This window comes from Pseudomonas sp. Leaf59 (assembly GCF_920984685.1).
Lineage (GTDB): Bacteria > Pseudomonadota > Gammaproteobacteria > Pseudomonadales > Pseudomonadaceae > Aquipseudomonas.
Genome location: NZ_CAKLBR010000017.1, coordinates 1 through 57,671 on the forward strand (window position 1 = coordinate 1; position 57,671 = coordinate 57,671).

General features: G+C 61.6%; 49 protein-coding genes, 2 tRNA genes and 1 pseudogene (1 of these 52 running past the window's edge). 29 read left to right on the top strand and 23 right to left on the bottom strand.

What is annotated here, in order from left to right; genetic code table 11:
* Positions 1-196 precede the first annotated feature (196 nt).
* Positions 197-1,129: an iron-sulfur-binding ferredoxin reductase gene (locus tag LUB09_RS17510; RefSeq protein ID WP_231423193.1), complete on the bottom strand. Its 933-nt coding sequence runs from the start codon at positions 1,127-1,129 to the stop codon at positions 197-199.
* Between the two features lie 219 nt (positions 1,130-1,348).
* On the opposite strand from LUB09_RS17510, the gene LUB09_RS17515 reads away from it, so the two are divergent.
* The 5 genes from LUB09_RS17515 (at position 1,349) to LUB09_RS17535 (ending at position 8,532) form a co-directional block, all read left to right on the top strand.
* A complete protein-coding gene (locus LUB09_RS17515) occupies positions 1,349-2,872 on the top strand; it encodes a fumarate hydratase (protein WP_209984327.1) in 1,524 nt (507 codons plus the stop codon).
* A 197-nt stretch (positions 2,873-3,069) separates the two neighbouring features.
* Positions 3,070-4,836, top strand: coding sequence for an ATP-binding protein (locus LUB09_RS17520; protein WP_231423194.1), 1,767 nt, complete (start codon positions 3,070-3,072; stop codon positions 4,834-4,836).
* A complete protein-coding gene (locus LUB09_RS17525; RefSeq protein WP_231423195.1) occupies positions 4,830-6,155 on the top strand; it encodes a sigma-54-dependent transcriptional regulator in 1,326 nt (441 codons plus the stop codon). The genes LUB09_RS17520 and LUB09_RS17525 overlap by 7 nt, the downstream gene beginning before the upstream one ends.
* Before the next feature lie 278 nt (positions 6,156-6,433).
* Positions 6,434-7,747 (top strand): MFS transporter, encoded by a 1,314-nt coding sequence (locus tag LUB09_RS17530; protein ID WP_231423196.1) that lies wholly within the window; start codon positions 6,434-6,436, stop codon positions 7,745-7,747.
* A 152-nt stretch (positions 7,748-7,899) separates the two neighbouring features.
* Entirely contained in the window at positions 7,900-8,532 is a 633-nt protein-coding gene (locus LUB09_RS17535; protein ID WP_209984340.1) for a flavin reductase family protein, read from the top strand.
* 48 nt (positions 8,533-8,580) lie between these two features.
* Here the strand turns inward: LUB09_RS17535 and LUB09_RS17540 are convergent, their stop codons facing one another.
* Both LUB09_RS17540 and LUB09_RS17545 read right to left on the bottom strand, forming a co-directional pair.
* Complete coding sequence (locus LUB09_RS17540; protein ID WP_209984343.1) at positions 8,581-8,859, bottom strand: hypothetical protein; 279 nt, start codon at positions 8,857-8,859, stop codon at positions 8,581-8,583.
* 8 nt (positions 8,860-8,867) lie between these two features.
* Positions 8,868-9,209 (bottom strand): antibiotic biosynthesis monooxygenase family protein, encoded by a 342-nt coding sequence (locus LUB09_RS17545; RefSeq protein ID WP_231423197.1) that lies wholly within the window; start codon positions 9,207-9,209, stop codon positions 8,868-8,870.
* Positions 9,210-9,536: 327 nt separating this feature from the next.
* Here LUB09_RS17545 and LUB09_RS17550 point away from each other — a divergent pair, with 327 nt between their 5' ends.
* A complete protein-coding gene (locus LUB09_RS17550; protein ID WP_231423198.1) occupies positions 9,537-10,466 on the top strand; it encodes an AraC family transcriptional regulator in 930 nt (309 codons plus the stop codon).
* A gap of 124 nt (positions 10,467-10,590) precedes the next feature.
* On the opposite strand, the gene LUB09_RS17555 is transcribed toward LUB09_RS17550, so the two are convergent.
* The 4 genes from LUB09_RS17555 to edd form a co-directional block, all read right to left on the bottom strand.
* On the bottom strand, positions 10,591-12,060 hold the full coding sequence (locus tag LUB09_RS17555; RefSeq protein ID WP_231423199.1) for an ATP-binding protein: 1,470 nt from the start codon (positions 12,058-12,060) through the stop codon (positions 10,591-10,593).
* Positions 12,050-12,784 (bottom strand): response regulator, encoded by a 735-nt coding sequence (locus LUB09_RS17560; RefSeq protein WP_003237599.1) that lies wholly within the window; start codon positions 12,782-12,784, stop codon positions 12,050-12,052. Before LUB09_RS17560 ends, LUB09_RS17555 begins: the two co-directional genes overlap by 11 nt.
* Before the next feature lie 92 nt (positions 12,785-12,876).
* Positions 12,877-13,833, bottom strand: coding sequence for a glucokinase (locus LUB09_RS17565; protein ID WP_209984354.1), 957 nt, complete (start codon positions 13,831-13,833; stop codon positions 12,877-12,879).
* Entirely contained in the window at positions 13,830-15,656 is a 1,827-nt protein-coding gene (gene edd, locus LUB09_RS17570) for a phosphogluconate dehydratase (RefSeq protein WP_057007204.1), read from the bottom strand. The genes LUB09_RS17565 and edd overlap by 4 nt, the downstream gene beginning before the upstream one ends.
* A 220-nt stretch (positions 15,657-15,876) precedes the next feature.
* On the opposite strand from edd, the gene gap reads away from it, so the two are divergent.
* The 8 genes and pseudogenes from gap (at position 15,877) to LUB09_RS24105 (ending at position 25,137) form a co-directional block, all read left to right on the top strand.
* On the top strand, positions 15,877-16,878 hold the full coding sequence (gene gap, locus LUB09_RS17575; protein WP_057007205.1) for a type I glyceraldehyde-3-phosphate dehydrogenase: 1,002 nt from the start codon (positions 15,877-15,879) through the stop codon (positions 16,876-16,878).
* Positions 16,879-17,300: 422 nt separating this feature from the next.
* Complete coding sequence (locus LUB09_RS17580) at positions 17,301-17,819, top strand: RNA polymerase sigma factor (protein WP_209984357.1); 519 nt, start codon at positions 17,301-17,303, stop codon at positions 17,817-17,819.
* A gap of 74 nt (positions 17,820-17,893) precedes the next feature.
* Positions 17,894-18,862 carry a FecR family protein gene (locus LUB09_RS17585; protein WP_231423200.1) on the top strand — a complete coding sequence of 323 codons (969 nt, stop codon included), beginning with the start codon at positions 17,894-17,896 and terminating at the stop codon, positions 18,860-18,862.
* Positions 18,863-18,978: 116 nt separating this feature from the next.
* Positions 18,979-21,543 carry a TonB-dependent receptor gene (locus LUB09_RS17590; RefSeq protein WP_231423201.1) on the top strand — a complete coding sequence of 855 codons (2,565 nt, stop codon included), beginning with the start codon at positions 18,979-18,981 and terminating at the stop codon, positions 21,541-21,543.
* A gap of 137 nt (positions 21,544-21,680) precedes the next feature.
* Positions 21,681-22,289 carry a biliverdin-producing heme oxygenase gene (locus LUB09_RS17595; RefSeq protein ID WP_209984366.1) on the top strand — a complete coding sequence of 203 codons (609 nt, stop codon included), beginning with the start codon at positions 21,681-21,683 and terminating at the stop codon, positions 22,287-22,289.
* Between the two features lie 168 nt (positions 22,290-22,457).
* A complete protein-coding gene (locus LUB09_RS17600; protein WP_231423202.1) occupies positions 22,458-22,871 on the top strand; it encodes a YbaN family protein in 414 nt (137 codons plus the stop codon).
* 268 nt (positions 22,872-23,139) lie between these two features.
* A pseudogene (locus LUB09_RS24100) lies at positions 23,140-24,279 on the top strand (PDC sensor domain-containing protein); the annotation flags it as partial.
* Positions 24,280-24,381: 102 nt separating this feature from the next.
* Positions 24,382-25,137 carry a methyl-accepting chemotaxis protein gene (locus LUB09_RS24105; protein WP_416350659.1) on the top strand — a complete coding sequence of 252 codons (756 nt, stop codon included), beginning with the start codon at positions 24,382-24,384 and terminating at the stop codon, positions 25,135-25,137.
* Between the two features lie 167 nt (positions 25,138-25,304).
* Here LUB09_RS24105 and LUB09_RS17610 read toward each other — a convergent pair whose 3' ends face one another.
* The gene (locus LUB09_RS17610; protein ID WP_209984376.1) at positions 25,305-25,868 is read right to left on the bottom strand and encodes an NAD(P)H nitroreductase; all 564 of its coding nucleotides are present in this window, start codon (positions 25,866-25,868) and stop codon (positions 25,305-25,307) included.
* Between the two features lie 140 nt (positions 25,869-26,008).
* Between LUB09_RS17610 and LUB09_RS17615 the strand changes: the two genes are divergently transcribed.
* The 3 genes from LUB09_RS17615 to LUB09_RS17625 are packed head-to-tail and all read left to right on the top strand — an operon-like array spanning position 26,009 to position 29,632.
* Complete coding sequence (locus LUB09_RS17615) at positions 26,009-27,436, top strand: di-heme oxidoreductase family protein (RefSeq protein WP_231423205.1); 1,428 nt, start codon at positions 26,009-26,011, stop codon at positions 27,434-27,436.
* Positions 27,437-27,467: 31 nt separating this feature from the next.
* Positions 27,468-28,532, top strand: coding sequence for an imelysin family protein (locus LUB09_RS17620; protein WP_231423207.1), 1,065 nt, complete (start codon positions 27,468-27,470; stop codon positions 28,530-28,532).
* A 2-nt stretch (positions 28,533-28,534) separates the two neighbouring features.
* Positions 28,535-29,632, top strand: coding sequence for a DUF1513 domain-containing protein (locus LUB09_RS17625; protein WP_231423240.1), 1,098 nt, complete (start codon positions 28,535-28,537; stop codon positions 29,630-29,632).
* A gap of 311 nt (positions 29,633-29,943) precedes the next feature.
* Here LUB09_RS17625 and LUB09_RS17630 read toward each other — a convergent pair whose 3' ends face one another.
* From LUB09_RS17630 to colR, 5 genes are all read right to left on the bottom strand, one after another.
* The gene (locus LUB09_RS17630; RefSeq protein ID WP_057007215.1) at positions 29,944-30,171 is read right to left on the bottom strand and encodes a hypothetical protein; all 228 of its coding nucleotides are present in this window, start codon (positions 30,169-30,171) and stop codon (positions 29,944-29,946) included.
* Positions 30,168-30,887, bottom strand: coding sequence for a lipopolysaccharide kinase InaA family protein (locus tag LUB09_RS17635; protein ID WP_209984385.1), 720 nt, complete (start codon positions 30,885-30,887; stop codon positions 30,168-30,170). Before LUB09_RS17635 ends, LUB09_RS17630 begins: the two co-directional genes overlap by 4 nt.
* 4 nt (positions 30,888-30,891) lie before the next feature.
* On the bottom strand, positions 30,892-31,572 hold the full coding sequence (locus tag LUB09_RS17640; protein ID WP_057007217.1) for a class I SAM-dependent methyltransferase: 681 nt from the start codon (positions 31,570-31,572) through the stop codon (positions 30,892-30,894).
* 155 nt (positions 31,573-31,727) lie between these two features.
* Positions 31,728-33,014, bottom strand: a complete 1,287-nt coding sequence (locus LUB09_RS17645) for a sensor histidine kinase (RefSeq protein WP_209984387.1) — start codon at positions 33,012-33,014, stop codon at positions 31,728-31,730.
* Complete coding sequence (gene colR / locus LUB09_RS17650) at positions 33,004-33,687, bottom strand: two-component system response regulator ColR (protein WP_003175870.1); 684 nt, start codon at positions 33,685-33,687, stop codon at positions 33,004-33,006. The genes LUB09_RS17645 and colR overlap by 11 nt, the downstream gene beginning before the upstream one ends.
* Before the next feature lie 201 nt (positions 33,688-33,888).
* On the opposite strand from colR, the gene LUB09_RS17655 reads away from it, so the two are divergent.
* Entirely contained in the window at positions 33,889-35,838 is a 1,950-nt protein-coding gene (locus LUB09_RS17655) for an LTA synthase family protein (protein WP_209984390.1), read from the top strand.
* Positions 35,839-35,913: 75 nt separating this feature from the next.
* Here LUB09_RS17655 and groL read toward each other — a convergent pair whose 3' ends face one another.
* The 5 genes from groL to LUB09_RS17680 all read right to left on the bottom strand — a co-directional run bounded on the left by groL (position 35,914) and on the right by LUB09_RS17680 (position 40,546).
* Positions 35,914-37,560, bottom strand: coding sequence for a chaperonin GroEL (gene groL, locus LUB09_RS17660; protein ID WP_057007219.1), 1,647 nt, complete (start codon positions 37,558-37,560; stop codon positions 35,914-35,916).
* A gap of 50 nt (positions 37,561-37,610) precedes the next feature.
* Positions 37,611-37,907, bottom strand: a complete 297-nt coding sequence (locus LUB09_RS17665; protein ID WP_003175874.1) for a co-chaperone GroES — start codon at positions 37,905-37,907, stop codon at positions 37,611-37,613.
* 242 nt (positions 37,908-38,149) lie between these two features.
* A complete protein-coding gene (locus LUB09_RS17670; protein ID WP_209984393.1) occupies positions 38,150-38,626 on the bottom strand; it encodes an FxsA family protein in 477 nt (158 codons plus the stop codon).
* 66 nt (positions 38,627-38,692) lie between these two features.
* The gene (locus LUB09_RS17675) at positions 38,693-39,424 is read right to left on the bottom strand and encodes a HugZ family pyridoxamine 5'-phosphate oxidase (RefSeq protein WP_231423209.1); all 732 of its coding nucleotides are present in this window, start codon (positions 39,422-39,424) and stop codon (positions 38,693-38,695) included.
* 114 nt (positions 39,425-39,538) lie between these two features.
* The gene (locus LUB09_RS17680; RefSeq protein WP_231423210.1) at positions 39,539-40,546 is read right to left on the bottom strand and encodes a DUF481 domain-containing protein; all 1,008 of its coding nucleotides are present in this window, start codon (positions 40,544-40,546) and stop codon (positions 39,539-39,541) included.
* Between the two features lie 194 nt (positions 40,547-40,740).
* Between LUB09_RS17680 and LUB09_RS17685 the strand changes: the two genes are divergently transcribed.
* The 4 genes from LUB09_RS17685 to LUB09_RS17700 all read left to right on the top strand — a co-directional run bounded on the left by LUB09_RS17685 (position 40,741) and on the right by LUB09_RS17700 (position 45,516).
* Entirely contained in the window at positions 40,741-41,055 is a 315-nt protein-coding gene (locus tag LUB09_RS17685; protein ID WP_231423241.1) for an MGMT family protein, read from the top strand.
* 44 nt (positions 41,056-41,099) lie between these two features.
* On the top strand, positions 41,100-42,632 hold the full coding sequence (locus LUB09_RS17690; RefSeq protein WP_231423211.1) for an AmpG family muropeptide MFS transporter: 1,533 nt from the start codon (positions 41,100-41,102) through the stop codon (positions 42,630-42,632).
* A 194-nt stretch (positions 42,633-42,826) separates the two neighbouring features.
* A complete protein-coding gene (locus LUB09_RS17695) occupies positions 42,827-44,542 on the top strand; it encodes a proline--tRNA ligase (protein ID WP_231423212.1) in 1,716 nt (571 codons plus the stop codon).
* Between the two features lie 20 nt (positions 44,543-44,562).
* Positions 44,563-45,516: a hypothetical protein gene (locus LUB09_RS17700; protein ID WP_231423213.1), complete on the top strand. Its 954-nt coding sequence runs from the start codon at positions 44,563-44,565 to the stop codon at positions 45,514-45,516.
* 130 nt (positions 45,517-45,646) lie between these two features.
* Here the strand turns inward: LUB09_RS17700 and dinB are convergent, their stop codons facing one another.
* Positions 45,647-46,705: a DNA polymerase IV gene (gene dinB, locus LUB09_RS17705; protein ID WP_209984412.1), complete on the bottom strand. Its 1,059-nt coding sequence runs from the start codon at positions 46,703-46,705 to the stop codon at positions 45,647-45,649.
* A 279-nt stretch (positions 46,706-46,984) separates the two neighbouring features.
* Between dinB and LUB09_RS17710 the strand changes: the two genes are divergently transcribed.
* The 4 genes from LUB09_RS17710 to LUB09_RS17725 all read left to right on the top strand — a co-directional run bounded on the left by LUB09_RS17710 (position 46,985) and on the right by LUB09_RS17725 (position 51,600).
* Positions 46,985-47,061: transfer RNA gene (locus LUB09_RS17710), tRNA-Met, on the top strand.
* 260 nt (positions 47,062-47,321) lie between these two features.
* Positions 47,322-47,398: transfer RNA gene (locus LUB09_RS17715), tRNA-Met, on the top strand.
* A 279-nt stretch (positions 47,399-47,677) separates the two neighbouring features.
* Positions 47,678-50,320 (top strand): bifunctional lysylphosphatidylglycerol flippase/synthetase MprF, encoded by a 2,643-nt coding sequence (mprF, locus tag LUB09_RS17720; protein WP_057007228.1) that lies wholly within the window; start codon positions 47,678-47,680, stop codon positions 50,318-50,320.
* Complete coding sequence (locus tag LUB09_RS17725; RefSeq protein ID WP_209984413.1) at positions 50,320-51,600, top strand: virulence factor family protein; 1,281 nt, start codon at positions 50,320-50,322, stop codon at positions 51,598-51,600. The genes mprF and LUB09_RS17725 overlap by 1 nt, the downstream gene beginning before the upstream one ends.
* 82 nt (positions 51,601-51,682) lie before the next feature.
* Here LUB09_RS17725 and recJ read toward each other — a convergent pair whose 3' ends face one another.
* A complete protein-coding gene (gene recJ / locus LUB09_RS17730) occupies positions 51,683-53,392 on the bottom strand; it encodes a single-stranded-DNA-specific exonuclease RecJ (protein WP_231423214.1) in 1,710 nt (569 codons plus the stop codon).
* Positions 53,393-53,458: 66 nt separating this feature from the next.
* Positions 53,459-54,001 carry a YaeQ family protein gene (locus LUB09_RS17735; RefSeq protein WP_003238901.1) on the bottom strand — a complete coding sequence of 181 codons (543 nt, stop codon included), beginning with the start codon at positions 53,999-54,001 and terminating at the stop codon, positions 53,459-53,461.
* A gap of 152 nt (positions 54,002-54,153) precedes the next feature.
* Here LUB09_RS17735 and LUB09_RS17740 point away from each other — a divergent pair, with 152 nt between their 5' ends.
* Entirely contained in the window at positions 54,154-55,353 is a 1,200-nt protein-coding gene (locus LUB09_RS17740; protein ID WP_231423216.1) for a CaiB/BaiF CoA transferase family protein, read from the top strand.
* 179 nt (positions 55,354-55,532) lie between these two features.
* Here LUB09_RS17740 and LUB09_RS17745 read toward each other — a convergent pair whose 3' ends face one another.
* The gene (locus tag LUB09_RS17745) at positions 55,533-55,817 is read right to left on the bottom strand and encodes a DUF3509 domain-containing protein (RefSeq protein ID WP_231423217.1); all 285 of its coding nucleotides are present in this window, start codon (positions 55,815-55,817) and stop codon (positions 55,533-55,535) included.
* Positions 55,818-56,107: 290 nt separating this feature from the next.
* Here LUB09_RS17745 and LUB09_RS17750 point away from each other — a divergent pair, with 290 nt between their 5' ends.
* Both LUB09_RS17750 and LUB09_RS17755 read left to right on the top strand, forming a co-directional pair.
* A complete protein-coding gene (locus LUB09_RS17750) occupies positions 56,108-56,338 on the top strand; it encodes a hypothetical protein (protein WP_209984424.1) in 231 nt (76 codons plus the stop codon).
* A gap of 64 nt (positions 56,339-56,402) precedes the next feature.
* Positions 56,403-56,624, top strand: a complete 222-nt coding sequence (locus LUB09_RS17755; RefSeq protein ID WP_015372877.1) for a hypothetical protein — start codon at positions 56,403-56,405, stop codon at positions 56,622-56,624.
* 84 nt (positions 56,625-56,708) lie between these two features.
* Here LUB09_RS17755 and thrC read toward each other — a convergent pair whose 3' ends face one another.
* Positions 56,709-57,671, bottom strand: the 3' portion of a protein-coding gene (gene thrC / locus LUB09_RS17760; protein WP_057007235.1) for a threonine synthase. The gene runs 447 nt beyond the window's last position; 963 of the gene's 1,410 nt are visible here — the last part of the coding sequence; its start codon lies beyond the right edge, outside the window; the stop codon is at positions 56,709-56,711.

Below are 57,671 nucleotides of genomic sequence, written 5' to 3' on the forward strand. Positions count from 1 at the left end.
GACTTGGTCTACGACCGACAATTTAAAAGCTAGCGTGTAATCGCGTTGGCTGCGCCTTTTTCCCGTATCCATTGAGTCCTCCTGAAGAAAGGTCAGAAGGTGTAAACCTTATTCAGGACGGGACAGCTGAAAAACAAAAGCCCCGCCATGTGAATGGCGGGGCTTTTTGCCTTTCAAAGGGGCTGATGTGCTCCGCTTAACCGCGGGACAGGAACACATCGGCCAGCAGTTGATTGCGCGGCAGGCCCGCCAGGAACAGGCGCTTGGAAAACGCCTCGACGCTGGCGGGATGCCCGCAGAGCAACGCCAGGGTTTGCCGGGAAACCACCCGCAGTTGCGCCAATGCCTGGTCAAGCTCTGCCGCCGTCCACAGCTCCACCGTCAGGTTGGGATGGCTGGTGGCCAGGGCCGCCAAGGGGCCTGCCAGGTAATGGCCGTCGACATCATGCGCCAGGTGAATCACGCGGATCGCACCCTGGTGATCCTGACGTACCGCCTCGCGCAATACGCCCCACAGCGGGCCGAGGCCTGTGCCGGAGGCCAGCAGCCACAAGGGTCGCGCCTGCCAGTCCGAATCGTAGTGCAGCGCCCCGCCGCGCAGTTCGCCCAGGCGCAGGCGATCACCGACGGCCAACCCTCGTGCGGCATCGCTGAATTCGCCGGGCAAGCGGCAATCCAGATGAAACTCCAGAAACGGATCCTCCTGCGGCAAGCTTGCCAGCGAATACGGCCGCGCCACCTGCCCCGCCCACAACACCACATGCTGCCCCGCCCGGTAACGCAAACCACGCTCCGGCTGCACACGCAGGCGCAGTACCGAAGCGCTCAGCCAGTCGACCGCCATTACCTGTGCCGCCACACCGTCACGCAAGGGATCGAAGGCTTCGACCTGCACATCACCGATCACCTGGCACTGGCAGGCCAGGCGCCAGCCGTCCTGGCGTTGTGCCGGGCTCAGGGCATCGGGCTGTTTGTCTGCAACTTCGCCGCGACAGCGCACGAGGCAGGCATGGCAACTGCCCGCCCGGCAACTGTAAGGCACGGCCGCGCCCGCCTGATTCAAGGCATCCAGCAGGTTGCTGCCGGTGGGGACCGACCAGTGGCGTTCACCGACGTGCAGTTCAGGCATATAAAGGCTCAATCAGAAGGGACGCGCACAGGGAATCATGCCTGCGACAGTTTGACCATAGCCGGGTGTATCACCCACCGCACCGGGTTATACTGCCGCGCCTTTTTAGCGTCGCGCCTTGCACCACTGTGACGTGCCTTGGAAAGGTGGCTTCAGCCGACCGATGCACTTCACTGAAGCCACCTTTATTGAATGTTCCCTTATAGAGGAGCGCGACTCATGACCGTGATCAAGCAAGACGACCTGATTCAGAGCGTTGCCGACGCCCTGCAATTCATCTCCTATTACCACCCCGTGGATTTCATCCAGGCGATGCACGAAGCCTACCTGCGCGAAGAATCGCCAGCGGCCCGTGACTCCATGGCGCAGATCCTGATCAACTCGCGCATGTGCGCCACCGGCCATCGCCCAATCTGCCAGGACACCGGTATCGTCACCGTGTTCGTGCGCGTGGGTATGGACGTGCGTTGGGATGGCGCCACCATGGGCCTGGACGACATGATCAACGAAGGCGTGCGTCGCGCCTACAACCTGCCGGAAAACGTCCTGCGCGCCTCCATCCTTGCCGACCCGGCCGGCGCGCGTAAAAACACCAAGGACAACACCCCCGCCGTGATCCACTACTCCATCGTCCCGGGTAACACCGTGGAAGTGGACGTGGCCGCCAAAGGCGGTGGTTCCGAAAACAAGTCGAAAATGGCCATGCTCAACCCGTCCGACTCAATCGTCGACTGGGTGCTCAAGACTGTTCCGACCATGGGCGCCGGCTGGTGCCCACCGGGCATGCTCGGCATCGGCATCGGCGGCACCGCCGAGAAAGCTGCGGTAATGGCCAAGGAAGTGTTGATGGAATCCATCGACATCCACGAGCTGAAAAAGCGCGGCCCCTCCAACCGTATCGAAGAGATGCGCCTGGAGCTGTTCGAGAAGGTCAACCAACTGGGCATCGGCGCCCAGGGCCTCGGTGGCCTGACCACCGTGCTCGACGTGAAGATCATGGACTACCCGACCCACGCAGCCTCGCTGCCGGTGTGCATGATCCCCAACTGCGCCGCCACCCGTCACGCGCACTTTGTGCTGGACGGTTCCGGCCCGGCGTCGCTGGAAGCGCCACCGCTGGATGCCTACCCGGAGATCGTCTGGGAAGCCGGCCCGTCGGCCCGTCGCGTCAACCTCGACACCCTTACTGCTGAAGACGTGCAAAGCTGGAAGCCGGGCGAAACCGTATTGCTCAACGGCAAGATGCTCACCGGCCGCGACGCCGCGCACAAGCGCATGGTCGAGATGCTCAACAAGGGTGAAAGCCTGCCGGTGGACCTCAAGGGCCGCTTCATCTACTACGTCGGCCCGGTTGATCCGGTGCGCGAAGAAGTGGTTGGCCCAGCGGGCCCGACCACCGCGACGCGGATGGACAAGTTCACCCGGCAGATCCTCGAGCAGACCGGCCTGTTGGGCATGATCGGCAAATCCGAGCGCGGTCCGACCGCCATCGAAGCGATCAAGGACCACAAGGCCGTGTACCTGATGGCTGTGGGCGGCGCCGCTTACCTGGTGGCGCAGGCCATCAAGAAGTCGCGTGTAGTGGCCTTCGCCGAACTGGGCATGGAAGCGATCTACGAGTTCGACGTCAAAGACATGCCGGTCACCGTTGCGGTGGACAGCAAGGGCGAATCCGTCCATATCACCGGTCCCGCCATCTGGCAGAAAAAGATCAGTGAAAGCCTGGCGGTGGAAGTGCAGTAAGCACAGTCCCGCAAGGAGAAAGGCGACTGCGGCGCAAAGCCCAGTCGCCTTTTTTATTGTGAAAATACAGTCAAATGTGGGAGCGGGCTCAACTGAACGACATTGGGCAAGCACCCCTCCCACACAAGCCCATTCGCCACAGACTCAAGCAGCGCATGCTATGGTGCGCTCCCCCCACTGCGCCTGCTCATCACCGTATGATCGTGATCACCCGCCCCCTGCGCCTCACCTTCTACGCCCTGCTGATCATCGCCGGTGCGCTATTGGCCGCCGCCCTTGCCACACGTCAAGCCGAGCGCCAGGCGCTGGTGGAGGATGCCGCTCGCGCCAATCAGCAGCTCGCGTTGTACGCCAACTCGCTGCACACCCTGATCGAACGCTACCGCGCGCTGCCTGCCGTGCTGGCGCTGGACTCGGAAATGATCCGCGCCCTGAAGGGCCCGCTGGACGCCGCCACTCAGGATGTGCTCAATCGCAAGCTGCAACGCATCAACAGCGCCGCGCAGTCTTCCACCCTCGAATTGATGGACCGCACTGGCCTCGCGGTCGCAGCCAGTAACTGGAACCTGCCGAGCAGCTACGTGGGCCACAACTACGCATTTCGTCCCTATTTCAGCCAGACCCTGAGCCAGGGCACCGGGCGTTTTTATGCGGTGGGGGTAACCACCGGCATACCGGGTTACTTTCTCTCCAGCGCGGTGCTCGACGAGAACGAGCAGTTCCTCGGCGCCATGGTGGTGAAACTGGAATTCCCCGAACTTGAACGCGAGTGGGCCCAGGGCAACGACCTGCTGCTGGTCAGCGATGCGCGGGGCATTGTGTTTATCGCCAATCAGCCGGGCTGGCGTTATCGCAATCTGCGGCCGTTGTCCGACAGCGACCAGGCCGAACTCAAAGCCACGCGCCAGTACGACAAGAAATACCTGCAAGCGCTGGACACCAGCACCCTGCAACGCTTCGGCGAAAACAGCCACCTGATGCGCGTCAGCGGTCCTGACGGCAATGCCAATTACATCTGGGAATCCATGCCGCTCAAAGCCGAGGGCTGGACCCTGCACCTGCTGCGCAAGCCGCAGTCCGCCTTCGAAGACCAGCGCAACGCGGGCCTGGCCGCCGCCGGGTCCTGGCTGGCGCTGGTGTTCCTGGTGCTGTTCCTCAGCCAGCGCTGGCGCCTGGCCCGTCTGCGCCAGCGCAGTCGCGAAGAGCTTGAACAACTGGTCGATGAACGCACCCAGGCGCTGCGCACTGCCCAGGACGGCCTGGTGCAGTCGGCCAAGCTGGCGGCGCTGGGGCAGATGTCGGCCGCCCTTGCCCATGAAATCAATCAGCCTCTGACCGCCCAGCGCATGCAATTGGCGACGCTGCGCCTGCTGCTGGACCACGGCCGCGTGGATGACGCCTACCAGGCGCTCACGCCGCTGGACGAAATGCTCACGCGCATGGCCGCCCTCACCGGCCACCTCAAGACGTTCGCCCGCAAGAGCCCCAGTGGACTGCGCGAACGGCTCGACCTGGCCACGGTGGTCGACCAGTCCCTGCACTTGCTCGACGCGCGCCTGCGTGATGAAGCCATCGGCGTGAGGCTGGACCTGACTCGCCCGGCCTGGGTGCGCGGCGACGCAATCCGCCTGGAACAGGTGCTGATCAACCTGCTGCGCAACGCCCTCGACGCCATGGCCGACACGCCGCGCAAACGTCTGGAAATACGCCTGCACACCGATGAGCAATGTTGGCAACTGACTGTCAGCGACAGCGGCGGCGGGATTGCCGAAGAGCATCTGCCCTGCGTGTTCGACCCGTTCTTTACCACTAAGCCGGTGGGCGACGGACTCGGCTTGGGGCTGGCGGTATCCTACGCTATCGTGCACGAACTGGGCGGGCGCCTGAGCGCCGGTAACCGTGGCGATGGCGCGGTATTCACCCTAACCCTGCCCGTCGCGCTGGAGACGCCAGACCTATGTTGAACGCAGTAATGGTGGTCGATGACGAAGCCGGCATTCGCACGGCCGTCGAGCAATGGTTGAACCTGTCCGGATTTGACGTGCAGTTGTTCAGCCGTGCCGACGAGTGCCTGGCGCAACTGCCCAGGGATTTCCCCGGAGTCATTCTGAGCGACGTGCGCATGCCGGGTTTGAGTGGCCTGGAGCTGCTGGCCGAAGTGCAACGCCGCGATGCCGACTTGCCAGTGATCCTGCTCACCGGCCATGGCGATGTGCCGATGGCGGTCGAAGCCATGCGCGACGGCGCCTACGACTTCCTGGAAAAACCATTCAGCCCGCAGGACCTGCTCAACAGTCTGCGCCGTGCGCTGGACAAACGCGGGCTGGTGCTGGAGAACCGTCGCCTGCATCAGCAGGCCGATCATCGCGCGCAGTTGGAAACCAGCCTGCTGGGCGTGTCCAAAGGCCTGCAAACATTGCGCCGCCAGGTGCTGGACCTGGCGAGCCTGCCGGTCAATGTGCTGATTCGCGGCGAGACCGGCAGCGGCAAGGAGTTGGTCGCGCGCTGCCTGCATGATTTCGGGCCACGGGCGAAGAAGCCGTTCGTGGCGCTCAATTGCGCGGCGATCCCCGAGCCGTTGTTTGAAGCCGAACTGTTCGGCCACGAAAGCGGCGCCTTCACGGGTGCTCAGGGCAAGCGCATCGGCAAGCTCGAGTACGCCCACGGCGGCACAGTGTTCCTGGATGAAATCGAAAGCATGCCCCTGGCCCAGCAAGTGAAATTACTACGGGTGCTGCAGGAGCAGACACTGGAGCGCCTGGGTTCCAACCAAAGCATCCAGGTGGACCTGCGCATCATCGCCGCCACCAAGCCGGACCTGCTCGAAGAGGCCCGCGCTGGACGCTTTCGTGAAGACCTGGCGTATCGATTGAACGTCGTCCAACTGCGCCTGCCGCCGCTGCGCGAACGTCGCGAAGACATTCCACTGCTGTACGAGCACTTTGCACAAAGCGCCGCCGAACGCCTTGGCCGCAACGTCGAGCCGTTGAGCGGGCCGCAGTTGGGCCGCCTGCTCAGCCACGACTGGCCGGGCAATGTGCGGGAGCTGGCCAACGCCGCCGAGCGTCAGGTGCTGGGGCTGGGCGAGCCAGAACCGGAGGGGATTGAGGTCGGGCAATCGCTGGCGGCGCAGCAGGAGGCGTTTGAGGCCCATTGCCTGAAAGCTGCGTTGAGCCGACATAACGGCGATATCAGAGCGGTACTGGCGGAGCTGCAACTGCCGCGTCGGACCCTGAATGAAAAGATGCAGCGCCATGGGTTGGTGCGGGAGATATTTCTGTAGGTCGATATTGGCGTCGCCTGCCAAGCCGCCATCGCGGGCAAGCCCGTCTCCCACAGGGGAATGCATTGCAAAGGTGGGCGCTGGCTTGCCTGCGATGACGCCTGCAGCCATCAGCGGATTTTCGCTCATCACCGCAAAACCATCAGCGACTTTCCGCTCAAAAAAATCTTGTAGCCCTTCTATCGCGGGCCTTCATCTGTTTGGCACAGCTCCTGCTACAGCCGAACCACGCTGCGTTCGCGCCGCGCCATAAAAACAACTAGATGAAGGATCCTTAGATGGATAACTCCAACTCCCTGCTTCTGGGCTCGGCGGCTGCGCCGGCACGCACCACTTCCAGCCGTATCAAGTCGATCTTCAGCGGATCGGTCGGCAATATGGTCGAGTGGTACGACTGGTATGTGTATGCTGCTTTCTCGCTGTACTTCGCCAAGACCTTCTTCCCCAAAGGCGACACCAACGCCCAACTGCTCAACACGGCCGCGATCTTTGCCGTAGGCTTCCTGATGCGCCCGATCGGCGGTTGGCTGATGGGCCTTTATGCCGATAAGGTCGGGCGTAAAAAAGCCCTGATGGCCTCGGTCTACTTGATGTGCTTTGGCTCATTGCTGATTGCTCTCAGCCCGGGCTATGAAATCATTGGTATCGGTGCACCCATCCTGCTGGTATTTGCCCGTTTGCTGCAGGGCCTGTCAGTTGGCGGTGAATACGGCACGTCCGCCACCTACCTCAGCGAAATGGCGACCAAGGAACGTCGTGGTTTCTACTCCAGCTTCCAGTACGTGACCCTGATCTCCGGCCAGCTCATCGCGCTGGCGGTGCTGATCGTGCTGCAACAATTGCTCACCACCGAGCAGCTGTACGCCTGGGGCTGGCGTATCCCGTTCGCCATCGGCGCCCTGTGCGCAGTGGTCGCGCTGTACCTGCGGCGCGGCATGGAAGAAACCGAGTCGTTCATCAAGAAGGAAAAAGCCAGGGAAAGCGCCATGCGCACCTTGATGCGCCACCCCAGGGAACTGATGACCGTGGTCGGCCTGACCATGGGCGGTACACTGGCCTTCTACACCTACACCACCTACATGCAGAAATACCTGGTGAACACGGTGGGGATGAGCATTTCCGACTCCACCACCATTTCGGCGGCGACGCTGTTTCTGTTCATGTGCCTGCAACCCCTCGTCGGCGGCCTGTCGGACAAGGTCGGTCGGCGGCCGATCCTGATCGCCTTCGGCATTCTCGGCACCCTCTTCACTGTGCCAATCCTGACCACCCTGCACACCATCCAGAGCTGGTGGGGCGCGTTCTTCCTGATCATGGCGGCGCTCGTCATTGTCAGCGGCTATACCTCGATCAACGCGGTGGTCAAGGCCGAGCTGTTCCCGACCCAAATCCGCGCACTGGGCGTGGGCCTGCCCTACGCACTGACCGTGTCGATTTTCGGCGGCACCGCCGAATACATCGCGCTGTGGTTCAAGAGCATTGGCATGGAGACGGGTTACTACTGGTATGTGACCGCGTGTATCGCGGTGTCGCTGGTGGTTTATGTGACCATGAAAGACACCCGTGAGCACTCGCGCATTACCACGGACTAAACAGCCGATGCGGTAAAAACTGTGGGAGCGGGCTTGCTCGCGAAGGCGGTCAGTCAGTTACCGAATCTGGTGACTGGCACTGCGCATTCGCGAGCAAGCCCGCTCCCACATTGGTTATGATGCGTGCCCCAGAACCGAGTATGGAACAGGCCATGTCTGAAGATATCCATTTCTACGAACCCGCCAACGGCCACGGCTTGCCCCATGATCCTTTCAACGCGATTGTCGGCCCGCGCCCGATTGGCTGGATCTCTTCCCACGACCGCGAGGGTCGCCTGAATCTGGCGCCCTACAGCTTTTTCAACGCGTTCAACTACATTCCGCCGATCATCGGGTTTTCCAGTGTCGGACGCAAAGACAGCCTGAACAACATCGAACAGACCGGCGAGTTTGTGTGGAACCTGGCCACCCGCCCGCTGGCCGAGCAGATGAACCAGAGTTGCGCGGCCGTCGCGCCGCAAGTGGATGAATTCGAACTGTCCGGCCTGACGCCGGTGGCCTCGAAAATCGTCGGTGTGCCACGGGTGGGCGAAAGCCCGGTGTCATTCGAGTGCAAAGTGACGCAGATCATTCAGTTACAGCGCGCTGACAAAGCGTTGGTGCCAAGCTGGCTGGTGTTGGGCGAAGTGGTGGCGGTGCACATTGCCAAGTGGCTGCTCAAGGACGGCATCTACGATACCGCCGCCGCCGAGCCGATCCTGCGTGGCGGCGGTCCGGCAGATTACTTCCAACTGGGCCCGGAGGCGCTGTTCAAGATGTACCGCCCAGGCGCCGGCAAACCCTGATTGCAATGCAGCCACAGGTGGGAGGGGCGCAAGTCCCTTCCCACAGGTTCAGTTATTGGCGGGCTCCCAGTTCAGCACGCCCTCTTCGTCGACATCGATCAATCGCTCGAGCTGCACGGCGGCCGCGTCATCCGCGTCGGACGCCGTCTTGAACCGCTGCCCGTCAAGGATCTTGTGAAACTGCGGTGCGCCCATGCCATCCAGTGCCTTGACGGCAACGGCGGCGCTGTAGCCTCCTTCACCCGGTACTACGGCGGAAACGGCTTCGTGATGGGCAAATTGTTTGCGTGCCATGTTGCAGGTCCTGGCCAATTGAAAGTCGGCCATTCTAAACCCTAACCGGCCAGTTGCAGGTACTCGCCATAGCCGTTGATGGCAGAGGCATCGGTGAACGTCTGGAAGTCGATGCTGCGCACCACCATGTCGTTCAACAGCTCGGTGAAGATCATCAGCGCCGGCGAATTGAAGTAGGCACTCATCGCCTGCTCGCTGCTCCAGAAGCCCGAAATCAGCCATACATCGGGATCGGTGTGGGAATGCTGCAACGAAAATTGCAGGCAACCCTGAGCCTGACGGCCCGGTTCGATCAAACTGCTCAAGCGTGCACCGAGTTCGGTGCTGCACCCGCTACGGGCACGGATAAAGGCCATATGGCTCGCGGGAATGGGGGTGGACATGTTCGACTCTCCCGTTGAGAAGTGATGCTCGGCAAGCACTGAGGGGGCGTGTTGCCACAGGATCAACGATAAGGCCACCGCTGGACGCGCGGTTAGTCGAATCCTGCAGGCTTATTGCACAATCCTGCGAAAAGCGTAGGCAGGACGTTTGCCGCCCACTGTTTATTCCAGACGCTGCTCAGTATTTGCGGACGATGACAGCCCTCGTCATTGCCTGATTCACGCCTATTCGCAGGATCAGGCAATGATTGTGCAGGATCGACGTAACACGCTTTGAAAATCCGCCGCTAAGCTCAGTCCATCAAAGCAACACGCAGAGGACGTTCCATGTCGTTGCCCGACCCCAAGCTTCTTCCCCTCGACGCCGAGATGGAAAAACAGCGCGCTGAACTCGCCGGCATCGTGCAACGCCACACCTGGGAAGAAGGTTCCTACGGCACGGCGATTACCTCGCTGTACCTGAACCGTCAAAATACGCCGCGCGACTTCATGCCGGTACTGGTGGAGCCTGCCCTGTGCATCCTCGCCAGCGGCAGCAAGGAAGTGCGCCTGGCCGACGAAATCTTCGCCTACGACCCGCTCAACTACCTGGTGTTTTCGGTAGCGATGCCGGTGGCAGGAAGGGTCATCGATGCCACGCCGCAAGATCCCAACCTGTCGGTGCGCATCAATATCGACCCGGCGCAACTGACGGCCCTGATTGCAGAAGCGGGTCCGATGGGCGTGCCTTCGCGTCCGACGTCGCGCGGGATGTACGTCGACCGCATCGACCACGCGCTGCTCGATGCGGTGCTGCGCCTGACGCGGCTGCTGGATACCCCAAAGGATATCGCGATGCTCGCGCCGCTGATCAACCGCGAGATTCTCTATCGCCTGCTGCGTGGGCCGCAGGGTTATCGGCTGTATGAGATTGCCGTGGCCAACAGTCAGAGTCATCGCGTCAGCCAGGCGATCACCTGGCTGAACGGCAACTATGAGCAACCGCTGCGCATCGATGACCTGGCCAGGGAGGTGAACCTCAGCGTCTCGACCTTGCACCACCGCTTCAAGGCGATCACCGCCATGAGCCCGCTGCAATACCAGAAGCAACTGCGCCTGCAGGAAGCGCGCCGGTTGATGATTGCCGAAGGGTTGGAAGCGTCGGCGGCGGGGTATCGGGTGGGGTATGAAAGCCCGTCGCAGTTCAGCCGGGAATACAGCCGGTTGTTTGGTGCGCCGCCCCTGAGAGACCTGGCCCGCCTGCGCCAAAGCATCTGACCGAATGAAGACCAAAATGTGGGAGGGGGCTTGCTCCCGATGGCGGTGGGTCAGAAACACATAACCTGACTGACACACCGCCATCGGGAGCAAGCCCCCTCCCACAGTTGAAACCTGTAGCTCTTCAGTCCAGCGTTCGGGGCAGCTGTAACGTGACCCGCAACCCACCCTCGCGCAGATTCTGCAAACTCACTTCCCCGCCATGACTATGGGCAATGTTGCGCGCAATCCCCAGCCCCAGTCCATAACCCTGCTGGTGCCCGGCGAGGCGGAAGTGCGGCTCGAACACCTGTTCCAGACGCTGCTCCGGCACGCCGGGCCCTTCATCGTCCACGTGCAGAATGAACTGCGCGCCATCGTCCTCGATGTGCAAATGGGCGTTCTGCCCATACTTCAAGGCGTTGTCGATCAGGTTGCCGATGCAGCGCTTGAGCGCCAGCGGCTTGCCCGCATAGGCCGCCAGGGCATATCCGTTCAGCGTCACGCGACCATTGCCGTTGGGCGCCAGATAAGGCTCCACCAGGCATTCGAGCACGTGGTTGAGGTCTACCGGCTGGATGTTTTCGTGGATGTCGGTGTCTTTCACGCATTGCAGCGCGCCCTTCACCAGCAGTTCCAGCTCGTCCAGGTCCCGGCCGAACTTGGCTTGCAGGTTTTCGTCTTCGAGCAATTCCACGCGCAGGCGCAGGCGGGTGATCGGCGTGCGCAGGTCGTGGGAAATCGCGCTGAATAACTGGCTGCGCTCGGTCAGGTAGCGGCTGATGCGTTCGCGCATGGCATTGAAGGCGCGCCCCACTTCCACCACTTCACTGCCACCGCCCTCGGCCACCGGCTCCACATCGGCACCCAGGGACATGTCCCGCGCCGCCCGTGCCAGACGTTTGAGCGGGCGACTCTGCCAATGCACCAGCAAGCCGATGAACAGCAGCAGCAAACCGCTGGTCAGCACGATAAACCACACCTGCTGCGATGGCAGGCTTTGTTCTTCAAGACTGGTGTACGGCTCTGGCAGCAGCGAGGCGATGTACAGCCATTCGCCGGGGGCGAGCTGAATCTGCGTGACCAGCACCGGCGGGTTCACCGGCTCCAGGGTCAGCGCGTAATGCGCCCAGGAGCGCGGCAGCTCATCGAGCTTGAGGCCGGCATTGAAGATGCGCAGGTCTTCGGCGCTGACGAACTCCACCGAGATCAGCACATCGCCGCCCAGGGTCTGGCGCAGCACCTCGTCGACCGCCTGCAGCACCGCCTGCTTGCGCGGGGTCTGTGGCAGCACCGCCATGTCCAGCGGACGATCATTGAGAGTCACGACAAACCGCGTGCCGCCCATGCTGCGCAATTGGTCCAGCACCAACGGGCGATAGGCCACCGGCAGCGAGCGGAAATAGCTCACGCTGGCGGTCATCGAGTGCGCCAGGCTGCGCGCGCTGGTGACCAGGCCTTCAAGTTGAGTAGCGCGCAGTTGCGACACCCAGATCACGCTGGACAGCGCCTGGGCAAACAGCACCACCAGCAAGGTCAGCAGGAGCATGCGCCCCAGCAGCGAGCGCGGTACCGGAAAGCGGCGCCGGCGTTCGGCTACCGGCTCAATGGGCATTGCCGGCAACCACGCTGGCTGCCAGTTGGTAACCGCTGCCGCGCACGGTGCGGATCAGCCTCGGCGGTTTTTCGGTGTCGCGCAGGCGTTGGCGCAGGCGGCTGACGGCCATGTCGACGATCCGGTCCAGGGGCATCAGGTCACGGCCACGGGTGGCGTTGCCGATGGTGTCGCGGTCGAGGATCTGTTGCGGGTGATCCAGAAACAATTTGAGCAGGGCAAAATCGGCGCCGGACAGAATCACCTCTTCACCGTCCACGTGAAACAGCCGGTGGCTGATCATGTCCAGGCGCCATTCATCGAACACCAGCACATCCGCCGTGCCGCTGCGCTCCTGGCCGAACTGGCAGCGCCGCAACAGCGCCTTGATCCGGGCCTGCAACTCTCGAGGGCTGAAGGGCTTACCGATGTAGTCATCGGCGCCCAGTTCCAGGCCGATCACGCGGTCGGCTTCGTCGGAGCTGGCAGTGAGCATGATGATCGGCACCTGCGCCTGACGCGGATGCTGGCGAATCCAGCGGCACAGACTGAAGCCGTCCTCGTCCGGCAGCATCACATCGAGAATGACCAGGTCGCACGGTGCCTCGTTCATCGCCTGACGGAACCCCGCGCCGTCGGGCACGCCACGCACCTGGAAGCCGGCGCGACTGAGGTAGGTTTGCAGCAATTCGCGGATTTCCTGGTCGTCGTCGACGAGGAGAATGGATTTACTGATTACGCTCACGGGGGGCCTCCTGGATGGTGGGGACAAGCTTAAAGCATCTGGCGCCCTTTAGGCCGCCATCGCAGGCAAGCCTGCGATGAGGCCATCAGCCCCTACGCAAAAGCCTGTTCAAGCGCGACGCCCGCACCGGTCAACCCGGAATACGGCGCCGTCACCAACCACACAGGAATGCCGTTGAAGTAGTCGCTCATGCAGCCCTTGTCGCTGAAACTCTTGGCAAAACCACTGTTGATGAAAAAGTCGGCAAACCTGGGGATCACGCCGCCCACGATATACACGCCGCCGCGCCCGCCAGTGGTGAGCACGTTGTTACCGGCAACCCGGCCCAGCCAGATGCTGAACTGATCCAACACCTCCGTCGCCACCGGGTCGCCGGCCAGGCCGGCCGCCGTGATGGCTTCAGGCGTGTCCAGCACCGGCACATGCCCATCCACCGCACAGATCGCCCGGTACAGACGCGGCAGTCCGCCACCGCTCAATGCGGTTTCGGCGCTGACGTGGCCGATTTCGCCGTGAATGTGCTGCCACAGTTGGGTTTCGCGCACGCTGCTCAGGGGCAGGTCGACGTGGCCGCCCTCCCCCGGCAATGCGGCAAACCGGCCTGCACCAAGGTCCAGCAACGTACCGACGCCCAGCCCCGTGCCCGGCCCGATCACCACGGCCGGGCGCAACGGCTCCGGCGTGCCTTCGCAGACCACGCGAAATTCATCCGGCTGCAGGCGGGTCATGCCCAGGGCCATGGCCGAAAAATCATTCACCAGCAGCAGCTCATCCACCTGCAACGTCTGGCAGAACGCCGTCTTGCTCAGGCGCCAGTGGTTGTTGGTGAACCTGAATTCATCCCCGCTTACCGGCCCGGCCACCGACAGGCACACCGCGCCGATGTCCCCGATTTCCAGGCCTTCTTCTTTGAGATAAACCTTGATCGCCTCTTCCGGGCTCTGGTGATCCGCCGTGGCGTGCACCCGGATCGAATGCAGCGCCTGATCGCGCCACAACGCAAAACGGGCATTGGTGCCCCCGATATCACCGACCAGCGCTAACTTCACTTAAGCGTCTCCAAGGCAGAGGTAAAGGCGCTGGCGCCCTGCTCTGCGGAGCTTGCGGCCAAGCGCATGAATGCAAACAGCTCGCGCCCCGCCCCCACGTTATTGCCCAGCAGTCCCGTGGCAGGTGTGCGTGCTGCAAACTCTTCGGCGTCCACCTTAAGCTCCAGGGTGCCGGTAACGCCATCCACGCGAATGATATCGCCATCGCGCACGCGCGCCAGCGGCCCGCCGCTCTGGGCTTCGGGGTTCACATGGATCGCGGCAGGAATCTTACCCGACGCGCCGGACATGCGCCCATCGGTAACCAACGCCACTTTGAAACCGCGGTCCTGCAATACGCCGAGAAACGGCGTCATCTTGTGCAGTTCGGGCATGCCATTGGAGCGCGGGCCCTGGAAGCGCATCACGGCGACGAAGTCTTTTTCCAGTTGGCCGGCCTTGAAGGCATCGGCCAGGTCCTGCTGGTCCTGGAACACCACAGCCGGGGCTTCGACTACCTGGTGCTCCGGCGCCACCGCGGACACTTTCATCACGCCACGACCGAGGTTGCCTTCCATCACGCGCAAGCCGCCTTCGGGCGAGAACGCACGGGCGACGGGACGCAGGATGGTTTCGTCGAGGCTTTCGATGGGGCCGTCGCGCCAGATCAGCTCGCCGTCGACCAGGAACGGCTCCTGGGTGTAACGGCTCAGCCCCTTGCCGGCCACGGTGTTGACGTCTTCGTGCAGCAGCCCGGCTTCGAGCAGTTCGCGGATCAGGAAGGACATGCCGCCCGCCGCCTGGAAATGGTTGATGTCGGCCTTGCCGTTGGGGTAGACGTGGGACAGGGTCGGCACCACTTCGGAGAGGTCGGCCATGTCCTGCCAGGTGAGGATGATGCCCGCCGACATGGCGATGGCCGGCATGTGCAGGGTGTGGTTGGTGGAACCGCCGGTGGCGTTGAGGGCAACGATGGAATTGACGATGGATTTTTCGTCGACGATCTCGCCGATAGGCGTGAAGTTGCCGTTGGCCTTGGTCAGGCGGGTGACCTGGTGCGCCGCTTCGCGGGTCAGCGCGTCACGCAGCGGCGTGTACGGATTGACGAACGAGGCGCCCGGCAGGTGCAGGCCCATCACTTCCATCAGCAGCTGATTGGTGTTGGCAGTGCCGTAGAAGGTGCAGGTGCCGGGACTGTGGTAGGACTTCATCTCCGATTCCAGCAGCTCTTCGCGGCTGGCCTTGCCTTCGGCGTAGCGCTGGCGCACATCGGCTTTCTGCTTGTTGGAGATGCCCGACGGCATCGGGCCGCCCGGGACGAAAACCATCGGCAGGTGGCCGTAACGCAGCGCGCCCATCATCAGGCCCGGCACGATCTTGTCGCAGATACCCAGCATCAGCGCCGCGTCGAACATGTTGTGGGACAGCGCAACCGCCGTGGACATCGCGATCACTTCGCGGCTGAGCAGGCTCAGCTCCATGCCGGGCTCGCCCTGGGTGACGCCGTCGCACATCGCCGGGGTGCCGCCGGCGAACTGGCCGACCGAGCCGACTTCGCGCAGGGCTGTCTTGATCTGTTCCGGAAAGTGTTCGTAAGGCTGATGCGCCGAGAGCATGTCGTTATATGAAGAAACAATTGCCACGTTGGCGGCATTCATCATGCGCAGACTATTTTTATCTTCAGTGCCGCAACCGGCCACGCCGTGGGCGAAATTGGCGCATTGCAGCTTGCCGCGCATCGGACCGTCGCTGGCTGCGCCGCGAATGAGCGCAAGGTAGGCCTCACGGGTGGCGCGGCTGCGGGCGATAAGCCGTTCGGTGACCTCAAGGACGCGGGGATGCATGTGTAGAACTCCAGGCTAACGGATGTGGCGACCTGAGTGTCTATGCTGATCAAACGCCCGCGCGCATGGGATGGCAGGGTGTCGTTTGGATCATCGGACCAGTTGATTCAGGTCACTCGTTGTAGATTGAACAAAATATTGCCACTAAAAAGGCTTGTTTTCTATTTTTATGCGAATAATCTTGTAATTCTTACAACAAATCGACGACAGGCACCTTCCAATGACTCTTCGTATCGCAATCAATGGTTTTGGCCGTATCGGCCGTAATGTCCTGCGCGCACTGTATACCCAAGGCTACCGCCAGGATTTGCAGATCGTCGCCATCAACGATCTGGGCGACAGTTCGATCAACGCCCACCTGCTCAAATTCGACACCGTACACGGCACTTTCGACGCAGAGGTCGCCCACGATCAGGAAAGCCTGACCGTCAATGGTGACCGGATTGCCGTCAGCGCCATCCGCAACCCGGCCGACCTGCCATGGGCCGCGCACAAGATCGACGTGGTGTTCGAATGCACCGGTCTGTTCACCGAGCGTGACAAGGCTGCCGCCCATATTACCGCCGGCGCGCGCAAGGTGATCATCTCCGCGCCGGCCAAGGGCGCGGACGCCACCGTGGTCTACGGCGTAAACCATGACATTTTGCGTCAGTCCCACCAGATCATTTCGAACGCCTCGTGCACCACCAACTGCCTGGCGCCGGTGGCCCAGGTGCTGCACCGCGAACTGGGCATCGAAAGCGGCCTGATGACCACGATTCACGCCTACACCAACGACCAGAACCTCACCGACGTCTACCACACCGACCCATACCGCGCGCGCTCGGCAACGCAGAACATGATCCCGAGCAAGACCGGCGCGGCCGAAGCAGTGGGCCTGGTGCTGCCGGAACTGGCGGGCAAGTTGACCGGCATGGCGGTGCGGGTCCCGGTGATCAACGTGTCGCTGGTCGACCTCACCGTGCAACTGAAGAAAGAGGCCACGGCTGACGAGGTCAACGCACTGCTCAAGGAAGCCAGCCAGCACTCGAAGATCCTCGGCTACAACACCCTGCCGCTGGTTTCCAGTGACTTCAACCATAATCCGCTGTCGTCGATCTTCGACGCCAACCACACCAAGGCCAGCGGCAAGCTGCTCAAAGTGCTGGCCTGGTACGACAACGAGTGGGGCTTCTCCAACCGCATGCTGGATAACTGCCTGGCGCTGTGCAACGCCGAGTAAGCAGGCAACAGAGGTCCCTGTGGGAGCTGGCTTGTCTGCGATAGCATCACCTCGGTCCAACTGAAATACCGAGGTGCCTGCATCGCGGGCAAGCCCTAATGCCGTTCAGTTAAGGAAAATGTGTGGGCTTATTGTGGCGAGCGGGCTTGCCCCGCGTTGGGGTGCGAAGCGCCCCCAATCAAGAAACCCTCGGTATACCTGATACTACGCGGAGGCTGGCTTTGGGGCTGCTGCGCAGCCCAACGCAGGACAAGCCTGCTCGCCACAGGGAATCTGCGCTTAACTGAACGGCATTAGGGTAAGCCCGGCTGCCACAAAAGCCTCCTTCCACATTTGATCGGTACCGGCTCACAGCAATAGCCACTTGCCATTTCCGTTGTTGATAAGCATTATCATTTGCTTGCAACCGGCCTGGTATCCCTGTGAGCCAATCTCGCTTCAACCATGTCTTTCTCACCCAACGGGTGATTCTGCTACGCACCTTGCAGCGGATGGTGAATAACCACAGCACCGCCGAGGACCTGTTGCAGGAAACCTACCTGCGCGTCACACGGGCCCTGAGCGAGCGGCCGATCGATCACCTCGAACCCTTCGTCTACCAGACGGCGCGCAACCTGGCGCTGGACCATCTGCGCGCGCGCCGAATTCAGGCCCGCACGTTGCAGGAAGACGTGCCACTGGATGTGCTGCAAAGCGTCGCATCCCCTGTCAGCACGCCCGAAGACGCCACCCAGGCCGAGCAACTGCTGGAGCATCTGAGCGTCAGCCTCGGTCAGTTGAGCGCACGCCAACAGCAGATCTTCATCCTCAGCCGCCTGCACGGCTGCAGTTACCAGGAGATTGCCGATCAATTGGACGTGTCCTTGAGCACCGTGCAAAAGGAACTGAAGCTGATCATGGCCATCTGTGTAGGTGTGGCCCAGAGGCTGGATCAGCCGTAAGCTACATCCGACAGAACTGTCGAACCGGCCTGCAGGAACAATGACTAGAACGTGGCGAAGACCCGAGGCACACCGTGACCGACCCGAATAACCTGCGCCCCCATGAGCTGGCTCATGAGGTGTTGCAAGACGCGGCTATGGACCAGGCGCTCGACTGGCTGATCGCGCTGCAGTGCCCGCAACCGGGGCAGCAGGCTGCGTTCGAGGCCTGGCTGGCCAGCGACCCGGCGCACGCCCTCGCCTTCGCCAACGCCCAGGCAGCCTGGGGCGGCGCGCCGGTGCACAGTGCCGCAATCGCCCTGGCAGCGCCGCGCAAACCGGGCGTCTGGCGCCGTATCAAGCCACACTGGAAACCCCTGGCCACCGCCGCCGTGCTGGTGCTGGGGCTGCTGAGCTTCAGCAACCTGCCCGCGCGCTTGCAGGCTGACCACCTCACCGTGGTGGGTGAGCGCCAGCGCCTGCAACTGGACGACGGCTCCACAGTGCTGCTCAACACCAACTCGGCGTTCTCCAGCAGCATCAAGGACCACCAGCGCGTTGCCCGCCTGTATCAAGGTGAGGCTTTTTTCGAGGTCATGCCCAGTCGCGGCCTGCCCCTGGAAGTCGATGCCGGCCCGGTGCGGGCCAGCGTGCGCGACACCGCCTTCGCCGTGCGCTACCTCAACGGCGAAGCGCAGGTGCAGGTGCAGCGCGGCGATGTCGACCTGCGCAACACCTTCGACGATGCCCGCGTGCGCCTGAGCGCCGGCGAAAGCATCCGCATCGGTCCCAAGGGATTTGGCCCGCCTGCCCGACTGGATCCGGCCAAGGACCTGGCCTGGGTACAGGGCCGGCTGGTGTTCGAAAACTGCCCGATGAGCGAAGTGCTCGCCGAACTGCGCCGCTATTACCCTGGCTGGATCGTCAACACCAACGACAAACTCGCCAGCGTCGCCGTCACCGGCAATTATCGCCTCGACCAGCCGCTAGACGTGGTGCGCTCTCTGGCTCATATCACGTCGGCCAGGCTCGCGGAATTCCCGGCGCTGGTCATTCTCAACTAAATGAGAATTATTTTTACTCGATGTTAACCGGCGATACGTCTCGTTATAGCCAATGCAACTGATTCCTATTTGGAGCGGTTCGCAACTATAAGATTCGTACCTCCGGAGCGTTCACGATGTCCTCTTGTTTCAACCGTCGGTCTTCCTCGCCCGTATTGTCCCTGCTGACTGCCGCTCTCCTGCTGGCCGGTGCGCCGGTGATGGACGCTGCGGCTGCCGAGCCGACCCCGCGCAGCCATGGCAATTACGCGTTCAGCATTGAACAGCAGCCACTGGTCACGGCGCTCAATGCCTTTACCGCCGTGACCGGCTGGCAAGTAGGCCTGCCGGCCGAGCTGGGCCAGGGTGTGTCATCGCCAGGCGTGCGCGGCGCACTGCCACCCGAGAGAGCGCTGGATCGGCTGTTGGTGGGGACCAACCTGAGCTACCGCAAACTGGGCAATAACAACATCGTGCTGGAAAAACGCGCCGTCGGCGGCACCGTCAACCTGCAACAGGTGACCATCAGCGCCACCCGTACCGAGCAGGCGGTGGACAGCGTACCGAGCACCGTCACCGTGCATGAGCGCCAGGAACTGGACCGCCAGAACGTGAACACCCTTCGCGAACTGGTGCGCTACGAACCCGGCGTATCGGTGGGCGGCGCAGGTACTCGCTCCGGTAACGGGGGGTATAACATTCGCGGGATCGACGGCAACCGCATCCTCACCCAGGTCGATGGCGTCGAAGTGCCGGACAACTTCTTCAACGGCCCCTACGCCAAGACGCGCCGCAACTACGTCGATCCGGAAATCGTCAAGCGCGTGGAAATCCTCCGTGGCCCGGCCTCGGCCCTTTACGGCAGCAGCGCCATCGGCGGCGCCGTGAGTTATTTCACCCTCGACCCGGACGACATCATCAAACCGGGCCAGGACGTCGGCGCCCGCCTGAAAACCGGCTATAGCTCCGCCGACGACAGCTGGCTGACCTCCGGCACCGTCGCTGGCCGCGTACAGGACATCGACGGCCTGCTGCACCTGAGCCAACGCAGGGGTCATGAAACCCAGTCCTACGACGGCAACAACGCCACCGGCCTGGCCCGCACCGGCGCCAACCCGGAGGATGCGCGCACCACCAACGTACTGGCCAAACTGGGCTGGAACTACGGGGACGACAACCGCCTGGGCCTGACCTACGAAAAGTACAAGGATGATCGCGACGTCAACCTGAAAAACGCGGTGGGCGGCCCGTTCATTGGCGGCCGCGGCTTCAACCTCTACCGCGACCGGCGCGGCAACGACACCATCACCCGGGAACGTTTCGGCCTGGAAAACACCTTCTCCCTCGAGTCGCCGATAGCCGACCGCATCAAGACCAGCCTCAATTACCAGATCGCCAAGACCGACCAGACCACCGCCGAGATCTATCAGTCGGGCCGCCGCGTTCTGCGCACCCGCGACACGCTGTACGAAGAAAAACAATGGGTATTCGATGCACAACTGGACAAGGCCTTCAGCCTCGGCGATACCGATCACCAGGTGACTTACGGCACCACGCTCAAACAGCAGAAAGTCACCGGTTCGCGCGAAGGCGCCGCCACGTGCCTGGCGGTTGGCAGTGGCTGCACCGCCATCGGTGCACCGAGCCCGCAAGCCGGCGACAGCGTGAAGAAATCCAGTGACTTCCCGGACCCGACCATCAACACCTATTCGCTGTTCGCCCAGGACCAGATCACCTGGGACAAATGGACCTTCCTGCCCGCCGTGCGCTACGACTACACCCAGCTCAAGCCGAAACTGACCCAGGCGTTTCTCAACACCGTAAACCCCACGGGTGCGGCTTCGGTCAGCGACAAGGACAAGACCTGGCACCGCGTGACGCCCAAGTTTGGTCTGACCTACGCCCTTACCGATCAATACACCTGGTTCGGCCAATACGCCGAAGGTTTCCGCACGCCCTCCGCCAAGTCGCTGTACGGCCGCTTCGAAAACCTCAACCTGGGTTACACCGTCGAACCCAACCCCGACCTCAAGCCGGAAACCAGCAAAGGGATCGAGACCGGGATTCGCGGCGCATTCGACGCAGGCTCCTTCGAGATCGCGGTGTTCTACAACAAGTACCGCAACTTCATCGACGAAGACAACGCCGTGGTCGGCGGCACCGTGGAGCAGTTCCAGGCCATCAACATCAAGCGCGCCACCGTCAGGGGCGCCGAAGCCAAGGGCCGCCTCAACCTGGATACCTTCGGCGCGCCGCAGGGTCTCTACACCCAGGGCGCGGTGTCCTATGCCTACGGTCGTAACGATGAGAACGGCGAACCGCTCAACAGCGTCAACCCGCTCAAGGGCGTGTTCGGCCTGGGCTACGACCAGGACAACTACGGCGGCCTGCTGAGCTGGACACTGGTGAAAAAGCAGCATCGCGTCGACAGCAGCACCTTCCACGCACCGGACGGCGACACCAGCGGCCCGTTCAAGACACCGGGCTTTGGCATCCTCGACCTGAGCGCGTACTACAAAGTCAGCCAGGACGTGACCATCAACGGTGGCCTCTACAACCTCACCGACAAAAAATACTGGAACTGGGATGACGTGCGCAGCTACGACAGCGTCGGCGAAGCGGCAGTGACAGGCCCGGCCAACCTCGACCGCCTGACCCAGCCCGGCCGCAACGTTGCGATCAACCTGATCTGGGACATCTGACGACATCAGCCTCACCTCGCCGCGATTGTTCAGCGCCGGGGTGAGGATTTTTTACTGTGCCGCGTCTTCTTGTTCGTCTAGTTGATAACCGCTCTCTTCAGGGCAACCAGGCGCTACCCTTCTCAAGGACTTTTTCGATGACCGCTTCCCCTACTGCAGAACGCCCGAGCCTGCGCTCCCAGCGCCTGAACCAGATCACCCACGCGCCACACACCCGGCTCGACGCCCTGGTCAAGGCCCACGCGCCGTTCGACACGCGGGCCAACTTCGCCCGTTTCGTGGTGGCGCAGTACCTGTTTCAGTCGGAACTGGTGGCGCTGTACAACGATGCCGAGCTGATCGACATCATCCCCGACCTCGCCGAACGCTGCCGCGCCGACGCCGCCCGGCTCGACCTGGGTGACCTCGACACCGAAGTGCCGACACCGGTCGCCGGCGCCGTGCAGAACCCGAGCAGGGCCGAAGCCCTGGGCTGGCTGTTTGTGTCCGAGGGTTCCAAGCTCGGCGCCGCGTTCCTGATCAAGCGCGCCGTGGGCCTTGGCCTGAGCGAAACCTTCGGTGCCCGCCACCTGGGCGAGCCGGCCGGTGGTCGCGCCGAAGGCTGGAAGCGCTTCACCCGCACCCTCGACGCCCTCGAGTTCAGCGCCGAAGAAGAAGCCGCCGTGGAAAAAGGCGCGATTGACGCGTTTGTACGCTTCACCGTGCTGCTCGAACAGGCGTACGCTAGCGCCCCCGAACTGGCCTGATTACCTGAATTGGAATGCGATCAAATGTGGGAGCTGACTTGCCCGCGAAGACGTCGGCCCAGCAAGCATTGATGTTGACTGACCCACCGCTTTCGCGGGCAAGCCCGCTCCCACAGGGGGTTCGCATTTCAAACTGATTTTTTGCTTTATTTTATATTGCGCACAGACATGACCGGCAAACCCCAATCCACCTCAAAAATCGCACAGCTCCTGTTCGGCCTGCTGGCCTACGTCAGCCTGGGCATCGGCCTGGTGGCGATTGTAATCCCGGGGTTGCCCACCACCGAATTCATCCTGCTGGCCGCCTGGGCCGCCACCAAAAGCTCACCGCGCCTCAGCGCCTGGCTGGAAAACCACCGCCTGTTCGGGCCCATCCTGTTCAACTGGCGCAACGGCAAAATCATCGCGCGCCGGGCCAAGGTCAGTGCCACCGTCAGCATGCTGGTGTGCGCCTTGCTGATGCTGGTGATGCTTGATCACGGCTGGCCGATCTACCTGGCAATTGCCGGCATGGGCCTGGGCAACCTGTGGATCTGGTCGCGCCCGGAACGGCTCGCAGCCCCCACCCAACGTGGCATGTAGTCTTTTTCCTACCGCTCATCGCCTTGCCCTCACGAATTGATTCATGACGCCGATGTTTCAGGCATAGCGCCGAATGGACTTGGCTCGTCCTGTTTGCACTCAACTTTGTCCTTTCGCGAGTTAACCCATGCTCAACACTCTTTCAATTCGCCTGAAAATTGTGCTGCTGTCCGGCCTCTGCCTGTTGGGGGTGATTGCGCTGATCGTCAGCATCAACCTGCGCGAGACCGACAAGAACGATCAACTGACCAGCGACTCAAGCTCGCGCATGCTCACCAGCAACGTGCAGAAACTGCTGCAGGCCAACGCTGCTGAACAAGCTCTGCAGTTGCAGAAAACCTTCGGCGACAACCTCACCGCCGCGACCGCCCTCGTCGACCAGGTCAAGGACCTGCGCAACCTCGCCGCCAAACGCGGGCTGGAACCTGCTGCGCTGCGCGAGGAGCTCAACCAGAGCCTGAAAACTGCCTTCGAGCGCAACAGCAAAGTGCTGGGCATGTGGCTATCGTTCGAGCCCAATGGGCTGGACGGCAAAGACAGCGAATTCGTCGGCGACAAGGCCCGCGTGTCCAATGAGTCAGGACGCTTCGCCAGCTACTGGAGCCGCGCCGGCGGCACAGACGTGAACACCATCATGATCGAGGAGGATCTGAACAAGACCGCCCTCAACCTCAGCGGCACGCCCTACAACATTTGGTACACCTGCTCACGCGATACCCGCAACACCTGCCTGCTGGACCCTTACGAAGACACCGTCGCCGGCAAGACGGTGCTGATGACCACCCTGTCGCAGCCATTGATCGTGGACGGCAAGGTGATCGGCGTGGTCGGTGTCGACATCGCCCTCGGTGCCCTGCAAGTGGCCACCGAGGAGGCGCAAAAAAACCTCTTCGACGGTGCCGCGCACCTTGAGGTGATCTCCAGCACCGGCCTGATTGCGGCCTACAGCGGCGAACCGGGCAAAGTCGGCAAGAACCTGGCGCAAATCATGGGCGCCGAAGGCAAGGAAGTCGTGCAACTGCTGGCCACTGACAGCCACGTCAACCGCGAACAGGGCGACACGATCCGTGCGGTCTACCCGTTCAAGCCGATTGCCGATGCCAAGGCCTGGGGCGTGGTGGTCAAGCTGCCCAAGCACGTGATGCTGGCTGATTCGACCAAGCTGCAAGGGGTCATCGATGAGGCCCAGGCCGCCAGTGCGCTGTTGTCCATCGGCGTGGGTGTCGGCGCGGGGCTGCTCGGATTGCTGCTGATCTGGCTGACCGCCACCGGCGTCACCCGGCCGATCAACAGCGTGGCCGCCATGCTCAAGGACATCGCCAGCGGCGACGGCGACCTCACCCAGCGCCTGACGTACACCCGCAAAGACGAATTGGGCGAACTGGTGAACTGGTTCAACCGCTTCCTCGACAAGCTGCAACCGACCATCGCGCAGATCAAGCAAAGCATCACCGAAGCGCGAGGCACGGCCGATCAGTCATCGGCCATCGCACGCCAGACCAGCGAAGGCATGCAGGTGCAGTTCCGCGAAATCGACCAGGTGGCCACCGCGTCCAATGAAATGAGCGCCACCGCCCACGACGTGGCCAACAGCGCGTCCAGTGCCGCCAGCGCGGCGCGCGGCGCGGACCAGTCGGCGCGTGAAGGCATGTCGATCATCGAGCAAAGCACCCGTGACATCACCACTCTGGCCGACGAAGTGAGCAAGGCCGTGAGCGAAGTCGAGGCTCTGGCGGTCAACAGCGAGCAGATCGGTTCGGTACTGGAAGTGATCCGCAGCATCGCCGAGCAAACCAACCTGCTGGCCCTGAACGCGGCCATCGAAGCGGCTCGCGCCGGCGAAAGCGGTCGTGGTTTTGCGGTGGTGGCCGACGAAGTGCGCAACCTGGCCAAGCGCACCCAGGACTCGGTGGAAGAAATTCGCCTGGTGATCGAACGCATCCAGAGCGGCACCCGCGGGGTGGTGGCGACCATGCACTCCAGCCAGCAACAGGCCCAGAGCAATGCCGGGCAAATCCATCAGGCGGTCGCGGCGCTGGGCAAGATCAGCGAAGCGGTGACGGTGATCAGCGACATGAACCTGCAAATTGCCAGCGCCGCCGAAGAACAGAGCGCAGTGGCCGAAGAGGTCAACCGCAACGTATCGGCGATTCGCACCGTGACCGAGACCCTGACCGGCCAGGCCACCGAGTCGGCGGCCATCAGCAGCCAACTGAATGCCCTGGCCAGCCAGCAGATGAAGTTGATGGATCAGTTCAAGGTGTAGAGCTGGCCCCCTCCCACATTTGGATCTCCATTTGCCTGATGGAGATCACACTGTTTTTGATCTCCGGCGCCCCGTCAACCTTGCTGGCCGGCGTGCGCGCACACCGAGCATTAGCGAGGCGCCGGAACCAATCTCAGCCTTCACCGCAGCAACCGATGTGCCCCCTGTCAAACGCCGGACCACCCCTGCACAAACGCCGCCACATCCTCCTTGGGCGCACTACGCGGCGGATTCTGCGGCGTCCCCAAATACAGAAAACCAATCACCTCTTCCCCCTCCACCAGCCCCAACCCCTTGGCCACATGCGGCGAATACGACAATTCCCCGGTACGCCACACCGCACCAATCCCCTGCGCATAAGCCGCCAGCAAAATGCTATGGGCCGCACAGGCTGCTGCCAGCAGCTGTTCGGATTTGGGCACCTTGAAATGCGCCTGCAGGCGAGCAATCACCACCACCACCAACGGCGCACGCAGGGGGCCGTTCCGAGCCTTGTCGATGGCCGCTTGCGGCGTCTCGGCATCATTGAGCAGCGCCGCTTCGGCCAGCAAGGTGCCCATCTGCTCACGGGCAGCGCCTTCCACCGTGAGGAAGCGCCACGGCCGCAATTGGCCGTGGTCAGGCGCGCGCATGGCGGCGGCGAACAGCACATCGCGCTGCTCCTGGGTCGGTGCCGGCTCCAGCAGACGCGGCACGGAAACACGATTGAGCAAAGCGTCGAGAGCCTGCATGGGCCACCTCCAGAAAAAAATGTGGGGTCATTCTAGCGGGAATGAAACGCGATGCCAGCAAACGATAATTGCTCTTATTCATTGCCCCCGGCCCTGTTAGACTTTGCGACCCCTTTTTCGCCATCGCCTCAGGAAACTCGATGTTCCGTTCGCTTTTTCGCCTGTGCGCAGCATTGATGGCCTTGAGCCTGACCGCCTGCGACGACGCCCCCAGGTTCACCAAGGCAGAGCCTGGCGAAGCGCGGGCCGGTGGCGCAGCGACGGTGAACAAGCGGGACCAGAACGCGTTTTCCCTGCCCTCGGCCAACTTGTCGCCCACGCGCCGCGTGGACTTCAGCGTAGGCAACAGTTTCTTTCGCAGCCCCTGGGTAATCGCCCCCTCCACCACCACCGCCCGCGATGGCCTGGGGCCGCTGTTCAACACCAATGCCTGCCAGAACTGCCATATCAAGGACGGACGCGGCCACCCGCCGCTGCCCGATGCGCCCAACGCCGTGTCGATGCTGGTGCGCCTGTCCCTACCGGATACGCCGGACTACGCCAGGCTGATCGAACAGGCCGGCGTGGTGCCCGAGCCGGTGTACGGCGGCCAGTTGCAGGACATGGCCGTGCCGGGCGTGGTGCCGGAAGGCAAGGTGCGGGTCGACTACACGCCCGTCAACGTCACCTTCAAGGACGGCACGGTGGTCGAGCTGCGCAAGCCTGCGCTGCAGATCACCCAGCTCGGCTATGGGCCAATGCACCCGGACACGCGCTTTTCCGCACGCATCGCCCCGCCGATGATCGGCCTGGGCCTGCTCGAAGCCATCAGCGAAGCCGATATCCTGCGCAACACCGACCCGAAGACCGCCGGCAGGGACGCACTCATCGGCCGCGCCAATCAGGTGTGGGATGACGCCCGGCAAACCACCGTGCTCGGCCGTTTTGGCTGGAAAGCCGGGCAACCGAACCTCAATCAACAGAATGTTCACGCGTTTTCCGGTGATATGGGCCTCACCACTTCCCTGCGACCGTTCGATGACTGCACCGACGCTCAGGTCGCCTGCAAACAGGCGCCCAACGGCAATGGCCCCGAGGGTGAGCCGGAAGTCAGCGACAATATTCTGCGCCTGGTGCTGTTCTACACCCGTAACCTTGCGGTGCCGGCGCGTCGCGGCGTCGACACGCCGCAGGTGCTGGCTGGCAAAAACCTGTTCTACCAGGCCGGCTGCCAGGGCTGCCACACGCCGTCGTTCACGACGGCTGCCAATGCCGCCGAGCCCGAGCTGGCCAATCAGTTGATTCGCCCCTACAGCGACCTGCTGCTGCACGACATGGGCGAAGGCCTGGCCGACCACCGCAGCGAATTCAAGGCCGGTGGCCGCGACTGGCGCACGCCGCCGTTGTGGGGCATCGGCTTGACGCAGACCGTGAGTGGCCACACCCAGTTTCTGCATGACGGCCGCGCCCGCAACCTGCTTGAGGCCGTGCTGTGGCACGGCGGCCAGGCACAGCCGGCGCAGCAGCAGGTGCTGTCCTTTGATGCCGAGCAGCGTGCCGCGTTGCTGGCGTTCCTGAATTCTCTATAAGCTTTGCCCCAATCCGATAAGGGAGCTCGACATGTTCCGTCCCAAGTTGTTGTTCACCAGCCTTGCCGCCCTCGCCCTCGGCGCCTGCTCACCGCAAGACCCGCAGGCCGTGACCTCGGCAGCCATCGCCAAGCAGGTGATCCTGCCGACCTACAGCCGCTGGGTCGACGCCGACCGTCAACTGGCCGTCAGCGCTCTGGCCTATTGCCAGGGCAAAGAGAGCCTGGACACCGCCCGCGCCGACTTCCTCCACGCACAAAAAGCCTGGGCCGAGCTGCAACCGCTGCTGATCGGCCCGCTGGCCGAAGGCAATCGCGCGTGGCAGGTACAGTTCTGGCCGGACAAGAAAAACCTGGTAGGCCGCCAGGTCGAACAACTGGTGACCGCGCAGCCGCAGATTGACGGCGCAGCCCTGGCCAAGTCCAGCGTGGTGGTGCAAGGCCTGTCGGCCTACGAATACATCCTGTACGACGCCAGGACCGACATCGCCGACGCCGCGCAAAAAGCCCGTTACTGCCCACTGCTGATGGCCATCGGCGAGCGTCAGAAAGCCCTGGCCGAAGAGATCCTGGCGAGCTGGAACAGCACCGACGGCATGCTCGCGCAAATGAGCAAGTTTCCCAACCAGCGCTATGCCGATTCCCACGAGGCCATCGCCGACCTGCTGCGCGTGCAGGTGACCGCGCTGGACACCCTGAAGAAAAAACTCGGCACGCCGATGGGCCGTCAGACCAAGGGCATCCCGCAGCCGTTCCAGGCTGATGCCTGGCGCAGCCAGTCGTCCCTGCAAAGCCTGGAGGCCAGCCTCGCTGCCGCGCGCACTGTGTGGGTGGGTGTTGACAACAAGGGCCTGCGTGGTCTGTTGCCGGCCGAGCAAAAGCCGTTGGCCGACAAGATCGATGCTGCCTACGCCGCCTCGCTCAAACTGTTCGCCAGCAACCAGCGCCCCCTCAATGAACTGCTGGCCGATGACGCCGGGCGCCAGCAGCTCAATGACCTCTACGACAGCCTCAACGTCGTCCACCGCCTGCACGAAGGCGAGCTGGCCAAGGCGTTGGGCATTCAGCTTGGCTTCAACGCCAATGACGGTGACTGATGATGCTCAGGCGACAGGCTTTGGCGGTGGGCAGCGTATTGCTCAGCGCCCTCACCCTTGGTGGCTGGACATTGTTCAAGCAGAAGGACAAGGGCCCGCTGCTGCTGTCGGCGCGCGATGATGCCGATGGCAACCACTACGCCGTGGGCTACCGCCTGGACGGCAAGCCGGTGTTTGCCACCCAGGTCGGCCAGCGCTGCCACGACATCATCAACCACCCGACGCGGCCGATTGCGCTGTTTGTCGCCCGTCGTCCGGGCACCGAGAGCTACCTGATCGACCTGCGCGATGGCGCATTGCTGCAGACCCTCACCGCCAACGCCAACCGTCATTTCTACGGCCATGCGGTGATTCACAAAGGCGGCGATTGGCTGTACGCCACCGAGAACGACACCTGCGACCCCGGTCGTGGCCTGCTCGGCGTGTACCGCTTCGACGGCGAGCGACTGGTGCACAGTGGCGAGCTGTCCACCCACGGCATCGGCCCGCATCAGGTGTCATGGATGCCCGATGGCGAGACCCTGGTGGTGGCCAACGGCGGTATTCGCACCGAGGCCGAAAGCCGTGTGGAGATGAACCTCAACGCCATGGAGCCGAGCCTGGTGCTGATGCAGCGCGACGGTACGCTGATCAGCAAGGAGACCCTCGCCCAGCCGATGAACAGCGTGCGCCATATGGGCATCGCCAGCGATGGCACCATCCTCACCGGGCAGCAATTCATGGGGCCGTCCCAGGAGCGTTCCGAGCTGCTGGCGATCAAACGTCCCGGTCAGCCCTTCGTCGCGTTCCCGGTGGCCGATGAGCAGTTGCAGGCGATGGGGCATTACACCGCCAGCGTCGCCGTGCACAGTGAGCTGCGCCTGGTGGCGTTGACCGCGCCGCGGGGCAATCGCTTCTTTATCTGGGACATGGACAGCGGAGAGCTGCGCCTGGATGGACCGTTGCCTGACTGCGCGGGTGTGGGAGCGGTGGCGGATGGGTTTGTAGTGACGTCAGGTCAGGGGCGCTGCCGGTTCTACGATTGCCGACAGAAACAGCTGGTCGCCCAACCGTTGGAGTTGCCGGCGGGGCTTTGGGATAACCACCTGCACCTGGTCTGATCTGCGCCATGACGACGCCTCTGTGGCGAGCAGGCTTGTCCTGCGTTGGGCTGCGCAGCAGCCCCAAAGCCAGGCGCTGAGCCGTATCAGGTACACCGCGTTTTGCTCGATTGGGGGCGCTTCGCACCCCAACGCGGGGCAAGCCCGCTCGCCACAATAAGCCCACACATTTTCCTTAACTGAACGGCATTAGGGCAAGCCCGCTCGCCACACCAAGCCCGTTCCCCTAGGTGATGGGCGTTGATTTCAGATCCGTTGCCCACAAAAAAAGGGCCTCACGGAGTAAGGCCCTTTCGGGGGTTTCAATCGCTTCAACTTTGCGGCCTCATCCCTTGGGACATCCCGAACATGAACAACAGCAAATCGTGATCGGGCCTGGCCGCCACATTCGCCTTGGCAACCCGCGGCAGCAGGCATTGCCCGCTGCCTTGAGTTGCACTGAGCACCTGTGTCCGAGGCTGCTCCCATGCAGCCAGGGCAAGGGCTGACACGCCCAACGCCCCGACCAGAAACAAACCTCGTGCTATTTCTAGCTTCATTTGGTTAAACCCTTGATAGCGCTGCCAAACGCCGTCTCGTAAAAATAGCTCAGTTTCTTCCAGTCGCTATCGCTGAACGACGAATGGCGCCGCAGTTGCAGCATGTCGTGGGAGGCGGCGCGATAAGCGGTCAGCCGCTGGCGGCATTTTTCGAAGTCCAGCAGTGCCACTTCCACCTTGGCCGAGTCGACGTCGCCTGTCACTTTTACGAACACATGCTTGATGTACAGGCAACCATGCTGCCAGCGCCCTTTATGCATGCGGGCCAGGGTTTCGGCCAATTCCTTGAGCAGGCGCTCATGCACCGCTTCGCCATACTGTTCACGGCCGCCGGCGGCGTACCAGTTTTCGATCTCGTCGAAACCATCCAGCGAGGCCGTCACCAATAAGGCTTTCCATTGGTGTTCGGGGTCGCGACGCGCCTCACAGAACACCATCTCGGGCACTCGCACGTCCAATAGCCGCAAGCCCTTGAGCGCATCGCGCTCGCGCAACACGGTCGGGCGCCCGAACGGGTGCAGCCAGCTACGGTAGATATGCCCGGTCTGGCGCTTGCTGTAGAGCAAGCGACCGTTGGCGCTGACGACACGTTGCACACCGCTCTCACCGCCACGTCGACGGTTGGGCTCCTCGACCCACTCGCCCTGCTGGCGCCAGAAATAATCAAATCGCTCCTCGGGAGCTACATGACTGCCTGCTACGCACTCAACTGCCATCCTGTTACCTCTTGCGCAATACATAAACTCGCCACATGGCGTAGAGCGGGATGAAATCCAGGGATTCCTGAACACGGAAACCGGCCTGCTCGAATTCTGCCTCAACAGTAGCAGCCGGTAACACAAATCTGTTTTGGTAACCGTCCTGCTCACCTTTCCTGCGACGTTTGACCTCGGCGCGCTTGCGTTTCCAGGCCTTGAAATTGCCATCCACCCACAGCGAAATGATCACGCTGTCACGGGTAACCCGTTGGAACTCCCGCAGAATCGCCAGCCTGTGCGCCGGGTCACCGATATGGTGGAGCAGGCGCATGCAGAAAATGCTGTCGACCGAACTGTCTGGCAAATCAATATCAAAGGCTGAAGTCTGCAAAGGCCGTACCCGTTTCACCACATCCGCCGGTTGGGCCAGCGTTGCGACCTTCAACATGGATGCGGAATTGTCCGCACCGATGATCACACGGTTGGGCTTTTCGGCCAGCAGCGGCCAGAAACGTCCGGCACCACACGGCAGGTCCAGCACCAGGCCTGGCTCACCGGCCATGGCCAGTGCACCGCGTGCCAACTGTTCGTCGCGTTTGTGGGACAGCCGACGCGCCAGATTGTCCTGATGCTTGAGCAAATAATTCTGCGCATGCTGATCATCGTACTTTTCGGAAAACTCAAGCTTGATTGGGGAAGGCATCTTACGTCTCCAGTAACTGATGCCTGCAACCTTAAGCAGCGAACTGTGATCAACAGGTCAATCAAGTGTGAAAAACTTGTCCTGTCTATTCCGATACATTTCAAGACGTTACTGAAAACTGCAGGAGCGAATGTATTCGCCCCTGCATGCCGCGCTTACAGCTTGGGCGGGTTCAGCTCGACACGAAAGCAGCAACCGCTGGGCTCCATGGTGCTCAAGCTGACGCTCCAGCCCTGGTTCTCGCAGATGCGTTGTACCAGCGACAACCCGAGCCCCAGGCCTTCGCCGCGCTTCTCGCTGCCAGTGCCGCGTACGAAGGGCTCGAACATCGCTTCGCGTTTTTCCTCGGGAATGCCGACGCCGGAGTCCTCCACCACGAACCCGCTGGGTTCAAGGGTGAGGCGAATAAAGCCGTGTTCGGTGTAGTGCAAAGCGTTGCGCAACAGATTGCCCATCACCGCGTGCAAAAAGGTGGTGTTGTAACGTGTGTCCAGCGGGCTGCCCGGGTGGTAGATGAGTTCCAGGCCCTTGCGCTCGATGGGCTCGCGCCAGATCCCGAGCAGGTCTTCAGCCACCTGCGGCAAGGTCACCTGGGGCGACATGGTTTCCTCGCTGTGTTCGGCGCGGGCGAGCATCAGGAAGGTCTGCACCAGTTCGCGCATCTCTTCACAGGCCCGGGCAATGCGCTGCACCTGGTTGCGTCCGCGCTGATCGATCGCCGGGTTCTCCAGCAGCAGTTCGCAGGAGCTGGCCAGCACCATCAGCGGGGTGCGCAATTCGTGGCTCACGTCGCTGGTAAACAGCTGCTCGCGCGACAGCGCCTGGCGCAGGCGGCCCAGGGTGGCGTCGAACGCTACGGCCAGTTCACCCACCTCGTCAGCCGCATAATCCGGCGCCAGGGGCGGTGCCAGGCCGAGCAACTGGTCGCGGTGGCGTACCTGACGCGCCAGACGTACCACCGGCGCCATCACTTTTCGCGCCAGCACCCAGCCGAGGAATACCGCCAGCGCCAGGCTGAGCACAAAGCCCACCAGCACCACGGCAAACAGCACACGCTCGCGCTCCTCGAAATCGCTCTGGTCCTGCAGCAACACATAGCGCCGGCCATCCACCACTTCGACCATGGCGTGATACGACAGCGACTCGCGAAACACCTCATGGAAACCCGGCTCCAGGTGCCGCAGGTCCTTGGGCAGTTCGAAGTCGCCCGGCCCGCCGCTGAAATAAAACAGCTGGTCCGGCTCGGGACGGTGGCGCCAGTCTTCGACGCTGTCCATCATCAGCAGGCGCTGCAGGTCGCCGCCCAGGCCGGCCGAGATGAGTTTCTCTTCCACCAGGTGCACCGTGGCAACGATGCCCATGGCGAAGGCCCCCGCCACCAGCGCGCTCATCAGGGCAAACGCGATGATGATCCGCTGGGCAAGGCTTTGCTTAAACTCCATCTCGACCCTCGGCCAGGCGGTAACCCACGCCGTGCACGGTTTGCAGCAGCGGCTTGGCAAACGGCTTGTCGATCACCTGGCGCAATTGGTGGACGTGGCTGCGCAGGCTGTCGCTGTCCGGGCAGTCGTCGCCCCACAGCGCTTCTTCGAGGATCTCGCGACGCAACACGTGGGGGCTCTTCTGCATCAAGACCGCCAGCAGCTTGAGGCCGACCGGGTTGAGTTTGAGCAGGCGGCCCTCGCGGGTTACCTCGAGGGTGTCGAGGTCGTAGCTCAGGTCGCCCACTTGCAGCGCACGGCGTCCGCCACCCTGGGCACGGCGCAGCACCGCTTCGATACGTGCGGCCAGCTCCGACAGCGCGAACGGCTTGAGCAGGTAGTCATCGGCGCCGGACTTGAAGCCTTGCAGGCGGTCATCCAACTGGTCGCGGGCGGTGAGCATGATGACGGGCGTGTCACGCCGCGCATCTTCGCGCAGGCGTTTGCACAGGGTGTAGCCGTCGATGCCCGGCAGCATGATGTCGAGCACGATCAGGTCGTAATGCTCGGTCGCGGCCAGGTGCAGGCCCGACAAACCGTCCTGCGCACAGTCGACGGTATAGCCCTTGAGCCCCAGATAATCCGCCAGGTTGGCGAGGATATCGCGGTTGTCTTCAACCAATAAAATTCGCATGGGCAATGTCTCCGTACGCGGTAACGGCCATGTTGGCTCGCGCAGCTTAAGGGCAAGTGTGGCTGAGGGATAGAGCCGAAACGGCGCTCGATAACAGTTTTCAACTGATCGCATGGACAAACGAGATTTTCACTATAGCTTCACAAGTTGACCACAGCCTCAGGCTGAAGATCGCCGCCCATCGATATAAGGAATATAGACATGGCATTTTTCAAAACCGCTCCTATGCGGTACTTGCTGTTGATAACCGGTGCCTGGTTACTGGTTTTCCTGCTTACCCGCAGCGTGCTGCTCATCACCCACATGAATGAGGTCGGCGGCAATCTGCTGCCGGTGTTCGGCGTGGGACTGCTTTACGATCTTGGGTTCCTGGCCTATGCGGCCCTGCCGCTGGGACTGTATGTGTTGCTATGCCCGCCTGCGATGTGGCGCCTTCGTGGCCATCGCTGGTTCCTGCAAGCGGTGCTCACGGTGAGTCTGTTTGCGATGCTGTTCACTGCGGTGGCCGAGTGGCTGTTCTGGGACGAGTTCGGCGTGCGCTTCAACTTTATCGCCGTCGACTACCTGGTGTACTCCGATGAGGTGCTGAACAACCTGTTGGAGTCGTACCCGATCGGCAAGCTACTGAGCCTGCTGGCGATGCTGGCCCTTGTCTTCAGCGTCGCATTGCGCAAACCGTTCAATGCTGCAATGCACGCACCGCTGCCCGCCGCGCGTGACCGTCTGCTGAATGCCCTTGCCCTGATGATGGTGGCCGGCGCGAGTCTGCAATTGATAAGCCAGGACAGCCCGCGCGCCCAGGGCGGCAACGCCTACAACAACGAACTGGCAAGCAATGGACCGTATCAGTTCTTTGCCGCCTTTCGTAACAACGAACTGGATTATCCAAAGTTCTATACGACTTTGCCTACTGAGGTGGTCGCCAAACAATTGCGTGTCGAACTCAGCGAACCTAATGCACGCTTCATCAGCCAAGACCCACTCGATATCCGTCGCGCCATCACCAACCCGGGCACCCTGCGTAAACCCAATATCGTGCTGGTGACCATAGAAAGTTTCAGCGCCAAGTACATGGGCAGCAACGGCGACGGTCGCAATCTGACGCCAAACCTGGACGCGTTACGCTCGCAAAGCCTGTACTTCAATAACTTCTATGCCACCGGCACCCGCACCGACCGCGGACTGGAGGCCATCACGCTAGCCATCCCGCCTACCCCGGGACGCTCTATCGTCAAGCGCATTGGCCGCGAAAGCGGTTTCGCCAGCCTTGGCCAACAACTCTCGGCCATCGGTTACGACAGCGTGTTCGTCTACGGCGGGCGCGGTTACTTCGACAATATGAATGCATTTTTCAGCGGCAACGGTTATCGGGTCGTGGACCAGAGCAGCGTGCCCGAGGCAGAAATCTCGTTTAAAAATGCCTGGGGCATGGCCGACGAGGATCTCTATAAACAAACCCTGAAACTGGCCGATGCCGATTACGCCAGGCAGCAACCGTTCCTGTTGCAATTGATGACCACCTCCAATCACCGCCCCTATACCTACCCGGACGGGCGCATCGATATCAAATCCGGTAATGGCCGCGACGGTGCGGTGAAATACACCGACCACGCTATCGGCCAATTTCTTGAAGCAGCACGTCAGAAGCCGTGGTTCGACAACACGATCTTTGTGTTCGTCGCCGACCACACCGCTGGCAGCGCAGGCAAGGAAGACCTGCCTATCACCAACTACCAGATTCCACTGTTTATTTATGCGCCAAAGCTGATCGATGCGCGCGAAACTGCGCAACTGGCCAGCCAGATCGACCTGGCGCCCACGTTGTTGGGGTTGATCAACCTGAGCTATGAGTCGACATTCTTTGGCCGCAACCTGCTGCAGGACAATCCGCTTCCTGCACGCGTTGTAGTGGGTAACTATCAGCATCTGGGTCTGTTTGACGGCAAGGACCTGGCGATCCTCAGCCCGCGACTGGGACTGCGCCGCCACAACCTGGCTTTGGACGAGAGCCTGGAGTTGCGCGTGGGCAGCGATGACCCGTTGATCCAGCGGGCGATCACCTACTATCAGGCAGCCAGCTATGGGTTCAAGCAGCGACTGTTGGGCTGGAAAGCGCCAACGGAGGTGGTACCCACCATTGGTGCACGCTGACAGCAGACTTTGAATATAAAAAAGCCCCGCCTGCATCACTGCAGGCGGGGCTTTCGGTACAGGGGTAAGGCTGGCTTACATCATGCCGCCCATGCCACCCATGCCGCCCATGTCTGGCATACCGCCGCCAGCCGAGCCTTCAGCCTTCGGCTTGTCAGCAATGGCGGCTTCGGTGGTCAGGATCAGACCACCGATGGAGGCTGCTGCCTGCAATGCCGAACGGGTCACCTTGGTAGGATCCAGGATGCCCATTTCGATCATGTCGCCGTAGACGCCAGTTGCAGCGTTGTAACCGTAGTTACCTTTGCCGTTCTTGACTTCGTTGACCACAACGCTTGGCTCGTCGCCGGAGTTGGCAGCGATCTGGCGCAGCGGTGCTTCAACAGCGCGACGCAGTACCGCAATACCGACGTTCTGGTCAGCGTTGTCGCCGGTCAGGTTGGTCAGCGCTTCCAGAGCACGGATCAGCGCAACGCCACCGCCAGGTACCACGCCTTCTTCGACGGCTGCGCGGGTTGCGTGCAGGGCGTCTTCAACGCGGGCTTTCTTCTCTTTCATTTCAACTTCGGAGCCAGCGCCAACCTTGATCACTGCAACGCCGCCGGACAGCTTGGCCAGACGTTCCTGCAGTTTTTCACGGTCGTAGTCCGAGGAAGTTTCGGCAACCTGGGCACGGATCTGGTTGATACGCGACTGGATGTCGCCTTCAACGCCAGCACCGTCAACGATGATGGTGTTTTCCTTGGAGATGGTCACGCGCTTGGCGCTGCCCAGGTTTTCCAGGGTGGCGCTTTCCAGGCTCAGGCCGATCTCTTCGGAGATAACGGTACCGCCGGTCAATACGGCGATGTCCTGCAGCATGGCCTTGCGACGGTCACCGAAGCCCGGCGCCTTGACGGCGGCAACTTTAACGATACCGCGCATGTTGTTCACGACCAGCGTCGCCAGGGCTTCGCCTTCAACGTCTTCGGAAACGATCAGCAGCGGACGGCCGGCTTTGGCAACAGCTTCCAGCACCGGCAGCATTTCGCGGATGTTGGAGATTTTTTTGTCGACCAGCAGGATAAGCGGGCTGTCCAGCTCGGCAACCATGGTCTCAGGCTTGTTGACGAAGTACGGGGACAGGTAGCCACGGTCGAACTGCATGCCTTCTACAACCGACAGTTCGTTTTCCAGGCCGCTGCCTTCTTCAACGGTGATCACGCCTTCTTTACCGACTTTTTCCATGGCTTCGGCAATGATGTCGCCGATGGAGCTGTCGGAGTTGGCGGAAATGGTACCGACCTGAGCGATAGCCTTGGTGTCAGCGCATGGCTTGGACAGGTTTTTCAGCTCGGCAACAACGGCGATAGTCGCCTTGTCGATGCCGCGCTTGAGGTCCATCGGGTTCATGCCGGCAGCGACGGCCTTGTAGCCTTCGTTGACGATTGCCTGAGCCAGCACGGTAGCGGTGGTGGTGCCGTCGCCTGCGTCATCGTTGGCACGGGAGGCAACGTCTTTGACCAGCTGCGCGCCCATGTTTTCGAAACGGTCTTCGAGCTCGATTTCCTTGGCGACGGAAACGCCGTCCTTGGTGATGGTCGGAGCGCCGAAGCTCTTCTCGATGATCACGTTACGGCCTTTAGGGCCCAGGGTCGCTTTTACTGCGTCAGCCAGGACGTTGACACCGGTGAGCATTTTTTTGCGGGCGGAATCGCCGAATTTAACTTCTTTAGCAGCCATGATCGATATTCCTTAAATACTTTGTAGTAACGGGAAAATGAGCGGGGAAATCAGTCTTCCAGAACAGCGAGAATCTCGTTCTCAGCCATAACCAGCAGGTCTTCGCCGTCGACTTTCACAGTGTTGCTGCCCGAGTAAGGGCCAAATACAACCTTGTCACCGACTTTAACGGCCAGCGCACGTACGTCACCGTTTTCCAGAGTCTTGCCTGGGCCTGCAGCGACGATCACACCGTGGTTGGCTTTTTCAGCAGCCGAACCTGGCAGAACGATACCGCCAGCGGTTTTCTTTTCTTCTTCGCTGCGACGGATTACGACGCGGTCGTGCAGAGGACGAAGCTTGCTCATTGTCGATCTCTCCTAATTGTGTTTTTCATCGGCCGGTATCAGTACCGGCGGGTTGTAATCCGGCTATGCCGGTCGCGTCTCGCCAGGCAAGACGCGGAAGTCTGTCTGGCGTTGCCACCAGAAAACCTTTCGGTGACCGATACATAAGGGCGCATAAGCTTATTACAAGGGGCCGAGACGGTTTTTTTTGCATCTGCCGCCCAAAGCAACACGGCACCCGAGGGTGCCGTGTCAGTGAAGCGTTATTTGTTGTCGCGGTGTTCGAACTCGCCTTCGATCACGTCGCCTTCACGCCCAAGAGGCTGGCGCGGTGCCGGGCCACCTCGGGGTTGCAGGTCGTCGGCGAACGCGCGCTGGCGCATCGCAGCCTCTTCGGCACGCTGGCGCATCTTGCCGGCCAGCCGTTTGCGAGTGAACGGCAGCAGCATCACCAGGCCGACTGCATCACTGATGAAGCCGGGAAGGATCAACAGGCCGCCCGCCAGGGCCATCATCAGGCCTTCCAGCATGGTCTGGGCCGGCAGTTCGCCGCGGTTCAGGCTTTCACGGGCACGCAACGCCGTGGCCAGGCCGGCGACGCGCAGCACCAATACGCCGAGCATCGAGCCGAGAATGATCAGCAACAGGGCCGGGAAAAACCCGATTGCGCTGCTGACTTGAACGAAGACGAACAGCTCCAACACCGGGAACAGCAGAAAGAGCAATAAAAAAGGGCGCATCAAATGGTTCCTCAACGCAAGAATGCCTTGCCAGTCCACCCTAGATGACGTCGCAATTGTGTGAATTCAAGCGCTGGCAGGCTCTTTTTTCGGCCAGGCCTGGGCATGGGCCAGTGAAACCAGGGCCTCGCGCACTTGTGTCGGCGTGTTGCAAGGCGTTGCAAACGGCAACCAGTGCAGCGATTGGCCGATACGCAGGTGCAGGCCTTCGCTGTCGATGCCGGCCAATTGCGCGGGCTCGCGGGTCGGCAAGTCGCCCAGTTGCACGTAATGGGCAATGGCCTTGGCGTGATCGCTGTTCATGTGCTCGATCATGCTGCGTTCGGTCTTGCCGGCGAACGGATTGGCCAGGGTCAGTTGGTCGACCCAGTGAATCGCGCCGAACCCGCTGATATAACGGTGGCGCACCGGCTTGAGTACCCAGAAGTCGAAATCGTGGGCCTTGTGATAGTTGGCCGAATCGGGGAAGTAGCGGTAATAGCGCTCGGCGGCGGCCTCGATGGCAGCGGCGTCTTCGAGCTTTTCGGCTTCGCCGAGGTAAGTCAGACGCCCCACGGCCTGCACATCATCCGCCTCGCGCTCACCCACCAGCAGCGAGCACTTGGGGTCTTTTTGCAGGTTATGGGTGTGTTGGGCAATCCGGCTGATGAGGATCAACGGCCGGCCCTGCTCGTCCAGGCAATACGGCACGACCGAGCCGAACGGAAAGCCGGGCATGGCTTTGGACAGAGTGGAGAGAGCCCCACGGTATTCCTTGAGCAACAGCTCTCGGGCATTTTTGGCAACCTGCGCGCTCAACGTATGACTCCTCGTGTATTCCGCTGCCCATGGTTTATGGGAATGGATCTCAACACAAGGTAATCAATCTACGCGCCGGTTGCCAGCAACGATCCTGCAGTGTGCTCGACTTTATTACCAGGCCACGCCAAAGCCTGCGGTGTAGCGGGTTTTGCTCAAGTCGCTTTGCTCTTCACCGCTGACCACATCGCGCTCGGCCTTGAGGTTGAGCGACGCCCATTCGGTGACCTTGTAGCGCAGACCGACTTCCGCATCCAGCGAGTAGTCGGCCGGTGCGTCGATCGGCTTGCCCAATTCGCCGTTGGTGAAGAACTCCACGGTCTTGCCAATCAGGTAGCGGTTGTAGTTCCACTTCATGGCCAGGGAATAGAAGTTGTCCTTGCCGCCGTTGGCATATTCGTAATCGGTGCGGTTGACCAGCGAGCCGAGAGAGAACGCGCCCAGTTCGTCATCCCAGAACTGATAGCCCGGGCCGGTGCCGACGGTGCGTTGGCGCGCCAGCTCTTCAACCTTGTCGCGCTTGTAGGTCAGGCGACCCTGCCAGAACCAGTGTTCGGTGATGAAGCGGTCCAGGTCGTATTCCAGGGCCCAGTTGTCGGTGGTGGTGACATCGTCCTGAAACTCGCGGTTGTATTCGCCCTGCCCGGTATGACGCCATTGGCCATGGCGCGCAGTGGTCTTGAAGTCGATGTCGTAGTCGTTGGTGTCCCGTTCGGCGCGCTTGTAGTCCAGGGCCATGTCGACGTTGCCTTTCCACACCAGGTCCTGGATCACAGGCTTGGGCTTGAGGATCTGCTGGATGCTTGCCAGCTCGACGGTCTTGGGCGCTTCGCCATTGGCCAGTACCACTTTGCCGTCATCCGCAGGCTTCAGGGACTTGGCCTTCTCACCGCTGTAGGCGTCCTGTTTGACCAGCAGTTCCTGGTCGCTTTCCAGGGTTTTCACCTGTTTCCAGTCCACCGGAATGGCGCCGCCATAGCTGGTCTGGATCAGCAGTTTGCCGCCATCGAAGACCTTGATCTTGCCCGTCAGGCGGTCACCGTTCTTCAACCAGACGGTATCGGCGAGCACGGGGGTTGAGGCGCTGAAAATAGCGAGGCACAGCAGGGTTCTGGACAACATAAGCGGATTCGGGGCTCAGGGTTGGCGAAAAAAGGACGGTTATCGTGTTAGATAGCTAGCACTGACTCAAGTATGAATGTTCAGTTCAACCAATGCCCTTATTTTTACAGACGTTTCTTACAAACAGACAGACGATCTCAACGGATAGGCCCACAGTGAATCAAGCTGCCGACACCCCGCAAAGCCCCGCCGACATGCGTCGCACGGCGTTATACCTGACTCTGGCGCAAGTCCCCGAAGGCTGCGTGGTGAGTTATGGCGAACTGGCGCACCTGTCAGGGCTGGGCCGCGCTGCACGCTGGGTGGGGCGCACCCTCAGCCAGTTGCCGGGCGACACGCGCCTGCCCTGGCATCGGGTGCTGGGTGCCGGTGGTCGGATAAGCTTGCCGGCAGGCAGCGCCTCGGGCGACGAGCAACGTGCGCGATTACGCGCTGAGGGCGTCACGGTGCGCAACAATCGTGTGGATATTCAGCGCCATGGCTGGCGCCCGGTAGAGCACAGCGGTTAGAGTGCGCGCTTTGTTTCCCGTGAATCTGAGGCAGACTCCAGCCCATGCCCCGTAAAACCTGGCGCGCCGCGCTCGCCGCCTATGCCAGCCCTTCGACGCTTGTCCTGTTGTTGCTTGGCTTTGCCGCCGGCCTGCCTTACATGTTGGTGTTTTCAACGCTGTCGGTGTGGCTGCGCGAGGCCGGAGTGGCCCGTGAGACCATCGGCTATGCGAGCCTGATCGGCCTGGCGTATGCCTTTAAATGGGTCTGGTCGCCGCTGCTCGACCAATGGCGCCTGCCACTGCTCGGCAAACTCGGACGTCGTCGCTCCTGGCTGGTCCTGGCCCAATCGCTGGTGATCCTCGGATTGATCGGCATGGGCTTTTGCGACCCGCAAAAACATTTGTCGTGGCTGATCGCGATTGCGGTGGTGGTGGCGTTTGCATCGGCCACCCAGGATATCGCGGTGGATGCCTATCGCCTGGAAATCGCCGACGACAGCCGCCAGGCCGCCCTGGCTGCCAGCTATATGTCCGGTTATCGCATTGCTGCCCTGCTCGCCACCGCAGGTGCGCTGTTCTTTGCCGAGGGTTTCGGCTCAACGGGCTTCAACTATAAGCATTCGGCGTGGACCGGCACCTATGTGCTGTTCGGCGCGCTGATGGTGCCGGCGCTGCTGACCACCCTGTTCATGCGTGAACCCAACGTACCGCTGCGCACGCAGTTGCAGGCGGGGCGCTACAGTTTTGCGCATCAACTGGTCTCGGTCTTTGTGTTGATCGTGCTGCTGGTGTCGGTGCCGGCGATGTTCACCCAGTTGTACAACACCGATTTCGCCAGCGTGCTGTTCCAGGGCGTAAGCCTGTGGCAATTGCTGATGGAAGACCGCGCCTTCCTGCGCGCCATTCTCTACATCATCCTGACTGCACTGTGCCTGTCGGCCATGGGCCGCCGAGGCCTGGCGCCGGTGCTCACGCCGGTCAACGACTTTATCCTGCGCTACCGCTGGCAGGCATTACTGCTGCTCGGGCTGATCGCCACCTATCGCATGTCGGACACGGTAATGGGCGTAATGGCCAACGTGTTCTACATCGACCAGGGCTTCACCAAGGACCAGATTGCCGGCGTCAGCAAGATCTTCGGCCTGATCATGACGCTGCTCGGCGCCGGCATGGGCGGGCTGCTGATTGTGCGGTTCGGCATCCTGCCGATCCTGTTCATCGGCGGCGTGGCCTCGGCCGCTACCAACCTGCTGTTCGTGATGCTCGCCGACATGGGCCCCGACCTGCAGATGCTGATCTTCACCATCTCGCTGGATAACTTCAGCTCGGGCCTGGCGACCTCGGCGTTCGTGGCCTACCTGTCGAGCCTGACCAACCTGAAGTTCTCCGCCACCCAATACGCCCTGCTCAGCTCGATCATGCTGCTGCTGCCACGCCTGATCGGCGGGTACTCGGGCGTGATGGTGGAGAAGTTCGGCTATCACAGTTTCTTCCTGATCACCTGCATGCTGGGGGTGCCGACGCTGCTGCTGATTGCGCTGCACTGGTATCAGGAGAATCAGCGGGCGCGGTTGAATCCTCCCGCCGAAGAGTGACACGCCTCGATCAATGTGGGAGCGGGCTTGCCTGCGATGCAGACACCTCGGTACATCAGGCACGCCGCGTTGACGCCATCGCAGGCACGCCAGCGCCCACCTGAATCCCTTCAGTTCTGATGCCTGTACTCCGGCAGCAAGCGCCCGTACAATCCCAAGTCATTTCAAGTCCAAGCAACCGACAACGGCCTACCATGCGTACCAGTCAATATTTGCTCGCCACACAGAAAGAAACGCCTTCCGACGCGGTTGTGATCAGCCATCAGCTGATGCTGCGCGCCGGCATGATCCGCAAACTGGCCTCGGGCCTGTACACCTGGCTGCCCATGGGCTTGAAGGTGATGCGCAAGGTCGAGGCCATCGTTCGCGAAGAGATGAACGCCGCCGGCTCTCTGGAAGTGTTGATGCCGAGCACCCAACCGGCTGAGCTGTGGCAGGAATCCGGGCGCTGGGAAGAGTACGGCCCTGAGCTGCTGCGCTTCAAGGACCGTCACGGCCGCGATTTCTGCGCCGGCCCGACCCACGAAGAAGTGATCACCGACCTGATGCGCAACGAGCTGAGCAGCTACAAGCAGCTGCCGCTGAACCTGTATCAGATCCAGACCAAATTCCGTGACGAAATCCGCCCGCGCTTCGGCTTGATGCGCGGCCGTGAATTCATCATGAAGGACTCGTATTCGTTCCACGCCGACCAGGCCTCGCTGCAGGTCACCTATGACCGCATGCACCAGGCCTATTGCAACGTGTTCACGCGCCTGGGCCTGAAATTCCGCCCGGTTGAAGCGGACAACGGCTCCATCGGCGGCGCCGGCTCCCACGAGTTCCACGTACTGGCTGAATCCGGTGAAGACGATATCGCCTTCAGCAACGGTTCCGATTACGCGGCGAACATCGAGAAAGCCGAAGCCGTGCCACGGGAAACCTCGCGCCCGGCGGCGGAGCAAGAGCTGCGCCTGGTGGATACGCCCGAGACCAAGACCATCGCGGCCCTGGTGGACAAATTCAATCTGCCGATTGAAAAGACCATCAAGACCCTGATCGTACGTGCCGAGGAAGAAGGCAAGCTGATCGCCCTGGTGATCCGTGGCGACCACGAGCTCAACGAAATCAAGGCTGCCCAGCAACCTGGCGTGGCCAGCCCGCTGGTGATGGCCACCGATGCCGAACTGCGCGACGCCATTGGTGCCGGCGCCGGTTCCCTCGGCCCGCTGAACCTGCCGCTGCCAATCATCATCGATCGTTCCGTTGCACTGATGAGCGACTTCGCCATCGGCGCCAACATCGACGACAAGCACTACTTCGGCGTGAACTGGGAACGTGACCTGCCGGTTCCGACCGTGGCCGATCTGCGCAACGTGGTGGCCGGCGACCCGAGCCCGGATGGCAAGGGCACCCTGGAAATCAAGCGCGGCATCGAAGTCGGGCACATCTTCCAGCTGGGCAACAAGTACAGCAAGGCGATGAAGTGCGAAGTGCTGGGCGAGAACGGCAAGCCGATCACCCTGGAAATGGGCTGCTACGGCATCGGGATTTCCCGCGTGGTGGCGGCTGCCATCGAGCAGAACAACGACGACAAGGGCATCATCTGGAGTGACGCCCTGGCGCCGTTCCAGGTTGCCCTGGTGCCGCTGCGCTATGAAACCGAGCAAGTACGCGAAGCCACCGACAAACTGTATGCCGAACTCACGGCCGCCGGTTTCGAAGTGCTGCTGGATGATCGAGACAAGAAGACCAGCCCGGGCATCAAGTTCGCCGACATGGAACTGATTGGCATCCCGCACCGGATCGTGATCAGTGACCGCGGCCTGGCCGATGGCAATCTGGAATACAAGAGCCGGACCGAAGCCGAAGCCCAACCGTTGCCGGTGGCTGACGTGCTGTCTTTCCTTCAGGCGCGTATTCGTCGCTGAAAACCAGATCAAGAGAAGTCATGTTCAAGCGAAACACCAGAGCCATGGGGGGCGCCGCCTTGTGCGGCGCCCTGCTGGTCAGCGGCTGCGCCAACCAGATGTCACAACGCAGTGAGCACGAGGAGCGGGTCGAGCGCAAATTGCTCGATCACAGCCTGCAGATCGATGTAGGCGAGCCCAAAGTGCTGGAGCTGCCGCAGCGCCGGGTTCGCATTCACGAACAGAAGACCTTCGAAGTCACCGAGTTCGAAGTCACCCGCCGTTACGACCGCTACACGCCCTACCAGCCCTGGCGCAAACTCTATGAGATGCCCCTGGGCGCGGTCGCCCTGGTGGCGGGCGCTGGTGCCAACGTGGCGAATATCTTCGCCCTCGGCAACCTGCCTGACAGCATGACCCACGACTGGCTGATCTACGGCGTGGACGGGCTCAACCCGTTCATGAACGTGCAATCCCATGGCCGTGCGCAGCAAAACCTCGCCGGCATCGATGAAGTCCAGCGCGACAAGCGCCTGGAGTATTCGAGCCTGCCGTGGAGCGAGCGCCCGGTGCAGGTCACCGCCGGCAGACAAACCCACGAGCTGACCACCGACCGCAATGGCGTGCTGCGCCTGAACCTGTTGGACAGCCCGTTCGCCGAGCAGGACCTGAACCACATCACCACCCTGCTGATCAGCGTGCAGGATGGCCAGGACGATGTGCATTCGGATGCTTCCCTGGCGGTCAGCAGCGGCCTGCGCGGCAAGTTGCTGGAAGCCCACGGGCTGATTTTCGACGACCTGGAAGATGACGAAGTGAGCCAGTGGGTGCACCGGGTCAAGCGCCTGTCGGAACTGGGCCTGGAAGAAGAGGCCAGTGAGCTGGAGCAGAGCCTGATCGAACTGACCCGCAATGATCCGGAGTTGCAGCAGGAGTTTCTGCAGGCGCTGACCAAGGAGGCGGGGCGGCTGGTGGCGGATCCTGGCGCTCGCTGAGTTTTCGCAAACGCTGTAAATCTAAATGTGGGAGGGGGCTTGCTCCCGATAGCGGTGGATCAGTCAGCTTATATATAGCTGACCCACCGTAATCGGGAGCAAGCCCCCTCCTACAGTTTGCTCCGGGTTTCTACCAGGAGAATTCCAACTGTTCATTGCCATTGCTGAGGTCGAGCAACCGCACCCCAATCCCCAACAACCGCACTGGCTTGCCCCCACGATTGAACGCCTGCGTCATCAGCTGTTGATAACTCTCCAGGTCCCGCCCTGCCCCGGCCTGCTCCAGGGTTGTCTGGGTAAAGTCATGAAACTTCACCTTCACGAACGGCTTGCCCGCGCGGTAGCTGCTGTCGATGCGCGCCATGCGCCCGGCCAGGGTTTCCATCAGTTCGGGCAGTTTGGCCAGGCAACTGGCAAGATCGGGAAGGTCCGTATCAAAGGTATTTTCCACGCTGATGGACTGCCGCCGACTGTCATTGTGCACCGCACGGTCATCGATCCCACGGGCAAGGCTCCACAAGCGCTCACCGAAGCTGCCGAATTCGCGCACCAGCGCCAGCTTGTTCCACTCACGCAGTTGCAGGCAGTCCTCGATTCCCAGGCGCGCAAGCTTGTCGGCAGTGACCTTGCCCACACCGTGCAGTTTGCTCACGCGTAACTGGGAGACGAAGTCTTCGATCTGGTCCGGGGTGATCACAAACAGGCCGTTGGGTTTTTTCCAGTCACTGGCGATTTTGGCCAGAAACTTGTTCGGCGCCACCCCGGCGGACACGGTGATATGCAGTTGATTGGAGACGCGGCGGCGGATGTCCTGGGCGATTCGGGTGGCGCTGCCGCCAAAGTGCGGGCTGTCGGACACGTCCAGGTAGGCTTCGTCCAGCGATAACGGTTCGATCAGATCGGTGTAGTCGCGAAAGATCGTCTGGATTTCCTTCGAGGCTTCTTTATAGGCGTCCATGCGCGGCTTGACGATGGTCAGGTCCGGGCACAGTTTCAGGGCGTGGCGTGACGACATCGCCGAGCGCACCCCGTAGGCCCGCGCTTCATAGTTGCAGGTGGCGATCACCCCGCGTCGATCCGCCGAGCCACCCACCGCCAACGGTTTTTGCGCCAGGCTCGGGTCATCGCGCATCTCGATGGCGGCGTAGAAGCAATCACAGTCGACGTGGATGATTTTGCGCTGCGTCATATAAACAGGGGTGTATTTCAACGGGTGGCCAGTATCGCACTCACCCCTGTATATAGCACCAGTAGTTTGATTCTTCCGCCTGAACGGTAGGAAATTTACCCGATGAATGTGTTTTCTCAATCGAATCAGGGCCAGCGATAGAGCTGAGAGCCCCGGCCACGCTGGGCCAGTGCGGCCCACAGCGCCCCAATGGAGAGCTAACCAATTGAACCACAAGCGCTTTTCTTCAATTTACGGGTTGACACACTCGCGTTCCTCTGTAGAATGCCGACACACAGACGCGGGATGGAGCAGTCTGGTAGCTCGTCGGGCTCATAACCCGAAGGTCGTCGGTTCAAATCCGGCTCCCGCAACCAAACATCAAAAAAGGCTACTCGAAAGAGTGGCCTTTTTTGTGCGTGCCTGTTTTATCAACAACTGGACCGCGCGTTATTCGAAACGGACGGCCTGGCAGTCCGGCGCGAGGCAAGCCCGCTCGCCACACACCCCCGCTTTCCATAAAAGTGTTTTCAATCGAGCACTTAGGCGATATGAGTGGATTAATCACACTTATTTTCCGCATCCGCCCATTAACGGTTGACACCTCGTCGCGGGGCTGTAGAATGCCGCCCACAGACGCGGGATGGAGCAGTCTGGTAGCTCGTCGGGCTCATAACCCGAAGGTCGTCGGTTCAAATCCGGCTCCCGCAACCAAACATCAGAAAAGGCTGCTCGAAAGAGTGGCCTTTTTTGTATGCGGTGAAAAAGCTCTTCTTAAACAATGACCTGGCATCTTTCATGAAACCCTCCACGGTTTGTTGAGTCCATCTCATTGCACGCTATGCTCAATGTTCAAGCATTACCCTCTACGACCAATGGCCGCTGTCGCCGCCCCCGGTGTTCCGCGTTAATATTCGTACTTATTTTGTCCATAGGGATTGGTAACTTGGCTGGATACCTCCATCCTGTCGCGCACAATCCACGAGGTGATTGATGCGCGCCAACTCGTCTGAACCACAAGAGACCGTCACAGCAGAACAACCGATCGCTCCCGGCCGTTTGCGCTGGCTGGATCTGTTGAGCAAATACCGTCAGCCCATCGGGCTGGCCGTGACCTTGCTGCTGTTCGCTATCGCTCTGATCGCCTGTCGGCATCTGCTGCTGGAGCTGGACCTTTACGCACTTCATGATTCGATTCTGGAAGTGCCCAGGCCCGCCCTGCTCGGTGCGTTCGGCGCGGCCGTCGCCGGCTTTATCATTCTGCTGGGCTATGAGTTTTCCGGCGCACGCTACGCCGGGGTGAAGCTGCCTGCCAAGACCCTGGCCCTCGGCGGCTTCACCGCCTTTGCCATCGGCAACGCGATTGGCCTGTCGATGCTCTCCGGCGGATCGGTGCGTTACCGTTTATATGCACGCCACGGCGTCGGCGCCTCGGAAGTCGCGCACATGACCGTGTTCGCCAGCCTTGCCCTGGGCTGCGCACTGCCACCGCTGGCCGCCCTGGCCACCTTGAGCAACCTGCCGGCGGCTTCGACCTACCTGCATTTGCCGCAAAGCCTGCTCGGCGGTGTGGCCGGCGCCGTGCTGCTGTTGTCGGCCGCGCTGTGCATCGGCATCTACCGCCGTCGCCTGCCGGAACAGCCTTACCCGGACAACCTGCTGGTCAGGGCCGGACGCCGCACCCTGCGCCTGCCGGGTCGTCGCCTGACGTTCCTGCAGTTGATCATCACCGCACTGGATGTGGCCGCAGCCGCCACCGTCCTTTACCTGTTGCTGCCGGAAGCGCCGCCCTTCGGCCCGTTCCTGCTGGTGTACCTGCTGGCCCTGGCCGCTGGCGTACTCAGCCATGTACCGGGCGGGGTCGGGGTGTTCGAGGCGATCCTGCTGGCGGCGTTTGCCGACAAGCTCGGCGCTGCCCCCCTGGCTGCCGCGTTGCTGCTGTATCGCATGATCTACGTGGTGCTGCCGCTGCTGATCGCCTGTGTGTTCCTGCTGGTCAATGAAGCCCAGCGCCTGTTCCAGACCCAGCAGAGTCTGCGGGTTGCTTCAGGGCTGGCGGCGCCAGTGTTGGCCGTACTGGTTTTTTTGTCCGGCGTGGTCCTGCTGTTCTCCGGCGCCACGCCCGAAATCGACTCACGCCTGGAAAACATCGGCTTCCTGATTCCCCACCGCCTGATTGACGCCTCGCACTTCGGCGCCAGCCTGATCGGCGTGCTCTGCCTGTTGCTGGCCCAGGGCCTGCGTCGGCGCTTGTCGGCCGCCTGGATGCTGACCATGGTGCTGTTGCTGACGGGCGCCCTGCTCTCGTTGCTCAAGGGTTTCGACTGGGAAGAAGCCAGCCTGATGACTATGACAGCGGTGCTGCTGGCGATCTTCCGCCGCTCGTTCTACCGCGCCAGCCGCCTCACCGAATTGCCGTTCTCGCCGCTTTATCTGGTGGCCAGCGTGTGCGTACTGGGCGCGTCGATCTGGCTGCTGCTGTTTGCCTATCAGGATGTGCCTTACAGCCATCAGCTGTGGTGGCAGTTCACCCTCGATGCCAACGCGCCGCGCGGCCTGCGCTCGCTGCTGGGCGCCGCGGTGCTGCTGGTGATCGTTTCGCTGACCTGGCTGCTGCGCACCGCCCGCCCGATCATTCACCTGCCGACTCCGGACGAACTGGAGCGCGCCACTCGAATCCTGATGGCCTCATCGCAACCCGACGGCGGCCTGGCACTGACCGGCGATAAAGCCCTGCTGTTCCACCCCAACGACGAAGCCTTCCTCATGTATGCCCGTCGTGGGCGCAGCCTGGTGGCCTTGTACGACCCCATCGGCCCGACCCAGCCGCGCGCCGAAATGATCTGGCAGTTCCGCGACCTGTGCGATATCCACCATGCACGGCCGGTGTTCTATCAGGTGCGCGCTGAAAACCTGCCGTACTACATGGACATCGGCCTCACCGCGATCAAGCTGGGCGAAGAAGCCCGGGTCGACCTCAAACGCTTTGACCTGGAAGCCAAGGGCAAGGAGATGAAGGACCTGCGCTACACCTGGAACCGCGGCACTCGCGATGGCTTGTCCCTGGAGATCTTCGAACCGGGCCAGGCGCCGATGGACGAGCTCAAGGTCATCTCCGATGCCTGGCTGACCGGCAAGAATGTGCGCGAAAAAGGGTTTTCCCTGGGACGCTTCAGCGACGACTACCTCAAGCACTTTCGCATCGCGATCATTCGCTTCGAAGGGCGCCCGGTGGCCTTTGCCAATTTGCTCGAGACCTACAACCACGACCTGGCCAGCCTCGACCTGATGCGCGCGCACCCCGACGCGCCGAAACTGACCATGGAATTCATGATGGTCGGCCTGATCCAGCATTATAAGAACCACGGCTACGCCCGCTTCAGCCTCGGCATGGTGCCGTTGTCGGGCCTGCAACCCCGCCGTGGCGCGCCGCTGACCCAGCGCCTGGGTTCGATGGTGTTCCGCCGTGGCGAGCAGCTGTATAACTTCCAAGGCTTGCGCCGTTTCAAAGACAAATTCCAGCCTGACTGGGAACCTCGTTATATGGCCGTGCCCGCCGGACTCGATCCGCTGGTGGCACTGGCCGATACCGCCGCCCTGATCGCGGGCGGCTTGACTGGATTGGTGAAACGCTGATGATTCGACGTTCCTGGCGGTATGTATTGGCCATCGTGGTGCTGCTCGCTCTGATCGCAGGTGGCGGCTTCTGGTACTGGACCCGCCCTGCACCGCAGCCGGTGCTGGAGCAGATGCCCCAGGCCGATGGCACGGTGATGACCCTTGTGACCCCCGCCACCGCTGCGAAAGCCCGTGTGGCCGTGGCCGTGCCGGCGGACGACACCCTCACCGACAGCCAGTTGATCGCCCTGAGCCAGGGCGGCAAGGCGCAGATCGTTCAGGTGATCCTGCCCAAGGACGATTGCAAGCTGCAGGAACAGGCGCTGCAAAACGCCCTGGGCCAGCTCAAGGGCCCCGCGACCCTGGTCAGCGGCATTGGCCCTGGCGCCGCCCTCGCCTGGCGCTGGCTGGCCACTCAGAACGACGACAAGGCCAACGCCATCTCCGTCGGCTTCGCCCTGGTGCAGGAAGGCTGCAAGGACCCGCTGCCGAAAACCGCCGCCCATGGCAACTGGCTGGTGGCGTGGAACGATAACCCTGACGATGAAAGCGCCAGCTTCGTACGCGATACACCGCGCGCCACCACCAGCATCAGCGACTACGACATCCATTACCCGCAAGTGCTGAACAACGAACTGCGCAAGCAACTGGTGGGTTCGGACAACGGCGGTCTGGCCATCCCGGTGGTCGAAGTGCCCGCCGGTCAAGCCAAGGATACCGTCACGCTGTTCCTCTCCGGTGACGGCGGCTGGCGCGACCTGGACCGCGACGTGGCCGGTGAAATGGCCAAGATCGGCTACCCGGTCGTGGGCATCGACACCCTGCGCTACTACTGGCAGCACAAGAGCCCGGAACAGAGCGCCAAGGACCTCACCGAGCTGATGCAGCACTACCGGCAGAAATGGGGCACCAAGCGCTTCGTGCTGACGGGGTATTCGTTCGGCGCCGACGTACTGCCGGCGATCTACAACCGCCTGCCGGAAAACGAACAGCAACGGGTCGATGCAATCATCCTGCTGGCATTCGCCCGCACCGGCAGCTTTGAAATCGAAGTGGAAGGCTGGCTGGGCAACGCCGGCAAAGAGGCCGCCACCGGTCCGGAAATGGCCAAGCTGCCACCGGAGAAAGTGGTGTGCATCTATGGCGCCGAAGAAGTCGACGAGAGCGGCTGCACCGACAAGACGGCGGTGGGTGAAGCGTTGAAATTGCCGGGCGGGCATCACTTTGATGAAAACTACCCGGCGCTGGCCAAGCGCCTGGTGGAGATCATCGTCAAGCACCAGGCCAAAGCCGAGTAATGACGCAAAACCCAATGTAGAAGAGGGTTTATGTGGGAGGGGGCTTGCTCCCTCCCACATGTGTTTATGGTGAGGCTGAAATTTATCGCGGTTCGATGTGGGCAATCATCAACTGCACGGTTTCATTGCCACGAAACTCGTTCACATCCAGCTTGTAGGCCAACTCCACCCAACGCACCGTCGGGTTCGGCCAGACCTCACGGTCCACCCCAAATGCAATGCCGTCGAGCTTCACCGAGCCGCATTCGCTCTTGAGCACCACTTTCAGGTGCCGCTCGCCCACCACGCGCTGTTCCACCAACTGGAACACACCATGGAACACCGGCTCGGGAAAGTGCTGCCCCCATGGCCCGGCATGACGCAGCGCGCGGGCCAGTTCCAGGTGAAATTCTTCCACGGCCAGGGTGCCGTCGGTCAGCAGGCGACCGGTGAGGTCTTCTTCGCGCAGTTGCCGACGCACTTCGGCATCGAACGCCTGGGCAAACAACGGGAAGTTCGCCTCGGGCAATGTCAGCCCCGCCGCCATGGCGTGGCCGCCGTATTTGGCGATCAGGTTGGGATGCTGGCTGGCAACCACGGCCAACGCGTCACGGATATGAAAGCCCTGCACCGAACGGCCCGAGCCCTTGAGCAAGCCATCGCCCGCATCGGCGAACGCGATGGTCGGGCGAAAATAGCGCTCCTTCATGCGCGAGGCCAGGATGCCGATCACGCCCTGGTGCCACTCCGGGTCGAACAGGCACAAACCGTAGGGCATCGACTCCACCGGCAGGTCCTTGAGCTGGGCCAGGGCCTCGCGCTGCATGCCTTGCTCGATGGACTTGCGGTCCTGGTTCATGCCGTCCAGTTGCGCGGCCATTTCCCGGGCGGCGGCAATGTCGGTGGTGAGCAGGCATTCAATGCCCAGGCTCATGTCGTCCAGGCGACCGGCAGCGTTGAGCCGTGGGCCGAGGATAAACCCCAGGTCGGTGGAGGTGATGCGCGCCGCGTCGCGCTTGGCCACTTCCAGGATCGCCTTGATCCCCGGCCGGGCGCGACCGGCGCGAATGCGTTCCAGGCCCTGATGCACCAGGATGCGGTTGTTGGCATCCAGCGGCACCACGTCGGCGACGCTGCCCAGGGCCACCAGATCGAGCAGATCACCGATGTTCGGCTGCGGCTTGTCCGCGTACCAACCCAGGTCGCGCAAGCGCGCACGCAGGGCCATGAGCACATAGAAGATCACGCCGACGCCCGCCAGGGCCTTGCTGGGAAATTCACAGCCCGGCTGGTTCGGGTTGACGATCGCGTCGGCCGCCGGCAGTTCGTCACCCGGCAAGTGGTGGTCGGTGACCAGCACCTTGAGCCCGGCCGCCTTTGCCGCCGCCACGCCTTCGACGCTGGAAATGCCGTTGTCCACGGTGATCAGCAACTGCGGCTCACGCTGCAGCGCCACGGCGACGATTTCCGGGGTCAGGCCGTAGCCATACTCGAAACGGTTGGGCACCAGGTAATCCACATGGGCCGCGCCGAGCAAGCGCAGGCCCAGGGTGCCTACGGTGCTGGCAGTGGCGCCATCGGCATCGAAGTCACCGACGATCAGGATGCGCTGGCGCTGCTCCAGGGCGACCACCAGCAAGTCCACCGCCGCGTCGATGCCCTTGAGCCGCTGATAGGGAATCAACTGCTTGAGGCTTTTATCCAGCTCGACCTCGGAGCGTACCCCGCGCGCAGCGTAAAGGCGGGTCAACAGCGGTGGCAGATCACCGAGAAACGGCAAGACAGCGGGCAACGGGCGGGGATCGATACGCATGGGACGGGATGGGATCTCTATGGGGGGGATTTTAGCTTCAAGCTTCAAGCTTGCGGCTGCAACTCTTCAACCGCGCTCGCCAACCAGCCACTGCAATTGCACTTCATGCTGACCACGGTCGTCGGTGACAAAAATGGTGCCTTCACTGATCATCACGTCCCACTTGATCACCCGTGGCATGTCCTTGGCCAACACCTCCAGGATTTCCTGGGGCACGGCGGCGATGTGCACGTTCTTCAGGTTATTGGCCACCGGGACCACCTTGCCTTCCCACACACGCAGGCTGCCGTAGGCCAGCAGGCTGGTGCGTTCGGTTCGGCGCGAGCACCAGGTCAGACGGTCGGCATCCGGCTGGCCGACTTCGATCCAGTGCAACACACGGTCATCCAGGCTTTTTTCCCACAGGGCGGGCTCGTCCACATCCGACAGGCCGCGCCCGAACGCCAGTTGCTCGTTGTACCAGAGGGCGTAGGCCAGCAGGCGTACGGTCATGCGCTCTTCGGTTTCCGAAGGGTGGCGGGCGATGGTCTGTTTGACGCTCTCGTACACCGAACGATCAAGGTCGGTGAGGTTGAGTTCGAATTTGTAGGTCGTGGACGGCTGGGCCATGAACGGGCTTCTAGAGACAGGGAAAGGCGGCCAGTCTAACCGATGGAGAGCTCATTCAACGAATCCTGCGCTGCATCATCCTTATCCCTGAGCGGCGCGCCTATGTTAAAAGCATCACATCCCCTCCCCGCCCAGCGCAGACAAGGATCATTATGTCGTTTAATGCCAAGCCGCTTGCCGGCCTCAAAGTCATCGAACTCGGCACCCTCATCGCCGGCCCGTTTGCTTCGCGCATCTGCGCCGAGTTCGGCGCCGAAGTGATCAAGGTCGAGTCACCGGACGGCGGCGACCCGCTGCGCAAATGGCGCAAGCTGTATGAAGGCACTTCGCTGTGGTGGTTCGTGCAGGCGCGCAACAAGAAGTCGCTGACGCTGAACCTCAAGCATCCCGATGGCCTGGCGATTCTCAAGCAGTTGCTGGCAAACGCCGACATCCTGATCGAAAACTTCCGCCCCGGGGTGCTGGAAAAGCTCGGCCTGGGCTGGGAAACCCTGCATGCGTTGAACCCGAAACTGGTGATGGTGCGCCTGTCGGGCTTTGGCCAGACCGGCCCGATGAAAGACCAGCCAGGGTTCGGCGCGGTGGGCGAGTCGATGGGCGGGCTGCGCTATATCACCGGCTTCGAGGACCGTCCGCCGGTGCGCACGGGCATCTCCATCGGCGATTCGATTGCCGCACTGTGGGCGGTGATCGGCGCATTGATGGCGCTGCGTCATCGTGAGGTCAATGGCGGGCTGGGCCAGGTGGTGGATGTGGCGCTGTATGAAGCCATCTTCGCCATGATGGAAAGCATGATCCCGGAATTCGACGTATTCGGGTTTATCCGCGAGCGCACCGGCAACATCATGCCCGGTATAACACCGTCCTCGATCCACACCAGCGTCGACGGCAAGCACGTGCAGATCGGCGCCAACGGCGACGCGATTTTCAAGCGTTTCATGTCGGCCATCGGCCGTGAAGACCTGGCGAACGATCCGCAACTGGCCAGCAATGACGGGCGTGACAGCCGTCGCGATGAGCTGTACGGCGTGATTGATCGTTGGGTCAATTCCCTGCCGCTGGAGCAGGTGGTGGAGCAGTTGAACAAGGCCGACGTACCCGCCAGCCGAATCTACAGTGCCGAAGACATGCTCGGCGATCCGCAGTTTCTCGCGCGGGAGATGTTCCTCAAGGCCCAATTGCCGGGCGGCAAGGACTTCAAGATGCCGGGCATCGTGCCCAAGCTTTCGGACACGCCGGGCAGCTGCGAATGGGTCGGGCCGCAATTGGGCGAGCACAATGGCGTGTTGCTGACCGAGTTGGGCTATGACGCGGCGGCGATTGTTCGCCTGCGCGAACAAGGCGCGATCTGACGCCGTGACAAATCGCGGGCAAAAAGAAACCCCGAAGCGTGGGGAGACACTTCAGGGTTAAACGTGGCCTTACAATGACCAGTACAACAAGCCACAAACACCGGAGCACAATGTTTGCTCTTGCTGTTACAAAATCTGACCGAGCATGCTGTGGGAAGTTTCCATCAATAAACAATTCTTCATGCCAGCGCGGCGCCACGTGTCTGGGCCGCGCTGCGCAGGGCTGCGATGACCGAGGGCTCCAGGCGCCCTTCGGCAATCTTGATGTCGCGCAGCAGGCAATCCACCACATCCACCAGCAAACGTTTATCCATCAATTGCACCTGGTCGACTTCACGCTCGACCACGATGGCGCCGGCAGGATTCTTCACGGTCACCAGGCTCTCGCCCTGCACACCAGAGGTGGTCAGCGTAACCTGATAAGGGCTCAGTGCTTCGTCGAGCAATAGGCTGATACTTTCCATCTCGATCACCACTCAATAGTTCGGGAACAATCGTCTTAACGGGTGCTGCATCTATCCTAAGTGACTGGTTCTGACGTAGGAAAGTTCGCTTTTTCGTCTTTCAACGGTTGCAGGGGGATGACGAGACCAGCATGCGCTCGCAACATGACAAGTAAAAAACGGCGGCACATACCTGCTTACGCAATGGGCTGCTGTTTTGGGGTTTGCCGGGCGTTGAGGCTGCAGGTGAATCCTATACTCGGTGAGCGCTGCACGACTGAGCGCATGTCAAAAGGCCCTGATTGCGAAGGATGATTACGACGGTGGAACCCAATGAACAGCAGAACTCAACAGACAGAATGCATGCGGAGGTGTCACGCATTTTTGCCGAGATTGCCCGGATGAACGCGGAGCAGAACAAACTCAACAAGGAATCCTTGAAGATAACCTGTGAAACGTTCTGGTACCCAGTGGCTATCGCGACGGGCTTTTACGCCGCTGTTGGCACGGTAATAGTAGTGGCACAGAAACTATTCTCGTGACGCTGATGTTTTTGCCGGGCAAAAGAGCGCATGTCAAAGGCCCCTGTTGCGAAGGATGATTACGATGGTTGAAAACAAAGAGGAGCAGGCAACAATGGAGAGGATGCATGCCGATGTAAGGCGTATCTACGCCGAGATATCACGCATGCAGGCAGAGCGAGACAAGCTCAAGTCCGAGTCACTGAAGATTACCTGTGAAACGTTCTGGTACCCCATGGGGGTGGCGATGGCCGTAGTGGCAACCATCGCTTCAATCACCGGAGTGGCAATCAAACTGCTTATGTAATCAGGACGCTGCCGGGCCTGCCACATACAAAAACGCCGCTGCCCCAGGGATGGGAAAGCGGCGTTTCGATTCTCGCGGGATGCCTTACAAAGGCTTGCCTCGATTGCCATGCTGGCTGACAAACGCCTGCACTGCCTTCAGGTCATTGGCGAGCACTGTGCAGCGCTCTTCACGCTCAAACAGGTCGGCCATGTGCTTGGGCAACTCCAGCGCCTTGCCAACGCCGGCCTTCTCCACCGCTTCCGGGAATTTGACCGGGTGCGCGGTGCCGAGGATCACCATCGGAATATCCAGGCTGCGACGGCATTCGCGCGCTGCCTTTACGCCGATGGCAGTGTGCGGGTCGAGCAGTTCACCGGTCCGGGCATAGACTTCAGCGATGGTTTCGCAGGTTTGCGCGTCGTCCACGGCCAGGGAATCGAACAGCTTGCGGGTTTCGGTCCAGCGCTCCTGCTCGACGCTGAAACCGCCACCGCTCTTGAAGTTGCTCATCAGGTCGGCAATAGCAGCTCCGTTGCGACCGTGCATATCGAACAGCAGGCGCTCGAAGTTCGACGAGACCATGATGTCCATCGACGGTGACAGCGTGGCGTGCAGGGTTTCCTTCACATACCCGTTGCCGCTCATGAAGCGGTGCAGGATGTCGTTGCGGTTGGTGGCGACGATCAACTGGTTGATCGGCAGGCCCATGTTGCGCGCCAGATAGCCGGCGAAGATGTCGCCGAAATTGCCGGTCGGCACCGAGAACGACACCGAACGCGCCGGCCCGCCCAGCTGCAGCGAGGCATGGAAGTAGTAGACGATCTGGGCCATGATCCGCGCCCAGTTGATCGAGTTCACCGCCACCAGACGCGTACCTTTGAGGAAACTCTGGTCAGCAAAGCTGTTCTTGACCATTTCCTGGCAGTCATCGAAGTTGCCTTCGATGGCGATGTTGTGGATGTTCTCGCCAAAAATCGTGGTCATCTGCCGACGCTGCACTTCCGATACACGCTGATGCGGGTGCAGGATGAAAATGTCGACGTTCTCGCAGTGCTTGCAGCCTTC

Coding starts and splice junctions, on each gene's coding strand:
- LUB09_RS17655 (WP_209984390.1), top strand. CDS start 33,889: ATGGCATTTTTCAAAACCGCTCCTATGCGGTACTTGCTGTTGATAACC.
- groL (WP_057007219.1), bottom strand. CDS start 37,560: ATGGCTGCTAAAGAAGTTAAATTCGGCGATTCCGCCCGCAAAAAAATG.
- mprF (WP_057007228.1), top strand. CDS start 47,678: ATGCGCGCCAACTCGTCTGAACCACAAGAGACCGTCACAGCAGAACAA.
- LUB09_RS17740 (WP_231423216.1), top strand. CDS start 54,154: ATGTCGTTTAATGCCAAGCCGCTTGCCGGCCTCAAAGTCATCGAACTC.
- LUB09_RS17540 (WP_209984343.1), bottom strand. CDS start 8,859: ATGGCCGACTTTCAATTGGCCAGGACCTGCAACATGGCACGCAAACAA.
- LUB09_RS17680 (WP_231423210.1), bottom strand. CDS start 40,546: ATGTTGTCCAGAACCCTGCTGTGCCTCGCTATTTTCAGCGCCTCAACC.
- LUB09_RS17520 (WP_231423194.1), top strand. CDS start 3,070: ATGATCGTGATCACCCGCCCCCTGCGCCTCACCTTCTACGCCCTGCTG.
- LUB09_RS17635 (WP_209984385.1), bottom strand. CDS start 30,887: ATGGCAGTTGAGTGCGTAGCAGGCAGTCATGTAGCTCCCGAGGAGCGA.
- LUB09_RS17515 (WP_209984327.1), top strand. CDS start 1,349: ATGACCGTGATCAAGCAAGACGACCTGATTCAGAGCGTTGCCGACGCC.
- LUB09_RS17695 (WP_231423212.1), top strand. CDS start 42,827: ATGCGTACCAGTCAATATTTGCTCGCCACACAGAAAGAAACGCCTTCC.
- LUB09_RS24105 (WP_416350659.1), top strand. CDS start 24,382: ATGCAGGTGCAGTTCCGCGAAATCGACCAGGTGGCCACCGCGTCCAAT.
- LUB09_RS17530 (WP_231423196.1), top strand. CDS start 6,434: ATGGATAACTCCAACTCCCTGCTTCTGGGCTCGGCGGCTGCGCCGGCA.
- LUB09_RS17735 (WP_003238901.1), bottom strand. CDS start 54,001: ATGGCCCAGCCGTCCACGACCTACAAATTCGAACTCAACCTCACCGAC.
- LUB09_RS17525 (WP_231423195.1), top strand. CDS start 4,830: ATGTTGAACGCAGTAATGGTGGTCGATGACGAAGCCGGCATTCGCACG.
- LUB09_RS17615 (WP_231423205.1), top strand. CDS start 26,009: ATGTTCCGTTCGCTTTTTCGCCTGTGCGCAGCATTGATGGCCTTGAGC.
- LUB09_RS17685 (WP_231423241.1), top strand. CDS start 40,741: ATGCGTCGCACGGCGTTATACCTGACTCTGGCGCAAGTCCCCGAAGGC.
- LUB09_RS17750 (WP_209984424.1), top strand. CDS start 56,108: ATGATTACGACGGTGGAACCCAATGAACAGCAGAACTCAACAGACAGA.
- edd (WP_057007204.1), bottom strand. CDS start 15,656: ATGCATCCCCGCGTCCTTGAGGTCACCGAACGGCTTATCGCCCGCAGC.
- colR (WP_003175870.1), bottom strand. CDS start 33,687: ATGCGAATTTTATTGGTTGAAGACAACCGCGATATCCTCGCCAACCTG.
- LUB09_RS17645 (WP_209984387.1), bottom strand. CDS start 33,014: ATGGAGTTTAAGCAAAGCCTTGCCCAGCGGATCATCATCGCGTTTGCC.
- LUB09_RS17510 (WP_231423193.1), bottom strand. CDS start 1,129: ATGCCTGAACTGCACGTCGGTGAACGCCACTGGTCGGTCCCCACCGGC.
- LUB09_RS17700 (WP_231423213.1), top strand. CDS start 44,563: ATGTTCAAGCGAAACACCAGAGCCATGGGGGGCGCCGCCTTGTGCGGC.
- LUB09_RS17625 (WP_231423240.1), top strand. CDS start 28,535: ATGCTCAGGCGACAGGCTTTGGCGGTGGGCAGCGTATTGCTCAGCGCC.
- LUB09_RS17745 (WP_231423217.1), bottom strand. CDS start 55,817: ATGGAAAGTATCAGCCTATTGCTCGACGAAGCACTGAGCCCTTATCAG.
- LUB09_RS17665 (WP_003175874.1), bottom strand. CDS start 37,907: ATGAGCAAGCTTCGTCCTCTGCACGACCGCGTCGTAATCCGTCGCAGC.
- LUB09_RS17670 (WP_209984393.1), bottom strand. CDS start 38,626: ATGCGCCCTTTTTTATTGCTCTTTCTGCTGTTCCCGGTGTTGGAGCTG.
- dinB (WP_209984412.1), bottom strand. CDS start 46,705: ATGACGCAGCGCAAAATCATCCACGTCGACTGTGATTGCTTCTACGCC.
- LUB09_RS17755 (WP_015372877.1), top strand. CDS start 56,403: ATGGTTGAAAACAAAGAGGAGCAGGCAACAATGGAGAGGATGCATGCC.
- LUB09_RS17550 (WP_231423198.1), top strand. CDS start 9,537: ATGTCGTTGCCCGACCCCAAGCTTCTTCCCCTCGACGCCGAGATGGAA.
- LUB09_RS17545 (WP_231423197.1), bottom strand. CDS start 9,209: ATGTCCACCCCCATTCCCGCGAGCCATATGGCCTTTATCCGTGCCCGT.
- LUB09_RS17630 (WP_057007215.1), bottom strand. CDS start 30,171: ATGAAGCTAGAAATAGCACGAGGTTTGTTTCTGGTCGGGGCGTTGGGC.
- LUB09_RS17600 (WP_231423202.1), top strand. CDS start 22,458: ATGACCGGCAAACCCCAATCCACCTCAAAAATCGCACAGCTCCTGTTC.
- LUB09_RS17590 (WP_231423201.1), top strand. CDS start 18,979: ATGTCCTCTTGTTTCAACCGTCGGTCTTCCTCGCCCGTATTGTCCCTG.
- gap (WP_057007205.1), top strand. CDS start 15,877: ATGACTCTTCGTATCGCAATCAATGGTTTTGGCCGTATCGGCCGTAAT.
- LUB09_RS17640 (WP_057007217.1), bottom strand. CDS start 31,572: ATGCCTTCCCCAATCAAGCTTGAGTTTTCCGAAAAGTACGATGATCAG.
- LUB09_RS17610 (WP_209984376.1), bottom strand. CDS start 25,868: ATGCAGGCTCTCGACGCTTTGCTCAATCGTGTTTCCGTGCCGCGTCTG.
- LUB09_RS17690 (WP_231423211.1), top strand. CDS start 41,100: ATGCCCCGTAAAACCTGGCGCGCCGCGCTCGCCGCCTATGCCAGCCCT.
- LUB09_RS17535 (WP_209984340.1), top strand. CDS start 7,900: ATGTCTGAAGATATCCATTTCTACGAACCCGCCAACGGCCACGGCTTG.
- LUB09_RS17725 (WP_209984413.1), top strand. CDS start 50,320: ATGATTCGACGTTCCTGGCGGTATGTATTGGCCATCGTGGTGCTGCTC.
- recJ (WP_231423214.1), bottom strand. CDS start 53,392: ATGCGTATCGATCCCCGCCCGTTGCCCGCTGTCTTGCCGTTTCTCGGT.
- LUB09_RS17555 (WP_231423199.1), bottom strand. CDS start 12,060: ATGCCCATTGAGCCGGTAGCCGAACGCCGGCGCCGCTTTCCGGTACCG.
- LUB09_RS17620 (WP_231423207.1), top strand. CDS start 27,468: ATGTTCCGTCCCAAGTTGTTGTTCACCAGCCTTGCCGCCCTCGCCCTC.
- LUB09_RS17595 (WP_209984366.1), top strand. CDS start 21,681: ATGACCGCTTCCCCTACTGCAGAACGCCCGAGCCTGCGCTCCCAGCGC.